This window comes from Pseudobutyrivibrio xylanivorans, from assembly GCF_010906925.1.
Classification (GTDB): domain Bacteria; phylum Bacillota; class Clostridia; order Lachnospirales; family Lachnospiraceae; genus Pseudobutyrivibrio.
Genome location: NZ_VTVE01000004.1, coordinates 230,686 through 284,869 on the forward strand (window position 1 = coordinate 230,686; position 54,184 = coordinate 284,869).

The window sequence follows — 54,184 nt, forward strand, 5'->3', positions numbered from 1 at the left end:
TAAAAGATGCATTTGAAAGCCAGACTGCAAAGAAATTTTTTAACAGCAAGATGTTAGTGCGTATGTTAGAAAAGCATGTGTCTAATAAGGGAGATTACTGGAGATATATCTGGTGCATATATGTATTTTTAATCTGGTATGAAAGATTTTTCGAACCAGTTAGAGAGGAAGTGAAAATCAATCCCCAAAATGAGCAGATGAAACCAGTTTATTTACATGCATAGGAGAGTTGGTTTATTGTAATTTGCTGCTAGATAGTGATAATATAATAGCAAGCAGACAATGAAGTCTAAAAGGGACTCATTGTCTGCTTTTTTGTTTGCTAAAAAGTTATTAAAAAGGAGAAATAGAATTGAAAGACGGTTTCATAAAAGTGGCAGCAATAACTCCTAATGTTAAAGTTGCTGACGTGGATTATAACTGCCAGGAAATAGTGAAGAGAATACAAGAGGCAGCGGAAAAGGATGCTAAGGTAATGGTGTTTCCAGAACTTAGCATTACAGGCTATACTTGTCAGGATTTGTTTTTGCAGGATGCTTTGCTTGAAGCAGCAAAATGTGGCTTAAAGACTATAAAAAATTATAGTAGGAATATTGATGGAATAATATTTGTGGGCTTGCCATTAGATTTTAATGGAAAGCTTTACAATGTTGCAGCAGCAATCTCTAGGGGGAAAATACAGGGAATAGTGCCTAAAATATATTTGCCTAACTACAGTGAATTTTATGAAGCAAGGCATTTTATGTCAGGAAAAGATATTCAAACCACAATAGTAATAGATGGGGAAGAAATACCTTTTGGAACAAATCAAATTTTCACTTGTGAGGATATGCCATCTCTTAGAATCGCAGTAGAGCTATGCGAGGATTTGTGGGTGCCAAATCCACCTAGTGTTAATCATTGTTTAGAAGGGGCAAATGTAATTGTAAATTTATCTGCTTCTGATCAGATTATAGGAAAGGCCAGATATAGAAGAAATCTCGTTAATAGCCAGTCAGCGCGGCTTGTGTGTGGATATATATATACATCAGCAGGTCCTAGTGAATCTACTCAGGATGTAGTCTATTCCGGACATAATATCATATCTGAAAATGGTAAAATTCTTTCGGAATCAAAGCTTTTGGGGGAAGAAATGACTGTTTCAGAAATTGATACTAAATATCTAGAAGCGGAGCGGAGGAAAATGACGACTTATCAGACTTCGCAGAATAATGAAAATAGATACGTATATACGAATTTCACTCTAGAAATAATTGAGACGAATTTGACACGAATCATAGAACCGAAGCCATTTGTTCCTTCAATGATAGCGGAGCGTGAATTGCGAAGCAATGAAATTCTTACTATTCAGGCAATGGGGCTAAAAAAGAGACTAGAGCATATAGGATGTAAGACAGCAGTAATAGGTATTTCTGGCGGACTTGATTCTACACTTGCACTACTTGTTACTGCAAAAGCTTTTGACTATTTAGGTCTCGATAGAAAAGGAATAGTTGCTGTGACTATGCCTGGATTTGGAACCACAGACAGAACCTATGACAACGCAGTCAGATTGATAAAAGAGATTGGAGCTACATTTAAGGAAGTTAGTATCGTAAATGCGGTAGAGCAGCACTTTAATGATATAGAACAGGACCCAAATAATCACGATGTAACTTATGAAAATAGTCAGGCTAGAGAGCGTACTCAGATTTTGATGGATATAGCTAACAAAGAAAATGGCATTGTAATTGGTACAGGTGATTTGTCGGAGCTTGCACTTGGATGGGCAACATATAATGGTGACCATATGTCTATGTATGCTGTAAATGTTTCCATTCCAAAGACTCTAGTTAGATATTTAGTTCAATACTATGCAGATACTTGTGAAAAAGATGTTTTAAGTAAAACTCTCTATGATGTGTTGGATACACCTGTGTCTCCAGAACTATTACCTCCAACCAAAGGAGAAATATCCCAGAAAACAGAAGATTTGGTGGGACCATACGAACTGCATGATTTCTTCATTTACCATATGCTTAGACTTCAGCAGAGTCCCGCTAAGATATATCGTTTGGCAAAAATCGCATTTACGAATCAGTATTCGGATGAAGAAATATTAAAATGGGAAAAGATTTTTTGTAAGAGATTTTTTGCACAACACTTTAAGAGAAGCTGTCTTCCAGATGGCCCTAAGGTGGGCTCGGTTGCAGTATCGCCAAGGGGAGACCTTAGAATGCCATCAGATGCCAGCGCAGCTATGTGGCTAAAGGAGTTAGAATGTCTTTAAGCATTTTTAAAATAATCTACTAGGGCACCCTTCAATGCATTAGCTTCTGCACTTAATATGTTGCCCTTGCTGCTGACAATATATAGTTTTTTTACAAGAGTGTCTTCTTTGAATCTCAGCACTTTAATTTTGTCGGAAGTATTCTTTTTGGCTAGATATAAAAGACTCATTCCAAGGGCATAATTTTCTTCAGCCATTTTGTGAATCAAGTGAACGTCCGAGGTTTCAAGAATTATATTGGGAAATTCCACTGGGTGATCAAAATTATAAAGCTGATTTATGCTAGTAGATGACTTGGCATCTTTTACTACAATAGATTCACCTGTTAATTCAGAAAAAGACACGGTATCATTTTGGGCAAGAGGATGTTTTTTATTAACAACCAGACAAAATGGTTCAGTACATAATTGTTCATAATCAAAGTAATGAGGGTTGAATGGGCCAGGTACTATGGCTAATTCAACCTTATTATTTTTTATCTTATCGAAGATATAATCATCAGTGAATTCTTTCATATTGATTCGTATTTCCGGAAAGCTATCATTGAATTTCTTGAAAAATTTAGCTGGAATTAGCTGGGGTACATCATATGAACAATAGATAGAAACTGTTTTAATAGTACTATGACTTTTGAATAATCTATCAGAAACTAAATCGTATTCATCGAGAATGTTACGAGCATGAATTGACAAACGAGCAGCATCTTTTGTAGGAACTATTCTATTATGGTGATGCTCAAAAAGGTTTACACCAAGTTCCTTTTCTAAGGCAGCAATAGTTTTGCTGATTCCCTGAGGTGTTACAAAAAGATTTGTTGCTGCTTTTGAAATACTTTTTGTTGAATATACTTCAAGAAAATATTTAAGCTGACGCTGATTCATAATTTAATCCCCCTTACAAAAAAATAAGGCGCACGATTAGAAACCGTGCGCCTTTGCATTTGTTAGATTTATTATATCTATAGGTAGCATAAAGTCAAGTTACTTTAACCAAATGGTTTAGCAGATAAATAAAATTAGTGCTTTAACAATTTGTCTGATAATGATATAAATTACTCAACAACAATCAATCAACGTTATTAACACTGACGAACAAAGGCGTTCACACAAAATGTGTGAGCGCCTTTGTTATATGAGAATAAGAAAGTGAGGTAAGTGTTATGGAATTGACTAGAACAAATTATAGCTCAGGCGCACCACTTGAAGAGAAGGTTGGTTATTCGAGAATGGTAAAGGTTGGACCTTATATAAAAATAGGAGGAACAACATCAGTTCAGCCTGATGGAACAGTTTATGGAGTTGATGCATATGAGCAGACAAAATATGTACTTGATAAACAGATAAAGCTTTTGGAACAGGCAGGAGCTAAGAAAGAGGATGTATTCTCAGTTTTTATTTACACAACTGATATTAGCCAAGGAAAAGAAATATGCGAAGCTTATTCAGAATTCTTTAAAGAAGTAAAACCTTTAAACACAATGGTTGAAATATCAAGACTAAATCGTGAGACACAATTTGTTGAGATTGAAATGGAAGCAATGCTTACAGAATAAAGCAAGGAGGCCAAGATGAGTAGAATAACTGAACATCCAATACTTGGAGTAAAGGAAGAAAAGAAACTGGTATCTTTCACATTCGATGGCAAAGACTTGCAGGGATATGAAGGCGAGCCAATTGCAATTGCACTTAAAGCAAATGGAGTAATGATTCATAGATATACGAAAAAGGAACATAAACCAAGAGGTTTGTTTTGTGCAATCGGAAGATGTACAGACTGCGTAATGGTAGTAGATGGAGAACCAAATATCAGAACTTGTGTGACACCTCTGAAGGAAGGCATGACCGTACAGACACAGGACGGGGTCAAGGCAATGTAAGAGGCAGAAAGAAATTATAGTAAAACGGGAGGTGTGTTAGATGGATAGATATGAAGTGATAGTTGTAGGAGCTGGCCCTTCTGGACTATCAGCAGCAATTGAGGCAGCTAAACGAGGACTTAATGTAATCGTATTTGATGAAAATGATAAGCCAGGTGGACAACTTTTTAAGCAAATTCATAAGTTCTTTGGTTCAAAAGAACATCATGCAAAAATCAGAGGATTTCATATAGGAGAAGAACTTTTAGCAGAAGCTGCAGAAGTAGGTGTAGAGGTAGTACTTGGGGCGACGGTAATCGGATTATATTCAGATAAAGAAGTAAGTGTACGAATCGGTGAAGAAATCAAGCATTACAAGGGCGATACAGTAATTGTAGCTACTGGAGCAGCAGAGAATATGGTTACATTCCCAGGTTGGACTCTTCCTGGAGTTATTGGAGCTGGTGCAGCTCAGACAATGATGAACATCCATGGAATTCAGCCTGGTAAAAAGATTTTAATGCTTGGTTCAGGAAATGTAGGACTTGTAGTTTCCTTCCAGCTGCTTCAGGCAGGATGTGAGGTGGTTGCACTTGTAGATGCAGCTCCAAAGATTGGTGGATATGGTGTTCATGCTGCTAAGGTGGCAAGATGCGGAGTACCATTTTATCTTTCTCACACCATCAAGGAAGCTCATGGAACAGATCAGCTAACTGGTGTCACTATCAATGAGGTTGATGAAAAATTTAGACCTATTGAAGGAACAGAAAAATATTTTGAGGTAGATACAATTTGTATGGCTGTTGGTCTTTCCCCAATGTCTCAGCTTCTTAAGATGGCTGGTTGTGAAATGGAGGATAATCCAAAAAGAGGCGGACAGGTACCTATCGTTGATGAATATGGAGAAACTTCTGTTTCAGGTGTATTTGCAGCAGGAGATGTTTCCGGAATCGAAGAAGCATCTTCGGCAATGATCGAAGGTAAGATGGCTGGTGTTTGTGTTTGCGGATACTTAGGCTACATCACAGATGAGGAAAAGGACGCAGAACTATTAAAACTTGAAAAGGATTTGGAAAGCCTAAGACAAGGAATGTTTGCTCCTAAAAATAGAGGAAAGCTTATTGAGAAGACTGAAGAGGGAATTGATATTTCAATGAATCTTTTAAAGAAAGGCTATGTAGCTGATGACGAAATTGAAAGATTCCCAGGTGTTGTTCACAAGGTAGGTGTTCATCCAGTTATGGAGTGTACTCAGAATATTCCTTGTAACCCATGTCAGGATGCTTGCAGCAAAGGATGTATTTCAATTGGGAATAACATTACTTGCCTTCCATTTATTAAAGAGGATAGCAATTGCATTAACTGCGGAATGTGCGTAGCTAGTTGTTCTGGTCAGGCAATTTTCCTTGTTGATGAGGATTGCGGCGACGGTACAGCAACTGTGACACTTCCTTATGAATTCTTACCTTTACCGGAGGTTGGGGATAAAGGCTATGGACTTTCTAGAAATGGAGAGAAGATTTGTGACGCTGAAATTGTATCAGTTAAGAGCGTGAAGGCTTTTGATCATACAAATCTTGTCACTATGAAAGTTCCAAAGGAATATGCAATGAAAGCAAGATTTTTCAAATGCAGTTAGGAGGTAATCAGATGAGTGTAATTGATAGATCAGTTGATATTGGTGGATTTGTTCCTCAGCCAGATGATGACATGCTTATTTGCAGATGCGAAGAAATCACAAAAGGAGAGATTCGAAAAGCAGTTCATGCAGGTATGTGGACAATGACAGAAATAAGAAGATATCTTCGCACAGGAATGGGACTTTGCCAAGGGCAAACTTGTTCAAGACTTGTAAAAGGAATTGTTGCAAGAGAACTTGGAGTAAGTCCAGCGGAGCTTGAGCCGGCAACAGCTCGTTCTCCTATGAGACCAACGGAGATGAAGGTTCTTGGCAAGGAGGTGAGCTGATATGGAAAACAAAAACAAAGCGGATGTAGTGGTTGTTGGTGGTGGAATTATAGGATGTGCAACAGCTTACTACCTTAGTAAGAGAGGTAAATCAGTAATCGTTCTGGAGGCTAGTGAAAATATTGGAAATGGCGGTTCCTCAAGAAACGGTGGCGGTGTAAGACAATCAGGTAGAGACCCCAGAGAACTTCCACTTGCGATGTATGGAATCAAAGAACTTTGGCCAGAGCTTTCTAAGGAACTTGGAGTTGATTGTGAATATCACAAAGATGGCAATTTACGACTTGGAAAAAACGAGAAGCATAAAGAAATACTCCAGGGGCTTACAGATAGAGCAGTTGCTTGTGGCTTAGATGTAAGAATGATTGACGCCGACGAGATTAAAGAAATTAATCCTTATCTTTCAGATGAAGTAACATGCGCTAGTTGGTGTCCAACAGATGGTCATGCAAATCCAATGGTTACAACACTTGCATTTTACAAAAAAGCAAGGGAACAGGGAGTTAGATTTATCACTGGCGAAAAGGTAACAAGACTTAGAAAAATAAAAGGAAAACTTAGAGAAGTATATACAGAAGAAAACCTATATGAAGGCGATTATGTTGTAGTTGCAGCAGGATATGAATCAAGAGAAATTCTTGAAACTGTTGGAGTAGATGTTCCAATGCATCAAGAACTTTGTGAATGTCTTGTAACTGAGGCTGAGCCTCATATGTTTGACCAGATGCTTGGAACTGCAGAAGCAGATTTTTATGGACATCAGTCAGATCATGGCTCATTTGTATTCGGTGGAATGTCAGGACTTGAACTTAATAATAAAAATACAGGTCCAAAGAATTCTCCAAGTAATGCATCAATCACATCCCCTTGTATTTGCCGAGGAATTATGAAGTATTTCCCAGCTCTTGCAAATGCAAAGATTGTTAGAACATGGGCTGGTTATCTTGATATTTGTCAGGATGGTGTACCTGTTCTTGGATTTGTTAACGAGGTGCCAGGACTAGTTGTTGCTTGTGCTTTTTCAGGACATGGATTTGGTATAGCACCAGCGGTAGGAGAGCAGCTTGCAAGACTTATTATTGATGGGGCAACCACAGTTGATATTTCTGGTTTAAGATATGGCCGTTTTAAAGCCAAAATCTAGAATCAGTTTATAAGAAATAAACCATAGGAGGATATGCTTATGAGAGTAGCGATTGAAGAGTTATCAAAAGTAGAAATTATTACAAGGGAAGCAAAAGTTTCAGAGCTTACAGAAAATGCCTCTCGATTTGGTATTACTGGAATGACAATTTATAACGCCTTGGGGTGTGGAGTTCAGCTTGGCACTCAAGAATATGAGAATGAAAAAAGTGATTCGTTAAGACTACTTTCAAAGCAAGTGGTTATGGTGGTACTTCCTACAAGAGAAGTGGATAGCTTTCTTGATTTTGTAGAGAAATCCCTCTATACAGGTCACATAGGTGATGGAAAAATCTTTGTTACACCAGTTACAAATGCCATTAGAGTTCGTACTGGTGAGGAAGGAATGGATGCACTAAAAGAAGGCACACTTGATTAAGGAGGGAGTTCTATGGGTGAAAAGAAGATTGGACTGGGAAGCGTAATTGCTACCGGCGTAGGACTTGTAGTGGCAAGCAGTTGCTTATTATCACTTGGAATAGGAGCTGGAGGGATTGGTACACCATTTATAATTACCATGGCAATTGCCTGTGTTGTAAACATCTTAACACTTTTATCAGTTGCAGAATTAAATGCACTTATGCCAAATCTTACAGGGGGACTTGCTCAGTTTTCCCTTGCTGGCGTCGGACCTTTTATCACAATTATTTGTATGGTTGGAGGCTATTTACTCTGTAACTCCTTGGCTGGCTCAGTTGAGGGAGCTGTATTTGGAAATACATTTTCTTCAATGTTTGGTGGTAGTATTCCACCCTGGGTGTTTACAGCGGTTCTTATTGGATTCTTGTTGATTACTAATCTAAATGGTGTTGATGTATTTATTAAAGTTCAGGATTTTGTTGCCTATGCACTAATAGCGTCTCTTGTAATTATGGGAGTTTTAGGAACTCTTGGAATTGGAACCGGAGAAGTGGTGAATCAACCTGCAGTACTTGCATCGGATTTTAAGAGCGTTACCGGAATTTGTGGATTGGCATTTTTCCTTTTCGTAGGTGGTGAATATGTAATTCCTCTTACAAAAAATTGCAGAAATGCAAAAAGAGATATTCCCCTTGGAATGATTCTTAGTATGTTAATTATCCTTGCTATGCAGATTTTTATGGTACTAGGTTTTAAAAACTACACTCAGTGGGATGAACTTTCTGCAAGTACTACACCACAGATTCTATATGGCAAGATGTTGTTAGGACCAATTGGTAGATATTGGATGCTTGTAGTTACACTGCTTGCAGCAATTAGTTCCGTAAATACGATAATGAGTTCTCTTTCATACATATTGATGGGTATGTCAAAGATTGAACTTTTACCAGCGTTTTTTCAAAAGACAAATAAAAAGGGAGCTCCATATATAGGAATAGTAATAGTGGCAACATTTTTCTTGGTAGTGAATATTACAGGATTATCATCCACTGATTCAATTTCCTTTATGATTGCGGTTCTTGCTATTTTATGGCTCATAAGCTATATGGTATCAAATCTTGATGTGCTACTTCTTAGAAGACGTTTGCCAAATGCACCTAGAAATTTTAAGGTGCCATTTGGAAATTTACTTCCGATACTTGGAATTTTAGGTTCGGGCTATATGATTTATAGCATTGATCCAAGTGTAGAGGTAAAGCTTTTGATTTATAAAGTTGTAGGAATCACCATTGTTGCTCTTTCTATTTATTCGTTCTTTTGGGTAAAGATAAAGGTAAAAAGACCATTATTTCAGCCATATGCTATTAAAGAGGTGATGGCCATGGAAAGTGATTTATATTCAAAGTTTCATAAAAAAGTAGGTTAAGTATAAAGGAGGAATATGTTATGGCAGATGTAATGACAAAGGATTTTCAGGATACAAAGATTGATTTACTTTATTTAAGTGAGCCGGATATGATTAAGGCTGGTGTTAATGATGTTAAAGCTTGCACTTCTTGTATGGAAGAGTTGCTTGTAACACTTGATAAAGGTGATTATTTAATGGGTGGTGAAAATGGAAACTCTCACGGAACAATGATTACTTTCCCTGACAATCCAATTTTCCCAAACATGCCAAAGAGTGGTCCTGATAGAAGATTTATGGCCATGCCAGCATACGTTGGTGGCGAGACAGATATGGCAGGTATGAAATGGTACGGCTCAAATGTTGAAAATAGAGAAAAAGGTCTTCCTAGATCTATTCTTATGGTAATGCTAAATGATAAGGATACAGGAGCTCCACTTTCACTTATGTCAGCAAACCTTTTATCTGCTTATAGAACATCTGGTATCCCAGGTGCTGGCGTAAAGAATTTGGCGGTTAAGGATGCAAAGGTACTTGGTATCGTAGGACCAGGCGTAATCAATATCACAGCTATAGAAACATTTGCAGCCCTTCGACCAACACTTGATACATTAAAGATTAAAGGTAGAGGTAAGGCTTCAATCGATAGATGTATTGAATTTGTAAAGGAAAATCTTCCACAGTTTAAGACAATTAAGGTGGTTGACACTTTGGAGGAATGTGTAAGAGATTCAGATATCTTAAGTTTTGCTACATCAACTGCAATGGGTATGGATAGAAGCCAGTATCCATTTGTTAAAGAAGAATGGATTAAACCAGGCGCATTATTCTGTGTCCCAGGTTCTTGTGATTTTTCAGATGAATTTATCTGTAGCGGCAAGGCGAAGCTTGTATGCGATAATATTAAACTATACGAGGCTTGGGCTGAGGAGTATCCTTATCCAACATATAATCAGATTTATATTCCAGGATGTTTGTGGCTTGATCTTGTTCACGATGGAAAGCTTTCAAAGGACAAGATTATCAACCTCGGTGCAATTCTTGCCGGCAAGGAAGAGGGCAGAACATCAGATGATGAAATTATCATTTATTCAGTAGGTGGCATGCCTGTTGAGGATGTTGCTTGGGGCAAGAAGTGCTATGAAAAAGCATTGGAGCTTGGAATTGGTACAAAGCTTAATCTTTGGGATAAGCCATATTTATTCTAAGTATAATCATATAAACATATAAACAACTTATAATCAGTATTCTCCATAATAAAGCGAGGGAGGCGTCTACTATAATTTGTGGGCGTCTTTTTCGCATTTTTACTGAAAAGTGTTATATTTATAATTGGTATGATTTTTGTGTACCAGAAGCTATTACATGTTTAGACGGGATTTCGGAGGTAATTTTATGAAAAAGAGATTAGCAATAGTACCTATTGTTGCATCTATGGTATTAGTGTTTGGATGTGGAAAGACTGAAGAGGCTGTAGCACCTGAAGAAGAGCAGCAGGCAGTTGAAGATGCTATAGAATCAGCAGCTTCTCAGGAGCAGACTGAGGCTGTAGAAGAAGTGGACAGCACTGATGAGGAAGAGCCAGTACTTCCAGAAATTGATATTTCTGGTTGCGATACTTTCACTCAGATAGTAGATAAAAAGCTTGAGCCTGGAATGGGCTATGCCAACGAGAAAATTGGTGATGAGGATGTTCTTCTTGTGTGTGATATGACTTATGATGATCAAGAAGGCCATACGGCATCTATAGATTCCATAATCTTTTGTTATATTGATGGTGTGCCTGTAGAGATTGGAAGTGTGGTTGCTGCAGGAACAGCTTATCCTATTGCGGTAGAGGATGGCGTTTTGTATGTAGGAAGAGGTCACTCAATCAGCAAGTACACTATAGAAAACAGTGAGCTTGTTCATGTGGCTACAGCTGGTGTTGATTATGGAGTAGATGGAAGCGAGACATACTACTATCAAGAAGGTGATGGTGAAGAAGAGACTTTAGAAAATGATGAGAAATACAACCAGCTTGCAGATGAGTATTTTGATGCATCTATAGTTGATTTTACAGTGGTTGTGGAATAATAGTTGATGCCTGTTTTAGGGGCAGCAGCAGTCTAAAAAGCCGGCAGATTGTACAAAAACGTCCTAAAATGGTACACTTATTGTGTCTGTTTAGGACGTTTATTTTTTTGCTTTTTGCACTGATTGAGTTTTACAGTGTAATTTACAGTAGGCTTTTTGAAAGGACTCGATATAGATGAAAGTAGTTTTCATGGGTACACCAGATTTTGCGGTGGAGACATTAAAGGCAATATATGAGGCTGGTCATGAGGTAATACTTGTAGTTAGTCAGCCAGATAAGCCAAAGGGACGTAGCGGTAAGCTTCAGCCTACTCCGGTTAAGGAGTTTGCTATGGAACATGATATTCCAGTATATCAGCCAGTTAAAATCAGAGCTGAGGAATCAGTGGAGTATCTGAAGCAATATGAGGCGGATGTGTTTGTTGTAGCTGCATTTGGCCAGATTTTACCAAAGGTAATTCTTGATATGCCACGTCTTGGATGTGTAAATGTCCATGGCTCACTTCTTCCTAAGTATCGCGGCGCCGCTCCAATTCAGTGGGCAGTTATAAATGGCGAGAAAGTATCTGGTAATACAACTATGCTTATGGGGCCAGGACTTGATGATGGAGATATGCTTCTTAAGTCAGAGGTAGAGCTTGCAGCTGACGAGACAGGCGGCAGCTTATTTGATAAATTGGCACTTGATGGTGGCAAGCTTGCAGTTAAAACTATCGAGGCTCTTGAAAGAGGTGAGATTACTCCTGTTCCTCAGGATGAATCACAGGCCACACACGTTGGCATGATTAAAAAGGAAATGGGAAATATTGACTGGAGCAAGCCAGCGGAAGAAATAGAGCGCCTTATTAGAGGCCTCAATCCATGGCCATCAGCATTTACATTTTTAAATGGCAAGCAGGTAAAAATCTGGAAGGCCACAGTGGTAGATAAAACTGGTGCTCCAGGTACTATTATTTCTGTAGATAAAAACGTATTTACGGTAGCATGTGGCAAGCAGGCTCTTGAGATAAATGAGCTTCAGCTTGAGGGCAAGAAGCGTATGAATGCAGGTGATTTCCTTAGAGGTAATGCACTTGAAGCGGGAGCAACATTCTCTTCAAATAGAGAATAATAGCTATTACTTTGGATGTTAATCCAGAGTTATGAAGTAAACGAGGTTATTAAATGGCAGGAATTAGCAATAGAGAAATCGCCCTTGAGACTTTGATTGAAATATTGGAGCATGGTCAGTTTTCTCATATTTACCTAAAGGCTGTCCTTGATAAATATTCTTTTCTGGATAAAAACGAGAGGGCCTTTATCAATCGCCTGGTAAATGGCACTGTTGAGAGGAAAATCCAGCTGGATTACATTATCGACAGTTTTTCTAAAACAAAAGCAAAAAAGATGAAACCTCTCATTCGTACCATTATGCGAATGGGAGTTTATGAGATATTTTATATGGATGCAGTTCCTGATTCTGCCACTTGTAATGAGTATGTTAAGCTGGCAAAAAAGAGAGGATTTGCAGGTCTTTCAGGATTTGTAAATGGTGTTCTTAGAAATATTTCTAGAAATAAAAACAAAATAGAATTTAAAGAGCTATGCGTCAAATACTCAATACCTCAGTGGCTAGTAGATAAATGGACAAAAGACTACGGGGTAGATGAGGCCGAGGCCATTATGGCTGGCTTTTTGGAGCCACAGGATCTTTGCGTAAGAGTTAATACATCTAAGATTACTAGAGAAGATTTAGTAAAGAACTTAGAGGAATCTGGGGTTAAAGTTCGTATATGCGATTCACTTGACAGCGCTTTGTATATATCAGGCTACGATTCATTGGCATCCCTAGATGCATTTAAAAAGGGTCTGTTTTACGTTCAGGATTATTCATCCCAGCTAGTGCCAAAGCTTGCAGGTGTTAAGGCTACAGACCATATTATTGATGTATGCTCTGCTCCTGGAGGCAAGGCTCTCCACTGTGGAGAATTGGCAAGTGATGGACTGGTTGTTGCCAGAGATTTAACAGACGCTAAGGTATCACTTATTCAGGAGAATATTAATAGAACTGGTGCTACTAATGTGACTGCAGTCAAATGGGATGCCACAGTTCTTGATGAAGATGCAGTTCGTAAATACGATATCGTAATTGCGGATTTACCTTGTTCTGGATTAGGAATTATTAAGAAAAAGCCAGATATAAAATACAATCAGACAGAAGATACCCTTGCCGAGCTTGTTGCTCTCCAGGGACAGATACTTGATACTGTTTGTGAGTATGTTAAGGATGGTGGAGTTTTGTGCTATAGCACATGCACCATCAATAAAGATGAAAATGAAAATCAGGTAGAGCACTTCTTATCATCACATAAGGATTTTAAGATGGAAGAGATGACTCAGCTTTTACCTGACAGAGAACATGATGGATTTTTTATATGTGTAATGAAAAAGAATTAGTTGATATTAGATCCTTTAATTTAATAGAGCTTACAGATTATGTTACAGGGGATTTAGGTGAGCCAAAATTTAGAGCAAAGCAGCTCTATGAGTGGATGCATCAACATCTGGCATTAGACTATGATGAGATGAAAAATATTCCAAAGTCCCTTAAGGAAAAGCTACTGGCTAAATGCAATTATCATAATCTTGAGCAGATAGATTTGCAGATTTCTAAAATCGATGCCACTAGAAAATATCTATTTAGATTATACGATGGCGAGATGGTAGAGAGTGTGTGGATGAGCTACAAACACGGCAATTCTGTGTGCATTTCATCTCAGGTGGGATGTAAAATGGGCTGTCGCTTTTGCGCATCTACTTTGGATGGTTGGGTGAGAAATCTGACACCTTCAGAGATGCTTGGCCAGATATATGCTATCCAAAGAGATACTGGTGAGAGAGTTTCTAATGTTGTTGTCATGGGCACAGGCGAGCCTATGGACAACTATGATAATATAGTAAAATTTGTTAGACTATTATCTGATGAGAATGGACTGAACATTTCTCAGAGAAATATTACAGTGTCCACTTGTGGCATTGTTCCTAAAATCAAACAGTTGGCAGAGGAGGATTTAACAATCACTCTTGCAATTTCTCTCCATGCACCTAATCAAGCTAAGAGAGCTGAGCTTATGCCTATCGCTAACAAATACGATATCCACGAGCTTATAGATGCATGTCAGTATTACTTTGAGAAGACTGGAAGGCGCATCACATTTGAATATTCACTTGTGGGTGGAGTCAATGATCGTGATGAAGACGCAAAGGAATTAGGAGAGTTAATTGGCCATCTTAATTGCCATGTTAATCTGATTCCAGTCAACCCAATCAAGGAACGAGATTTCGTTAGTCCTAGTATGGACAGAGCCTATGCGTTCCAAAAAAAGATTGAAAAATATGTCAATAATGCTACTATTAGAAGGGAAATGGGCCGGGATATTGACGGGGCCTGTGGACAGTTGAGAAAGCGCAAAATGGACGCTTCGAAAGGGACTATTTAATGATAAGTTGTGCAAAAACTGATGTAGGTATTAAGCGTAAGGTTAATCAGGATGCCATCTTTTATTCAGACACAGCTGTCGGCAAGTTACCTAATTTGTATTTGGTTGCCGATGGCATGGGAGGAGAACTGGCAGGCGATTATGCTTCTGCAAAATGCGTCGAGACAATTATTAATTGCATAAAGAAGTCAAAAGAGACAGAGCCTGTTAGAATTCTTGAAGAGGCAATTCAGACTGCTAACAATCTGATTTACGCTGAGTCTAAATCAGACCCTGGCAAGGCAGGTATGGGCACTACACTTGTTATGGCCACCATTATAGATGGTCATTTATTCGTGGCAAATGTAGGTGACAGCAGACTGTATGTTGCCAACTCATCCAAGGTATTGCAAGTGACCAAGGATCACTCGGTTGTTGCAGAGCTTGTTCGTACAGGTGAGCTTGATGAAGATGATGCTCGCACTGACAAGCGTAAAAATATGATTACAAGAGCAGTTGGTGCTGAGAGCGCTATTGCTGCAGATTATTTTGATGTTGCTCTTAAGGGCCGTGAGCATATTTTACTGTGTTCAGACGGTCTTACAAATATGGTTTCAGACAAAGAGATTCTTTCAATACTCAAATCAGCGGACAGTATTGAAGACCGTGCCACTCGTTTAGTGGAACTGGCAAATAGCTACGGTGGCAAGGACAATATCTCAGTTATTATTGTTGAATAATCTTACAAAAAGGAGAATACATGATTACACAAGGCGTTTTTATAGCAGACAGATATGAGGTAATAGATAGAGTTGGATCAGGCGGTATGTCTGATGTCTATCGTGCCAAGGATCACATTCTCGGAAGAGAAGTAGCTATTAAGATATTAAAGCAGGAGTTTTCGGAGGATGCTACTTTCGTAGCAAAGTTTAGAACTGAGGCTCAGTCAGCTGCAGGTTTAGAGCATCCAAACATCGTCAACATTTACGATGTAGGTTCTGAAAACGGTATGTATTTCATTGTTATGGAATACGTCGAGGGTATTACTTTAAAGACATATATCGAGAAGAAGGGACAGCTTAATTTCAAGGAGGCTATCTCTATTGCGATTCAGGTTGGCCGTGGTATCGAGGCAGCTCATCAGAAGGGCATTATTCACCGTGATATCAAGCCACAGAATATCATTATTTCTACAGAAGGTAAGGTTAAGGTTACAGACTTTGGTATTGCTAGAGCTGCAAGCTCTAATACTATCCATGCTGATGTGATGGGTTCTGTTCATTATTCATCACCAGAGCAGGCTAGAAATGGTTTTGTAGATGGCAAGAGTGATATATATTCTCTTGGTATCGTTATGTATGAGATGGTTACAGGCCGTGTTCCATTTGACGGAGACAACACTGTAGCAATCGCTATTCAGCATCTTCAGGAGGAGATGGTTGCACCTTCAGCTTACGCTCCAGACCTACCTATTTCTCTTGAGAGAATCATTATGAAGGCAACAATGAAGAGCCCAGATAGACGTTACAATACTATCTCTGATCTTCTTATGGATTTAAAGAAGGCACTTGTTAGCCCTGATGAGAATTTCGTTACTATCATGGAATCCTCAGAGCTTGGTAAGACTCAGGTTATGTCAAAGGTTAATCTAGAGCCTGAGGAGACTATCGCTAAGAAGGCAGCTGAGGCCCTTACATTCAATGATGAGTACGATGATGATGACGAGTACTACGACGATGACGAGTACTACGACGATGATGAGTACTACGATGATGAGGAAGAGGATGAGTCTAAGATGGACAAGATTCTTACCATCTCTGGTATCATTGCAGGTATCGCCATTGTAGCTATATTAGTTGCAATTCTCGGCAACGTTTTTGGCTTATTTAATTTCGGAGCTAAAAAGGTAAAAATGATTAATGTCGAGGGAACTCAGTATGAGGAGGCTGTTGGTAAGCTTGCAGAGCTTGGTCTTGACGAGGACAATATCAAGGTCATCTACGACTCTAGCTCAGAGGAAGACGGCACAGTCCTTGAACAGTCTACAAAAGAGGGCGAAGAGTTCTCACTTAAGGATACACTTAGACTTACAGTTGCTGGACAGGAGTCATCAGGAGATTCTGGTGAGTCAGGAGAGTCAGGTGGTTCATCTCAGCCAGCGCAGACACAGCCAGAGGAGACTACCGATGGAGAGGAAGTTACAGTTCCTAGTGTAGTTGGATTGACACAGGCTGAGGCTACAGAGCAGCTTACAACTATCGGTATTGTGGTTACAAGCACTTCTCAGGAGTACTCAGATGATGTGGCTGAGGGCCACGTTATCAGCCAGTCTATTGAGGCAGGTGAGAATGTTGAGGCTCATTCAAAGATTACACTTGTAATCAGCAAGGGTAAGAAGGAGACTACATACAGCTATAGTATTGCTAATCCATACGATGGAGAGTGTACATACTCGATAGTTGAGCTTAATAAATCAGGTACTATTCCAAAGAATGGTGCAATCAATATTTCTGACGTAACACGTTCAGAGCTTACAATTACTCTGACTTATACACCTACCTTTACTACAGAAGATGGTAATACAATCACTCTTGATGACAAGAAGGAAACATCAACACAAACTGTACAGGGAACACCAAATTAATGCAGGGTAAAATTATTAAAGGTATCGCTGGTTTCTACTATGTTTATGTAGTGGATTCTGGTGTATACGAATGCAAAGCCAAGGGCGCATTTAGAAAAGATAAGATTAAGCCTCTAGTAGGAGATGATGTTGAGATAGACATCATCTCTGAGGAGGAGAAGACGGGCAATGTTATTAGCATTGGTCCACGCAAGTCTGAGCTTATTAGACCTGCGGTGGCTAATGTGGATCAAGCATTGCTCATTTTTGCGACTAAGAATCCTGAGCCAAATCTCAATCTTCTTGATAGATTTTTATGTATGATGGAAGAGCAGGATGTACCTGTAGTGATTTGCTTTAATAAGGATGATTTGGTTGATGATGATTTTCAGAAGCAGATTCGTGATACCTATGAGCGAGCTGGCTACAAGGTGATTTTCACCTCTGCGAAAAATGAAGAGGGAATCGATAAAATTAAAGAGGTTCTCAAAGGAAAGACATCTACCGTTGCTGGACCATCAGGCGTTGGGAAGAGCTCTATAGTTAATCTTCTCACTGAGGGACATTCTATGGAGACTGGTGAGGTCTCTGCCAAAATTGGTAGAGGCAAGCACACCACTAGACATTCAGAACTTTTATATCTTGGAGATGACACCTACATCATGGACACACCAGGCTTTTCATCATTATTTGTACCTAAGTGTGATCCGGTAGAGCTTTATTCATTGTTTCCAGAGTTTATTGAGCCGGAGCAGCACTGCCGATTTGGCGGTTGTGTTCACTACAAGGAGCCAGGCTGCGGGGTAAAAGAGGCTGTTGAGAAAGGTGAGATAGCTGCTAGTCGATATGAGAACTATTTGCAGATATATTCTGAAATGGTACAGCAGCAGAATTCAAAATATAGATAATTACTTACAGAGATTTGCTTAAGTCTAGTCCTGTAAGATGTTATAATTATTAGGAGAATAGTAGGGATAATTCCAAATTATTAGGAGAGAATCATATGGAAAAATGTTTAGCGCCATCAATTTTATCGGCAGATTTTGGAATACTTAAGGAACAGTTAGAGATTATTGATGAGGCTGGAGCTCAATATGTTCACTTTGATGTAATGGATGGAGTATTTGTCCCAAGCATCAGCTTTGGACTTCCAGTACTTAGAACTATTCGTAAATACACTGACAGACTTTTTGATGTGCATCTTATGATTGTTAATCCAGAGAACTATGTTAAGGAATTTGCCGAGGCTGGGGCAGATATTATCACAGTTCATGCAGAAGCATGCAAGCATCTAGATGCTACAATTGATTTAATTAAAAGCTGTGGAGTGATGGCTGGAGTTGCTATTAATCCAGCTACTCCTATTTCAGAGATTACACATGTTCTTGAAAAGGTAGATATGGTTCTTGTGATGACTGTTAATCCAGGCTTTGGTGGTCAGAGTTTGATTCCATACACTTTAGATAAAGTTAGAGAGCTTTCAGTACTTGCTCGTCAGAAGAAGCTTAAGACTGACATCGAGGTAGATGGCGGAATCAACATGGATACTATCGAGGATGTATTAGAGGCAGGAGCCAATATTATCGTTGCTGGTTCGGCTGTGTTTAATGGTGATATTAAGTCTAATACAGAAGCTCTTTTAGCAAAAATGGAATAAATAAATCTTTAGATATCTTGTGGAGAAGGATAAATGAAACACATTATCATAGGCGGCGGTGCTATTGATATTGAATTTACTAAAAATTGGATATCAGAATTTAAAAGAGAAAAGTATATCATCGCTTGTGATAAGGGATATGAAGCCTGTGAAAGGCTAGGGATTGTTCCTAATATCGTAATAGGTGATTTTGATTCGGCTTCGGATGGAGCCTTGGAGCGAGTTGAGGCTGCTGGTATTCCAGTAAAAAGACTTAATCCTGTAAAGGATGATACAGATATTGAAGCAGCACTTCTTTTTGCATTTCAGCAGACAGATGAAGAGGATTCGATTTTTATTTTAGGTGGAACAGGTGGCCGCCTTGATCATACCATCGGCAATCTCGCACTTCTTGGTATGGGAGCTAAGAATAATCGACCTGTTATCCTAATGGATTCTCATAATTTTGTTCAGATGATTAAGCCAGGAGATTTATATTTAGTTGATAAAGCTCCAGGTCATTTTGTTTCAGTATTTCCATATATGGGCCCATGTCATGGAGTTAATATGACAGGTTTTAAGTATCCTTTGAAGGATGCCACACTTGAGGGCTTCAATACACTTACTGTTAGTAATGAGGTGACTGCTGATGAAGGCCAGATTTGGCTAGAAGATGGTTACCTGATTGTAATGGAAACAAGAGATTAAAAAAGCAGCATCAGAGGATGCTGCCTTTTTTATTTATTTAGTTCCTGTGTATTTCTCTTCGCAATACTTGCAACGATATACTTCATTCTCAGGGTCTGTGAGAATGAAAATCTGATCAAGCTCTTGCTCCACAGTGCTGATGCAACGTGGGTTTTTGCAAGAGATTACATTTTTTATCTCTTTTGGAAGGGAAAGCTGTCTCTTCTCTACGATTGCGTCATCTTTAATGATATTGCAAGTGATATTGTGGTCGATAAAACCGAGAATATCTAAATCAACTCGCTCAATTGGACATTCGATTTTGATGATGTCCTTTCTTCCCATTTTGTTGGACTTAGCATTCATAATCATGGCAACTGTGCAATCGCTACCAAGATTTGCAAGATGTAAGTTGTTATATATTGTCATGGATTCGCCAGCCTTAATATGGTCAAGAACAAATCCCTGATGGATTCCGCTTATGTTTAGCATAGGTTGTTCTCCTTTCGAACTATTTTCTAGCATAAATGCCAGACGATACTAAAGAATTAGCATGGAATTTCAAGCAGTGTCAATATGAGAGCCATTCTGATAAAGACACCGTATTTAGCCTGTGTAAAGTACATTGCACGTGGGTCATCGTCAACATCAACTGCAATTTCATTTACACGAGGAAGTGGATGAAGAACCATCATGTCTTTTTTAGCTAAGTTCATTTTCTCTGGTGTGAGAATGAAGAAGTCCTTCAAACGGATGTAATCCTCTTCGTTGAAGAAACGCTCTCTTTGAACTCGTGTCATGTAGAGGATATCAAGCTCACCCATGACATCATCAAGAGTATCAACTTCTTTGTACTCATATCCATTTTTCTCAAGAACATCCTCTCGAATGTACTCAGGAACTCGAAGCTCCTCAGGAGAAATAAGGACAAATTTTATTCCAGGGTAGCGTACAAGTGCATTGATAAGAGAGTGAACTGTACGACCAAATTTCAAATCACCACAAAGTCCAATAGTAAGGTCTTTGATTTCACCACGCAATGAACGAATTGTAAATAAATCAGTGAGTGTTTGAGTTGGATGTTGGTGACCACCATCACCTGCATTAATTACTGGAATAAGAGATCGCGAAGAAGCGACTAAAGGAGCGCCTTCTTTTGGATGACGCATAGCGCAGATATCTGCGTAAGAAGAAATAACACGAATAGTATCGGAAACACTTTCGCCTTTGGCTGCTGAAGATGAATCAGCTGAAGAAAAACCAAGGACAGAACCACCAAGATTAAGCATGGCAGCCTCGAAAGATAAACGGGTACGAGTGCTAGGCTCGTAGAAACAAGTGGCAAGCTTTTTGCCGTGGCATTTTTCGGAGTATTTGTCCGGATGATTCTTAATATCATCTGCCAAGTCCATAAGCTGCTCTAGTTCCTCTCTGGTGAAATCCAGAGGGCTCATTAGATGACGCATAGGATTCTCCCTTCATAGAAAGCTAATTATAAATCACTTTATTATAGCGAGTTTGATTTCAAATTAAAAGACTTTATGCTAAAATATTTTTCATGAAATACGCAGATATTATCATTGATATATCTCATGAGAGATTGGATAAAACATTTGAATATATAGTGCCTGATGAGCTGGAGAATCAAGTCGCAGAAGGCGTGCAGGTGGTTATCCCTTTTGGACAGGGGAATCGTGCAATTACAGGATATGTGGTTGGGCTACACGACAAGCCAGAGTTTGATGTTACAAAACTAAAACCTATAGCACGTGTTATGAGAGACAGCATTGCGATTGAGTCACAGCTTATTTCTTTGGCTGCATTTTTAAAACGCAATTACGGTTCCACTATGAACCAGGCTCTTAAAACTGTTATTCCTATCAAGAAAAAGGAAAACGAAAAATTAAAAAAAGAGATTAGCCTTAATATTTCTTTGGAGCAGGCTAAAATCGAGTTGACGGAGCTTCTTACTAAGAAAAATCATGCAGTAGGCAAGGAGCGTCTGCTGAAGGAACTTTTAGATGTGGATGTGCTTGATTGGGAGCTGGCTACTAAAAAGTTGCAGGTACCATCTGGCAACATCCGAGATTTGGAGAAAAAGGGAATCATAAGAGTTGAGTCAGTACGTACTTTTAGAAACCCTCACATGCACAAATCCGAATCAAAGCACATTGTGTTAAATGATGAGCAGGAGGCTGCAGCAGAGCGGATAAAGGCAGATATTGATACAGGTCGCCGCAAGACATATCTTATCCATGGTGTCACAGGCTCAGGCAAGACTGAGGTCTATATGGATGTGATGGAGCATGTTATTAATATGGGACAGCAGGTTATCGTGTTGATTCCAGAGATTGCTCTTACCTACCAGACTGTTATGAGATTTTACAGTCGCTTCGGGGATAGGGTCAGCATTCTTAATAGCCGCATGTCTCCAGGAGAGCGCTTTGACCAGTTTGAGAGGGCAAAGTCAGGTGATATCAGTATAATGGTGGGACCTCGTTCGGCACTTTTCACACCTTTTGCAAATTTAGGACTTATAATCATTGACGAGGAGCATGAGCCTAGCTACAAGTCTGAGGTGATTCCGAGATATCACGCTAGAGAGACAGCTGTATATAGAGCTCATCTTTCGGGGGCTACAGTTATTCTGGGGTCTGCTACACCTAGCCTTGAGGCATATAGCAGGGCTCAGTCAGGTGAATATGAGCTTATCACATTAAACAACCGTGCCAAGGGCCAGGATATGGCTGCTGTTGAGATTGTTGACCTGCGAGAAGAGTTAAAAAGAGGCAATCGCTCAATGCTTAGCCATCGTCTGCTAGAGCTCATGGCAGACAGACTTAACAAAAAGCAGCAGATTATGCTTTTCTTAAATAGAAGAGGACTTATGGGCTTTGTTTCCTGCAGAGCCTGTGGTAAGGTACTGAAGTGTCCACACTGCGATGTGGCTCTTCACCTTCACAAGGATGGCACCATGAAGTGCCATTACTGCGGATTCACTACTAGAGCTACCAAAACTTGCCCTAGCTGTGGAAGCAAGTACATCGGCAGTTTCAAGGCAGGGACCCAGCGCTTAGAGGAGATGGTTAAAGAAGCATTTCCTAGTGCTAGAGTACTTAGAATGGATGCTGATACCACAAAAGGCAAGGATGGACACGAGGAGATATTATCTGCTTTTGCAGCTCATGAGGCTGATGTGCTTATAGGCACACAGATGATTGTAAAGGGACATGATTTTGCCAATGTTACCTTGGTAGGTATTGTGGCTGCCGACATTTCCCTCAATGAATCTGATTACCACAGCGGAGAGCGTACATTCCAGCTCCTCACTCAGGCAGTGGGTAGAGCAGGCCGTGGAAGTGAGCCTGGAATTGCTATCATCCAGACTTATCAGCCGGAAAATTACGCGGTGGTTACCTCTGCGGCTCAGGACTATAATGGCTTCTATGAGCAGGAGATAGCATATAGAGGACTCCTTGGTTATCCGCCATGTTCTCACATTTTGGGAATTCAGGTTAGCAGTGAGAGCGAGAGGGATGCAGCCTCTCAGGCAGATATTTTGGCCAATCTCATTAGAAAAGTGGACCCTCAGGTTATAATTATGGGACCACAGGATGCCTACATAGGCAAACTCAAAGATGTTTTTAGAAGAGTTATCTATGTAAAAGACCAGGATTATGATAGACTAGTTAAGATTAAAGATAGCATTGACTCATTTTTATTAGAGCAAAAACAATATAGAAACACCACCACATGGTTCGATTTTGATCCGATTAATACATTATAGTGGTGGCATTAGAAAGGAAATAAAATGGCATTATTAGAAATTAGGGAATATGGTAAGGACGATGTTCTTCTTAAGGTTTGCAAGCCGGTTAAGATTTTAACACCTAGACTTAAGACTTTAATTGAAGATATGTATGACACAATGTACGATGCAGATGGAGTTGGACTTGCAGCTCCTCAGGTTGGCGTGCTTCGTCGTATCTGTGTAATCGATATAGGTGAGGGCCCTGTTACCCTCATTAATCCAGAGGTACTTGAGACATCAGGTGAGCAGACAGGAAGCGAGGGATGTCTTTCAGTTCCTGGTAAGACAGGTATTGTTACACGTCCTAACTACGCTAAGGTTAAGGCCTTAAATGAAAACATGGAAGAAATCATCGTTGAGGGTGAGGAGCTTATGGCAAGAGCCCTTCTTCATGAGATAGATCACCTTGATGGACACATCTACACAGAAAAGGTTGAGGGCGAGCTTTACAATGTAGATGAGTTCTTTGAAGAGACAGAAGAAGAATAAATATTTTGACATTTAGCCAAATAAGAGAAAATTAATTGACTATTTCTTGTCTGATGATGCATAAAGGATTATAATAATTATCGTATATACAGATTAAGTATGGGGGGTGTAGTATGATAATTAGTGAGAGAATTTTTAAAATCATGGAAGACAAGGGGATGAATCAGTTGCAGTTTTCTAATGCAACAGGCATTGCCCAGAGTACAGTCAGCGATTGGAAGCGCAAGAAGACCAATCCTACTGCTGACAAGATTATGACTATTTGTGATGCACTTGATGTATCGCCATTCGAGCTACTTCAGGATACCATTCCTTCTAAGGGAGCAGGGGAAGTTGATTTCCTTATTGCTAGCCAGGGGACTAGCGAATACGCTGTTCTGAAAAAGATGGAAAAGCTTAGCAAGAAGTCAAAAGAGAAGTTAAATACCTTTGTTAAAGGATTGAAATAAGCTAATGGACAGAAATAAAAAAATCATTCAAACAAGTATTATAGGAATAGCTGCCAACTGTTTGTTGGCAGCTTTTAAGGCATTTATAGGGCTGTTATCTGGCTCAATCGCCATCGTTTTAGATGCGGTCAACAATTTAAGTGATGCCCTTTCTTCAGTTATTACCATTGTTGGTACCAAGCTTGCCAACAAGGCGCCAGATAGAAAGCATCCACTTGGACACGGAAGAGTTGAGTATATCAGCACGGCAGTTATTGCTATTATCATTTGCTATGCTGGTATTACTTCCCTTGTGGAGTCTATTAAAAAAATAATGAACCCACAGTTGCCAAAATATACTACTGTGACACTTCTTATTGTGGCAGTAGCAGTTTTTGTAAAAATCATCCTTGGAACCTACGTAAAAAAGGTGGGAGAGTCAGTTAAGTCTGAGTCTTTAGTAGCTTCAGGTGAGGATGCCAAGCTAGATGCTGTTATCTCTACTTCCACTTTGGTGGCAGCTATTATATTTATTCAGTTTGGTGTGAGCCTTGAGGCTTACCTTGGTGCTATCATTTCCATTGTTATCATCAAGGCTGGATACGATATGATTTCTGAAACCATTTCCCATATTCTTGGTGAGCGTGTTGAAATAGAGCTTTCTCATCAAGTTAAGAGAATAGTAGTTTCCTTTGATGAGGTTTCAGGTGCATACGATTTGAGCCTTCACAATTATGGTCCAGATAGATATGTGGGCTCTATCCACATCGAGGTAGATGAGGATATGACCATGACTAGATTGGACCAGTTGCAGCGCCAGATAGCATACGTGGTATTCAAAGAGACGGGAGTCACATTGGAGGGCATTGGAATCTATAGCAAAAATAAAAAGGATTCTGAGGCTGATTTGATTCAAAGAGAAATATCGAAATATGTTAAGACTTTCGATTATGTAAAGCAGATTCATGGATTCTACTATGATCCTAATCAAAAACTATTGAGTTTTGATGTTGTAATTACATTTGATTCCCCAGACAGGGATGCTACTTATCGCAAAATAGTAGAGGCATTAAAAGAAAAATATCCTGAATATACATTTAGTGTGAACATGGATGTTGATCTCAGTGATTAGCTAATTAACCAGTAGTTGAAAAACTGCTGGTTTTTTTATGTAGATGTGTTGACAGAAAAAAGTATAAGTATTACACTACTACTATATAATGACAATAATAAGAATATTGATTGGAGAAAAATGATGTTTTGTAAGAAATGCGGAGCGCAACTTAATGATGGCGTAAGCTTTTGCAAGAACTGCGGTACACCAGTTAGTCGCCCAGTTCAGCAGCCACAGCCAGAAGTTAGAGTGCAGCCAAAAGTGACACCACAGCCTACAGTGACACCACAGCCTACAGTGACACCACAGCCTACAGTGACACCACAGCCTACAGTGACACCACAGCCTACAGTGACACCACAACCTACAGCAGCACCACAGCCAGAGGTAAAGGTACAGCCTAAGGTGACACCACAGCCTACAGCAGCACCACAGCCAGAGGTAAAGGTACAGCCTAAGGTGACACCACAACCTACAGTAGCACCACAGTCTACTGTCACACCACAACCTACAGTTCAGGTGCAGCCTAGACCTGTTCAATCTGTTCCGGTTACTCCACAGACTAATAAAAAGGGAGGAAATGGCAAGACAATTGCTATTGTAATTGGAGCATTTCTTCTCATTGTTGCCATTTTAGGTGGATTGTTATCTGGTGGTGGTTCTTCACATAAGAGATATAGGGATGAAGAAGAAACTGAAGAAAAGGTTGAGTCAACAGCTGCAGATGATGCGGTTAGAACTCTTATGATTTATATCATAGGAAGTGACCTTGAGTCAGGCCAATATGGTGGAGCGGCTTCTCGAGATATCAAGGAGATACTTAAGGCAAATATTCCGGATAACTGCAACGTGGTACTTCAGTGCGGCGGTGCCAAGAAATGGGAGAATAAGGATATTCCTGATGGTGAAGTTACCATTTTCTCAGTTCGAAATGGCAAGTTAAACAAGGAAAAGAGTCTTGGCAAGACTACAATGAATGAAAAAGGAGATCTTTCACAGTTTATTACATACTGTAAGGATAATTACCCAGCTGAGAATTATTCTTTAGTTCTTTGGGATCACGGCGGCGGAATTCCTGTTGGTTTTGGTATGGATGAGCTTAACAAGAATCCAAACAAGTTACTCTATGACTATGAAATCAGAAATGAGCTTGATACTGCGGGCGTAGATTTTGATGCTATTATTTTTGATGCATGTAACGTATGCACACTTGAGATGGGATTATCTCTCAAAGAGCACGCTCAATACATGGTAGGTGCTGAGAGTTACGTAAATAATAAGGGTATATATTATACAAACTGGTTGGAGATGCTTGACGGTGATGCACAGACATTTTCCGAAAAGATTGTTCAGGATTACATGGAAGATATTAATGCTGATGGATTGATTGGTTCTATGTCAGTTATTCGTCTTGATTACATCGATGATGTATATTCTGCTTATGTAGATTACGTAAGAGATGTTGCCAGCGATGTAGAAAGAGGTGGATTTGCAGCTTATGTAAAGGCTCGAGGTAACTGCGGTTCCTATGAGCATATTGACTCAGTAGATTTAATTGCTCTAGCTACAGCTTATGATACAACAAGTGCAGCAACACTTATCAATTCTGCTGTAAATGCAGTAACATATACAGAAAGCGATTTTGCTTATGGCCATGGCCTTATGGTTTATTGCCCATTTGAATATTGTGAAGCATACAATTCGGGACGCCAGGCATTTGTTGAATTAAATTACGATGAGGAGATTACTGGCTTCTACGACAAAATGGTTTCCGCTGAGCTCTCTCTTCTAGGCCAGAGTTATGTTAGCAATTACGGTGGAGATTGGTATACAACAGCATACGCAGATAGTGTTAATTCAGGCGGTAATGTAAGTAGCAGTAGCTTAGCTTTAGTTGATATGGGTTCTTATGAGGCGGTAGAGCTTGATGATTCCGATTGGGAAGTAATAGACCATGTTGCCCTTACAATTGCGGTAGAGGAAGGTGATTCATATCTTCTTCTTGGACAGGATTATACATATCAGACTGATTCAGCGGGAAGACTTGCTCTTGTAAATCCAGAGGCATGGACATTTGTAAATGGTAATATTGCAGGATATTTTTGTGTAGAATTCTATAATAATCCAGATACTGATGAATGGTCACAATTGGGATACATTCCTATTACAGTAAATGGTGAGGGTGCATTACTTTACGTATACTACGATGAAGCGCATCCAGAGGGTACAATTCAGGGATATACAACATATGACTATGACACAGATACCGAAGGCTCATATATGTATGACCTACGTGCGGATGATGAAATCGATTTGGTATACTATGAATTAACTTCCTCAGGAGATCTGACTTATACAGAAGCAGGGGATCCATTCCAGGCTAGTACACTTAGTCTGACATTCACAGAAATTGATTTCAACCAGTACTCTACTATTGGTTACTACACTGTCTATGATGTATATGGCAACGAGTACGAGACAGATGCAACAGTACTTGGTTCTTCAAATGCAGTATAGACTAAATCTAGTTTAAACAATCAATATATGATAATATTAATTCAGGGCTTCAACTTATTGAGCCCTGAATTTTTCTATTTATATAGGAGGAAAAATATGGATTACAATTCTAGATATAATGAGTGGCTTGAGCATCTTTTAGATTCGGACCCTCTCAAGGCGGAATTGCTTTCAATAAAAGATGACGAAAAGGATAAGGAAGATCGTTTCTATCAGGATTTGTCATTTGGTACTGCTGGCCTTCGCGGTAAGGTAGGTGCTGGTACTAATCGTATGAATTTCTTTACAGTAGGCAAGGCTACACAGGGTGTTGCTGATTTTATCGTATCAAAGGGTACAGAGGCTATGGAAAAGGGCGTAGTTATCGCTCACGACCCTAGACATTTCTCCAAGGAATTCTCACAGCTTGCAGCAGGTATTTTTGCTGCAAATGGAATAAAGGTATATGTTTTCCCTGATCTTAGACCTACTCCAGAGCTTGCGTTTATGATCAGAAGACTTGGAACTGTATCAGGTATCAATATTACAGCAAGTCACAACCCTAAGGAGTACAATGGCTACAAGGCATATTGGGACGACGGATGTCAGGTGTCTTCAGAGATAGCTGATGGAATGTATGAGCGCATCAAGGCAGTTGATATTTGGTCAGGTGTTAAAAAATCTGATTTTGAAGAGGGAGTAAAATCTGGCAAGATTATCGTTCTTGGTGAGGAGTTTGATAGAGAGTATCTTGATAAGATAGAATCACTTGCTATCCATGAGGGAGATGAGCTTGACCTTACAATTCCTCTCGTTTACACACCACTTAATGGATGTGGCTCTATTCCATTTAGACAGATGTTAAATGACAGAGGTTTCTCTAACTGGACTATAGTACCAGAGCAGGAGAACCCAGACCCTGATTTCACTACAGTTGGTTATCCTAATCCTGAGGACCCTAAGGCATTTAAGCTTTCAGAGGAGTATGGTCGCAAGTTCGGCGCAGAGCTTCTTATGGCCACAGACCCAGATGCAGATAGATTTGCTATTGAGATTCGCGATAGCCAGGGTAACTATGTACCTCTCAATGGCAACCAGACAGGATACTTACTTGTTAACTATGTACTTGAGGGTCACAAGGACGCCGGTACACTTCCTGCAAAGGGAGCTATGGTCAAATCCATCGTTACCTCTACACTTTCTACAATCATGGCCAAGGCCTATGGTGTGGAAATGTTTGAGACACTTACAGGATTTAAAAATATATGTGGTAAGATTCCATATCTCCACGATAATGGATATACATATCTCTTCGGCTATGAAGAGTCAGTGGGATATGCTATTTGTGAAGATATCAGAGATAAGGATGGTATCTCAGCCGGTATGATGGTTGCAGAGGCAGCTGCTTACTATAGAAAGCAAGGCAAGACTCTCTGGGATGTACTTCAGGAGATATATGCTAAATATGGATTCTTTGCAGAGGATGAGCCAAATATCATATTAGAAGGAATTCCAGGAGCTCAGAGAATTCAGCGTATGATGAAGTGGTTTAGGGATAATATTCCTACAGAGGTTGCTGGCTCAAAGGTTGAAAAGGTGATCGATTATATTAATGGATACGAGGATATTCCACCTCAGAATGCAATTCGTATTTTCCTTGAGAATGGTTCATGGTTTGCAATTAGACCATCAGGTACAGAGCCAAAGATTAAGTTCTACTTCTATTCAAATCAGGACTCAAGAGAGAATGCATTAAAAGTAAACGCTTCTATTAAAGAAGAGATATTTGCTCTTATTAATTCAGTTGAATAATGTTATTTAAATAACAATGCCCCAACACTATATGTTGGGGCTCTCATTTTTGTCTACACAAGAAAGGCTTTTTTATATATAATGAATAGTTGAGTTGTGATGTGATTAGTGGAGAATAAATAATGAAATACGAATTTGTTTTTGATAAGTTAACCAACTATAAAAATAATATCTATAGAGAGTGGCTTTTGACTAATGGCCTAGGCAGTTATGCAGGCAGCAGTATTATAGGTTCTCATATGAGAACACAGCAGGGCTATCTCATCGCAAGTATTCATCCTCCTGTGGAGCGATTCTTGGTTTTTTCCAAAACAAATGAGCGTCTTGTATGCGGCAGCAGAATCTATGATTTGACCACTGCTCAGCACAAGGGACCATACGCTAGTGAATTTAATCAGGGCAACATGCATCTTAAGAGTTTTACTTATGATGGCACTGTTAATTTTGTATACGAAGCAGGTGGTATGCGCCTCACTAAGACAATAGCTTTGGTGCAGGGAAAGAACCAATGCGTTATCGCATATACGTTAGAGAATAATGGACCTGCAGCAGGTGTGGTTATCACTCCTCTCATGAACTATAGAGACCACGGTGAGCATATGACTGTGGAGAGCCTTAAGTACGAGCTTCCAGATAGTGCCTTCGGTGAGATTAGAGATGAGGCAACAGGTAATACAGGATTTTATTATTCTCCAGTTAGCAATAAAAATGTGAGAGTATCACTTGTCAGCGCAGGTTGCGAGATGGTAAAGCGCAACAACATCTACGATGAAAACATGGAGCTTCAGTATGAGCTTGATAATGACGCGGAGGCACTTGATTGCCATCTCAAGCCATATGATTTTGTAATGGAAGTTGATGCTGGTGGAGTTTCAAGGGCATCTTTTGTCTGCACAGTTGATGTCCGTGACCAGGTAGGAAGAAAGAAAATCGAGTGGTCAGATATTCCAGAAGTTGAGATAGACACAGCATTTATAGAAATAGAAAAGGCTAAGAATCGAGTGGCCGACTTAATTGAAAAGTCTGGCTTTTCTGATGAGGAAGAGTTGGGGCAGATTCTTACTGTCGCAGCGGACCAGTTTATTGTTGATAGATTGTCTACAGGCAAGAAGACAATCATGGCAGGTTATCCATGGTTTACAGACTGGGGCAGAGATACTATGATAGCCTTCACCGGGCTATGCCTTGAAACAGGTCGATATGAGGACGCCAAATCTATTTTACTTTCATTTTCTAAATGCATTAAAAATGGACTGGTTCCTAACATGTTCCCAGACAATGGCAAGGAGCCTCTTTACAATACAGCAGATGCTTCACTGTGGTATTTTTACGCAGTGTACAATTACCTGAAATACGTAGATACGGATGAGGCTTGGAAATTTGTGGAGGATTATATCTATTCAAGCCTTCAGGAGATTATGGCTGCTTATCGAAAGGGCACCCAGTTTTCAATTGGCATGGATGACGACGCGCTAATGAATGCTGGCTCAGGCCTTGATCAGGTTACATGGATGGATGTACGTATCGGTGATGAGGTGGTGACTCCTAGACATGGCAAGCCAGTTGAGATTAATGCTCTTTGGTACAACGCCCTTATGACTATGGAGGAAATCTCAAGAGGTATCGCAAGACGTACCCATGACAAGCCAGAAAACTATCTTGCATACGCAGGCGGCTGCAGTCAGCTCGCTATGTGGGTTAAGGAAGCATTCAACGAGGAGTTCTGGTACGAGGAGGGTGGCTATCTCTACGATGTAATCGGTGAGGATTTCAAGGATGCCACACTTCGTCCTAATCAGATATTTGCAGTAAGTCTTCCATTTACAATGCTTGATATCGAAAAGGAAAAATCAATCGTAAGAGTCCTTAAGGATAGATTATACGTGGGTGTGGGTCTTCGCTCCCTTGATACAGAGGATGAGAACTATCAGGGTACTTACCAGGGTAGCCTAGAGAAGAGAGACCATGCATACCATCAGGGTACAGCCTGGGGATTTTTGCTTGGAGCATTTATCGAAAGCTATTTAAAAGTAGGCGGAGGAAGTGCTCAGTCTATAGAGGAGGCAAGAGCTATGTTTGAGCCAATAGAGCAACATCTATTTAGCAACTGCATCGGTTCTGTTTCTGAAATATTCGATGGTGATGAGCCACATGCTGGCAGAGGATGTTTCGCTCAGGCTTGGTCTGTTGGTGAGATTCTTAGAGCTTATGCTCTATTAAATAAATAACATGAAAAAGAATGATTTGATTTTAATCTTTGGAATTTTAATACTGTCACTATTTTTCTATGGTGGGATGCATTTATGGCAAAAGAGTCATACTGATGACAGCGCCTATGTGGAGGTTAAAATAGACGGAGAGATATATGGCACATATCCTTTGGATGAGGATATAAGAGAGCGTATAGAGTCTGCAGATGGCGGATATAATATTCTAGTGATTTCAGATGGCAAGGCATCCATTGAGGAGGCCAACTGCCCAGACAAGATATGCGTTAATCACAGGGCCATTCACTATTCAGGTGATTCGGTGGTTTGCTTACCACATAAGCTGACTGTTACAGTTGTAGGTGGGCAGGAGGATGAAATCGATGCCTCCACTAATTGATAGGAGAGAATTATGAAGACGAAAGATATTGCTATTCTTGGACTATTAATAGCCCTGGCATTTGTACTCTCCTACGTGGAGTACCTGCTTCCAATTAACATAGGTATACCAGGGGCGAAAATAGGACTTGCCAATATAGTAACTTTGGTTGCTATTTACAAAATAGGATATAAGAGAGCCTTTGCATTATCTCTTATCAGAGTTCTATTGGTGGCTCTTACTTTTTCCAATATGGCAATGGCTATGTACAGTGCAGCAGGCGCTTTGCTTTCATTTATTGCAATGCTAATTGGTAAGTCTACTAAGAAGTTATCTATTACAGGAGTTAGTGTTCTAGGTGGTGTTTTTCACAATATTGGACAGATAATGGTGGCTATGGTGCTGATGGAGACTAGGGAATTAGTTTTCTATCTTCCAATACTTATAGTGATTGGAACTGTTTCAGGTGTGATAATTGGTATACTTTCAGGTATGATTTGTAGTCGTATCAAGGTTGCATTTTAATATTAAGATGGGGTATACTCAAACAGGCTATAGATTTAGTAACAAAGGAACAGGTATAAAAATGGGAGATTACATTATTAGTTGCTGTTCGACTGCGGACGTGACAGCTGAGTATCTTAAAGAGAAAAATATCGAATATATTTGCTTTCATTATTATTTAGATGGAAAAGAATATGTTGATGATTTATTTAAGTCTATGTCAGTTCAGGATTTCTATCAGGCAATGGTTGATGGAGCTATGACTAAGACTTCACAGGTTAATGCAGATGCATTTACAGAGTATTTTAGAGGATTCCTTTCACAGGGCAAGGATGTAATTCATTTGACACTTTCTAGTGGTATCTCAGGAGTTTTAAATTCTGCTCGTATTGCAGCAGAGGAGATGAAGGAAGAGTTCCCAGACCGAAAGGTTGTAGTTATAGATAGTTTGACAGCTTCATCTGGTTATGGACTTCTCATGGACAAGCTTGCAAGCCTTCGTGATGAGGGATATAGCTTCGATGATCTTTGTAGTTGGGCTGCAGAGCATGTTCAGAATCAAAATACATGGTTCTTTACAACTGATTTAACATTCCTTATTAGAGGCGGTAGAGTGTCAAAGCTTTCTGGATGGTTTGGTACTGCTCTTAATGTTTGCCCACTTATGAATATCAATGACGAGGGTAAGTTAATTCCACGTCAGAAGTGCCGCGGCAAGAAGATGGTTAAGAAGGCTGCGCTTTCTGCTATTAAGGAGCGCATCGACAATGGCGCTGACTACGATGAGAATATATTCATCACTCACTCAGTTTGCTATGAGGATGCAAGGGAGATTGCTGATATGATTGAGGCAGAGTTCCCTAAGATGAAAGAGAAGATTCGTATTTTCGATATAGGACCTACAATTGGTGCACATACAGGCCCAGGTACAGTTGCTATTGGTTTCTGGGGCAGCAAAAAAGAACATTAATAACAAAGTGTTGGGTCAAAGGACTCAACACTTTTCTTCATTGGAGGTAGAGGGATGAAAGAGAAGATCAAAGGACTACGACTTAATATTACAATTTCAGCAGTGATTAGCATTATCATCGGCATGCTTTTAATGATATTTCCTACAGAGACTACAGAGATATTGAGCCGTATCATTGCTGGTATTATTATTTTAGCTGGTGTTGCTATTATAATTAGTCAGATTTTTGAAAACTCTAAAAATGTTATGGGGATTGTAGTAGGTGCAATACTTGCTATTCTAGGAATTTGGATGTTTATGTCACCAAAGGATAATATTTTCTTTAATATAATTCCTATTGCTATTGGTGTTATCTTAGTGGTACATGGTGTTCAAGATTTAGGGATGGCATTTGAGGTCCTTAAGACAAAACAGGGCGGCTCACTTCTATTATTTATAGGAGCAATTGTAAATATAGTTCTTGGCCTCTTATGTATTGCCATGGCGTTTGATATTATCACTACTATTGTTTGGCTTATTGGACTTATGATGGTATTTGACGGCGTGACAGATATTTTCTTTGTACACAAGGTTAGAAAGTCTACTTCAGCAGTAATTGTTGATTCTACAATCGTAGAAGAGGAAGTTGTAGAAGAAGTTAAGGACGAAGAGACAAAAGAGGAAGATGTCTAATGGGACAGATGGAATTTAAGATGGAGCGCACAGGACTTCTTGAAGTGGGAGATGTGCTTTCTATTACAGAATATGAGCTACCTAATTCTTATTACTATGTATTAGGCAGGTCTTATGCCATGTCGGGCAACTATACTACCCTTCAGCGCATCTCAGCAAAGGAAGGGAAGGTAGTAGATATAAAAGAAACCCCAAAGGGATTCTATGTATCAGTGGAATATCAGGATTCTTAAGGAGCATTAATGAATAACCAAACCCAAAACGCAATTGATATTGTGTTGGCTGAGAGCTTAAAGGAGCTTGCGGCCACCAAGCCAATTGATAAGATTACAATAAAAGAAATAACCAACAAAGCAGGCGTTATTCGTCCTACTTTTTATAATCATTTTCAGGATAAGTATGAGCTTTTAGAATGGATTACAGTCAATGAGCTGTTTGCGCCAATCGAGCCCCTTCTTGCAAATGGAATGCTTAGAGAGGCTATCACATTTCTTTTGACAACTATTTTCAAGGGCAAGGATTTCTACAAAAGAGCTGCCAAGCTTGAGGGACAGAATTCCTTCAACGAAATTTTCAACAGATGTGTGGCTAACCTGGTTAAAAAATACATTGATATTGATGGGTTGCTTAGCATTGCTAATTATGAGTGGTTGAATGAAAAGCTTGTTTCGGAATTTTTGGCTCACACTATTTCATGGGTGACTATTCAGTGGATTATGAGAGGCATGGATACACCAGTAGATGAGCTTGCTGATGTGTATGTTAAGATTTTCCATAGCCCTATTATTCAGGTTATTTCCAATAGTGACAAGTAGAATACAAAAGCTTATTTTTGTAGCTTGTCTTAACACTACTTTTAATGATTGAATATTTTTGGAGAAAATATATACATTATAATATAGATATCTTTGAAATTGATTGGAGCGTATTTGTATATGAGCTGGTTGGAAAATATGCTAATTATGGCTGGAATATTGCTTGATGTATTTGCCGCTATGGAGATACAGGGAGCGATGCTTGCCAATATAAAAAAGAAGACATTAATAATTGCCTGTGTGGTTGTGGCAGCAGTGGAGTTGGTATTCTATTTGGTTGGATATTTAATCTGCTGGGGATTATCCGCTAATGGATATATACCTAATCCAATCTACTATGGCGAGGCGGTTGCAGCAATAGTTCTTGCTCTAGTTGGAATGCGGCTTATAGTCAAGGCTGTTCAACGCAAGTTTATTCAGGAGCGCAGACGTGATACAATTAGAGTCTGGGATTACATTAGACTGGTTGTTATGTCTAGTATCTACACTGCAGCAGCTGGTTGCGTGTGTGGACTTGTAGGCGTTACAGTTTGGCAGGTTATTATCATTATATTAGTTATTTCTATTGTGATGGTTATATGTGGTTTCTACACAGGCCTTCACTACGGATTTGAGATTAAGACGATTGCTTATGTGGCTGGCGCATTACTTCTTTGGGGCGTTAGCATTGAGATGTTACTACATCGCATTTTAGATGTAATTTAGTTTTACGAGGAGATTTTTATGAAGTTATTATCTTTTGCAGTACCATGTTACAATTCGGCTGCATATATGGAGCACTGTGTTGAGACTCTTTTACATGGTGGCGAGGAAGTAGAGATTATCATTGTGGATGATGGTAGTCAAAAGGATAACACTGCTGAGATAGCAGACAGACTTGCAGCAGAGCATCCTTCTATTATCAAGGCTGTCCATCAGGAAAATGGTGGACATGGTCAGGCAGTAAATACTGGTCTTAAAAATGCTACTGGTCGTTACTTCAAGGTAGTTGACTCAGATGACTGGGTAGATGAAAAAGCTTATGACAAGATTCTCGATGTACTTCGTCGCACAGTTGATGAGGAAAAAGAGCTTGATATGCTTATTTCTAATTATGTATATGAAAAGGAAGGGGCTATCCATAAAAAGGTTATGTCTTACTCAAACCTTCCAAAAGATAGATACTTTACCTGGGATGAGACTGGTCGCTTCAAAAAGGGACAGTACATTCTCATGCATTCAGTAATATATCGTACAGAACTTCTAAGAGATTGTGGATTAGAGCTTCCAAAGCACACATTCTATGTGGACAATCTTTACGTATTCTATCCACTTCCTTACGTTAAGACAATGTACTATCTGGATGTGGAGTTCTATCGTTACTATATTGGTCGCGAGGATCAGTCAGTAAATGAAAAGGTTATGATTAGCCGTATCGATCAGCAGATTAAAGTAAACAAGCTTATGCTTGAGTCATTTGATTACAAGAATATAGAAAATGAGCATGTTAAAAAATACATGTTTAACTATCTTGAGATGATTACTGTTATCTCTACAGTACTTCTTATGAAGAGTGGTACGAAGGAACACCAGCAGAAGCGTCATGACCTATGGAGCTACATCAAGTCAAAGGATGAGTTCATTTATAAGAAGCTTCGCTACGGAATCCTCTGCGGCACTACCAATCTTCCAGGCCACACAGGACGTCTTATTTCTGTCTCAGCCTACAAGATTGCACAGAAGGTGGTTGGGTTTAATTAAACCCAAGATTCAACTAATCATCAAGATTAGGTAGATAGTTATAGTATATAATTCACTAAACAGCATAGTCTAAATTGGCACATATTACTCCAGGAAAGCTTCCTGGAGTTATTTTTTGCCAAAAAATGACACTTATTGCCAGACATCTTTTAAATGAAAAAAATGTGCCGTAATATACTATTCGGACACATGTTGAGCACATATTTCTGTAAGACAGACTTGAATGTAGAAAGATGTGTTTGAGAAGAGGGAGTAACAATGTCTATGAAAAAGTTGACTATGCTTAATAGAATACTGTCTTTGGGACTTGCAACAGCGCTCGCTTTATCGTCACCGATAGTAGCCTATGCGGAGGGTGATAACGAAGCCGTTGCTGCTGAGTACTCAGTTAATAATAATTCTGAAGAGGTCTCATCTTCTGATGCAGGGAGAGCAGAAGATGATGCCACTAGCAGCTCCGAGGAGGACGCATCCATTTCTGGTGATGCAACTTCTGATGATCTAGATGGAGATGCTACATCAAATGATTCCCATGAGGAACAAATTAATAATGGGTCAGAGGACGAGTCAGTAGCCAATGAGGCTGAGGCTACTGATGAGGAGGCTGAAGATGATAAGCTTGAAGATGAGGAGCTTGAGGACGAGGAACTTGAGGAGCTTGAGGACGAAAAGGAATGCAAGCACGAAGAGTTCGAGTACGAGTCAAATTACGATGGAACTCATATCAAGCGCTGCAAGGAATGCGGTGAAGTCATCGAAGAGGCTGAGGAGTGTGAGTTCGATGAGGATGGAATTTGTATCTACTGTGGATACAGAGAAGAAATCGAAGAGGAAGACAAGGAAATCACTCTTGAGTTTGAAAATGATGAAGTAATCGTTACCGTTACAGCAATGAAGAGCGTCTTAAATGGAGCTACATCAGTTAAAGCTGAAAAAGTAACTGATGAAGACCAGTTAGAGGAAGTTGCCAATTCACTTACAGAAGATGCTGAGGAAGCTGGCAAGGAGCTGAAGGCATTTTTAGCTTATGACATTTCTCTTATGAATGATGATGGCAAGGTTGAGCCAAAGGACGGAAGTGTTTCTGTCAACATCGTTAGCTTAAAGGCACCTGAGACAGATGAGGAGCTTGATGGCACAGATGTAGGTATCGTTCACTTTGAGGAGAAGAGCGATTCTACAGAGGCTGTTGATTTGACAGAGGAGTCTACAACATCAGTTGAGACTGGTGATGACATTGCTACAGTTGATGTTTCTTTTGAGACAGAAAGCTTTTCAGTTTTCGCAATCAAGTGGACAACTGCTAGCACAGATAAAAAAGTGGGAACCATTATTTGGAAGGATGGGGACCATGCAAGAACTACTCAGACAGTTAATCTCTATGTTGTAAATCAGTATGGTGACCCAATTGAGAGTGCAACTGGAGAGATTAAATACGAGAACATTGCAACAAATGAAAGTTTGTCCTCTCGTATATCGGCAACATACAATAATTACTTTACAACTCTTGCTAGAGAAATTTCTGTAGAGGGATATACATATAGAGGCGCTTATCTTAATGATAAGAGAGAGCTTACAAATATTAGTTATAAATATGAGCCAGGCCGCGTATATTGGGCGGCTACAATCTACGGACAGGGCGAGAATAACTGGCAGTATATCGCAAATGGAGCAAACAGAGAAAATCAGAGAACATCTGTAAATGTTTTCTTTGTATATCAGGACAATAGAGAGATTGCTGATGACAAGTATTTCTCAGCAAACCTTTTCAATTATAGCAAGGACTCAATTAACAATGCTTCACTTAGAACAGGAAATGCTAACAATGCATTAATTTTCCATGATGGCGGAGACATTATCACAAATGGTTCTGCATACTATCAGCCATGGAACAGATGTAATACTAATTCATCAACAGATAATCCAACAGCATTCCAGGGAATCGTAGGTAATACATTATCAAACAACATGCCTACATTTAACTATGCTGTAGCACCACTTTTTGATCCAGATTCTTGGCTTTTCTCATCTAGAACTGGAGCTAATACCTCTTGGGATAGAAAAGATGATATTTTAGCATACAAAAATGTAGCTATTCCTTTCTATTTTGAAAATGGTTATTACACATTTGATTCTAAGGTAAACGATTATAGATTTGATGAGCCAAATAACCGAATGACTCGTACCCAGAGAAATGATAGTGAGGGTCAGTTCTGGCCATTCTCTGGAACAAAGGACGAGCCACATTTCGGTATGAATTTACAGGTTAACTTCAACATCGCAGAAAATGGCAAGGATGACAATGGAAAAGACACAGTCTTTGAATTCTCTGGCGATGATGATGTTTGGGTATTCATTGATAACAAGTTAGCACTTGATATTGGTGGTATCCACGGCGTTGTATCAGGACGCATCAATTTTGCAACAGGTGATTGCATCGTTGATTCTGCAGCAAGATCTGTAGTTAACAATGGTTCACAGAGCAGAACAAACCTTTATACAAATGTTTTAGGTTATAAGACAGTTGAAGAAGGACGCAAGGCTTTGGCAAAGGGCGGACATACACTTACATTCTTCTACCTTGAGCGTGGCGCTTCTTTATCAAACTGCAAGATTACTTTTAACTTTAAAAATCAAAATATCGCTGTTCCTACAGATGTATATTTCAACAAGGCTGATGGCGCAGGACGTGCATTAGCTGGCGCACAGTTTGGTCTCTATGGTGAGGCTGATACAGAGTGTAAGGGCACAGCACTTTACACAGCTACATCTGATTCAAATGGTAAGGTTTTATTCTCAGCTGTAGAGGCTGGTACCTACTATATGAAGGAGATGACAGCTCCAAAGGGTTACCGAGTAAGCAAGACTATCTACGTAGTAGAAGTTGTAAATGGTACTTCTTCAATTGTAGAAGGTTCAGTTAAATCAAAGTCACAGGGTTCCTTCAAGATTTACAAAAAGGATGATCAGAATAAGAAAGACATTACAACAATTAAGAACTTCAAGAATGAGAATTACAAGAAGAGCCTTACAATCAAGAAGGAATGGGATGACAATAATTCAAGCAGCAGACCAGACGGCATCACATTTGATGTATATGGTACATATGCAGATGATTCTGGCGTAAAGTACATCAAACTTGATGGAACAGTCTGTGGTAGCAAAGAAGCTGCTATTACTCCTGTAATTGTAACAAAGAATGACAATTGGACTAGAACTATTGAAAATCTCAAGATTTTCGCTGATGAGGATTGTACACAGATTATCAGCTGGAATGTTGAGGAGAGAGAGATCGTTGGATATGAGCTGACAGATTATGATGTTACTTATACAGAGAATACTAATATTACAGAAGAAATCTTGATTCCTACCCCAGCTACTGATGGCGGGGAGCGATACAGCCATTTAGATATTGAAGTAGATGCTGTTTCAGATGGAGAGGATTCTGGCAGAAAAATCACTAACATCTACGATTTAGATGGAAATAGTGGAAGAATAACACTCATCGGATACTACGATGACAACTACAGATGGGTTGCTGATTCAAAGAGTGTTCAGATGACTAAGCAAAATGGCTATGAGTGGAGAGCTGATTCACAGAAGCTTGGTCAGAATTCAGTTTTAGCCTTCAAGGTTAGATATGAAGGTTCAAATGATACAAAGCTTGTTATTATCGACAGCAATTCATACTATCCAGAAGATTCTAGATACTATAAGCCATCGACCGAAAAGGTAGGTGGAGAACATGAGCCATATAGAAATGTGGCTATGTACTATACAGGTTCATATAACCCAAGAAATGATTATGTTGATTTAAGCGGTGCAAACCTTTTCACAACGGCAAAGGTTGAGTGCCCAGTCACAATTAGTAATTCAAAGGGTAACTACTACTCAAGCAATTACGGTTATGACAGAACAGGACTTGATTTTATTCTTTCACCAAAGACAATTGCTCAGGTTTCTGTTGAAAAGCTTGGAAACGAGACACATACATTTACAAATAAAAATGTAATGGGTTCTCTTACAATCGAAAAGAAACTCACTGGTAATTCCGCAGTTGCTTCTACAGATACAATGTATGGAATCAGAGTAGAGAGAGTTCTTGAGGATGGCACAACAGAAGTTGTTAGTCCAATTGTAGATGGAGTGGCTCAAACAAATATCATTTCTTACTACAACGGAAATAGATTACTTGGTGTTGGCTACAGCAATGATGCATTTAATATTTTTGCTGACCAGTCACTTACAATCATCGATTTGCTTCCAGGTGAATATAGAGTTACAGAGTGCTATGTTTACGACAAGAATGCAAATGGTGAATACGAGAAGGCTGACTTAGAACGATACGAAACTACAATGTATCAGGTTGTAGATGGAGCTGAGCAAGCACTTTCTCTTATAGAAAGAACTACATCAGTTAATGTAGAGAGTGGAAAGGACAGCCAAGTAAAGGTTGTTAACGAACTTAAGCAGTCTTATGAATTTAAGATAATCAAGAGAAATGCTAATACATATGAGACTCTTGCTGGAGCACAGTTTGAGTTGAGAAACGAAGATGATACATTCACAGTATTTTACGGTGTGACAAATAGTGAAGGCGAAATAATTTGGTTCAACAGTCTTTGGGAAGTAGAAAATCCAGACGCTGCAAATTCAAAGCCTCAGACAGTTAAGGATGGCACATACGTACTTAGAGAGACAAAAGCACCAAAGAGTTTTGCACTTAGCAACGAAGAGTGGATTGTCAAATATGAAAAGTATGAGGGCGTATCTGTAAAGATTAGGTCTTCAAACAAGGTAGTACACGCTACCGTAAATAATGCAGGCAACATCAAAACATACGAATATAGTTTCTATGATGTTGTTGCATATACTCTACCTGAGACAGGTGGAAGGGGAGTCTATGTATATACAATCGGCGGAGTTCTGTTAATGATGGGGGCGGCGCTGTTGTTATATAAATCAAAGAAAAACAATAAAAACAACAAATAAAAAAGGAGAGAAAAAATGAAAAGAATCAGAAAAATCGTTGCTCTTGCGCTTGCGACAGTAATGATGATGGCAATGAGCATTACTGCTTTTGCCGCAGAGAACAACACAACAACACTTACTATCAACAATTTCCCTACAGTAGCTAATGGTTATACTGTAAACGCATATCAGATTGCTTCTGTAGACGAGAACAACCAGATTCAGGTAGTTGATTGGGCAAAGGATGCTTACAAGGCAGTTCCTACAGATGATGACACAACACCTATTGAGATGACAGCAGCAGATGCTAAGGCTTTAGCTGCAGCATTCAAGGCTGATACTACAGTTGATGCTTCTGCAACAATCACAAATGGTGTTGCTACATTCTCAGGCCTTAAGGCTGGTGCTTACTTCTTCAAGGTTGCTAACTTTGATGGAGATCTTGAGTTCAACGCTATGGTTGCTGTAACTGTAGTAAAGGATGCTAATGGTAACTATGTTGCTAAGTCTACAGAGTCTCTTTCAGCTAAGAGTGAGCCAAAGAAGGTAAAGAAGACTGAGGATGACAAGTATGCTTCAACAGTTAACGAAAAGGAAATTACTTATACAGTTGAGACAACAATTCCATATGTAAAGTCTAATGAGATCGTTACAAAGAAGTTTGCACTTGTTGATCACATCACAGGCGGCGCATATTCTGTAAATGCTGATGGAAAGCTTGATATTACAGTTGCTTATGGCGATGTATCAGAGACAAAGTCAGTAGACGTTGTTGACAACGGATTTGAGTTAGACCTTAACTACCTCGTTGAGGATAACGCTCATGCAAACGAAGTAATCACATTTACATACAAGGCTATCGCTTTAGATGTAAAGATTTACAACGATGCTTACACAATTACACCAAGCCATCAGCCAGGTGATGACTTCGATACAACAAGAGTATATTCATACACAGGAAAGCTTGTAGTAGAGAAGTTAGATGACGAGGAGAATCCACTTGAGGGTGCTGAGTTCGTTATCTTAAAGAAGGTTGGCGAAGACAAGTATGAGTATGCTGTACTTGATTCAAACAACAAGCTTACAGGTTGGACAGATGATGAGACAAAGGCTACTCCTATCGTTACAGCAAAGGATGCTAATGGTAAGGCAACAGCTTCTGCATTTGGTTTCGATGTAGCTGACGAAGTAAATGGACAGCTCGTTATGAACACATACTTCTTCAAGGAGACAAAGGCTCCAGAGACATGGACAATCAATCCACAGATTAAGGAAGCAGCTTTCAACGGCACAGTATCACTTGATCAGGCTTCAGCAGATGAGGAGTTCGTAGGCGAGGCACAGTTCATCGATTCTAAGCTTGTACAGCTTCCATTCACAGGTGGTATGGGTACAACAATCTTTACAGTACTCGGTGTAGCTATCATGGCTATTGCAGCAGCACTTTTCTTTGCTACAAAGAGAAAGGCTTCTAAGTAATTAGAATTGATATTTAATCTAACTGGTACTTAGATATAAATATAATTGGTGCAACCCTGGCGTAAGCCAGGGTGTACAGCACCAAGGAGAGGACAGCAATAATGAAGGCATTTTTTCTAAAATATTATAAGACAATAGCCATCGGCGCTCTCATGCTTGCTGGTTTGTCCTTGTTGGTGTACCCACTTGTTGCCAACACTTGGAACAATCACGTTCAATCTACAATAGTTAAGGATTATGAGGCGACAGTTGAGGCAGCCATCCAGGAAGGAACACTTGATGTACAAGCAGAACTTGATAAAGCGACTGTATACAACGAGGAATTACTTCCAAGTATTTTGCCAGATTCCTTTGCAGAGGCAGAGGCAAATGGTGTAGATAGCAATTACATGAGCATTTTAAATGCAAATGGCGATGGAGTTATGGGATACATTCAGATACCTAGTATCAATGTAAAGCTTCCTATTTTCCATACAACAAATGATGATGTACTTCAAATTGGTGTAGGACATCTTGAGGGAAGTTCACTTCCAATAGGTGGGCCTGACACACATTCAGTACTTAGTGCTCATAGAGGTTTGCCAAGTGCCACACTTTTTACAGACCTTGATAAGGTAGAGATTGGAGATGATTTCTTCATTATCATCATGGATGAGTACTATGCATACGAGGTTGATAATATTGATGTGGTTGAGCCTGATGATACTAGCCTACTTGCAGTTCAGCCAGGCAAGGACCTATGTACTCTTATTACATGTACACCATACGGTGTAAATACTGAGAGACTTATGGTTACAGGACACAGGGTAAAGTACACACCAACACTTCTTGCAGATGCCAAGACTCCTACATTTGGAGCCGTAAGTCTTCATACTAATTATCTTTTATGGGTAATCGTAGGACTTGGAATTGTAGGTGCATTTATACTTTTACTTTATTTGTATGACAGAAAGCGCACGAAAAAGGAACAAGCGTGAAACAGAAATTAGTTAGGTTTTTAGTAATTTTATTATTCATAGTTGGAGTTGGATTTTTAGCTTATCCTACCATTTCAAATGAATGGAACAACTATGTGCAGAGCACAGTAATCCGTCAGTATGAGGATTCTCTCAGCCAGATGACAGATGAAGATTATTCCGCTTACTGGGAAGCCGCTAGGGCATTTAATGCAAATATTACTGAAAACGCCATTGGCACAGATGCATTTGGCGCAGCAGCTGATGGAAATGCAGTTACACCAACTGAAGAGTTCTTAAATTCAGAGTACTATTCAGTTTTAAATATTAATGGTGATGGAGTTATGGGCTATTTGTCCATTCCAAAGATAAAAGTGAAGCTGTCCATTATGCATGGTACTTTTGATGAGTACATTCAGACGGCAGTTGGACACATGAATGGTACAGCACTTCCTATCGGAGGTGAGAGTACACATTCAGTTATTGTTGGTCACAGAGGTTTGCCTAGTGCAGAACTTTTTACCAATATTGACCAGCTTCAGGTTGGCGACAAGTTTTACATCCATGTTTTAGATGAAACACTTGCTTATCAGGTAGATGAGATTTCGGATGCTATACCAGCGGAGGATATTAATACTCTTGCTGAAGCAATGAAAGTGGAGCCTGGCAAAGATTACGTTACTTTGTTTACATGTACACCATATGGTGTTAACACTCACAGACTTTTAGTGAGAGGTACAAGAGTTGAGTACCTGGGAGAGGATGAACCTCCAAAGGGTGCCGAGGCCGTTGTAGAAACTGTTAAGAATTATTACGTGATTATCGGTATAGCTGGTTTAATCGTAGCAATTATTCTTATTCTTATAATTCGAAAGTTATTCAAAAAGAGTAATAAGAAAGCTGAAGGGAGAGCTCAGTGAAAAATTTAGGGTTTAGTAGGAAAAAACTTATAGCGATCGCTGCAACAGTAGTTACGCTTGCGGCTTCATTTGGAGCCTACAGTGTAAATGCTGCTGGTCATATTGATTTGACTGCAGATGTAAATATTTCTGCTGCTATTGGAGCGGGAGATACTTCTCAGTTTGCCACAAGCTATGAGGGCGAGATAGTCATTGATTTATATAAAATCGCAGAGCTTGATGAAAGCGGCAATATCAAGGGATTGACTGCTGACTTTGCAAACAGTGGCGCAGACCTTTCAGTTTTAACAAATAAGACTTCTGAAAAGGAAGTTAAAACTGAGATAGTAGAAAAGGTAAAGCCAGTTGCACAATCAGATGCAGTTAAGCCTACTGATACAATTAAAGCTACTAAGACAAAGGATGGCCTTACAAATGCTACAGCTACTATAGCAAATGGCGCAGGTATTTACCTTTTTGTTCCACAGGATTGTTCTGATGCTGATTTTAACTATACATTTACATCATACATTTTATATGCCCCAACAAGTGACTATATAACACTTGGTTCAGGCAGCGATGAATGGAAGTATGATGTAAACTTTTTGCTTAAATCAGAGGCAAAGCCAAAATATGGCAATGTAATTATTACTAAGAATCTAAAGACATTTAATGATTCTCTTGGAACAGCAAGCTTCATATTTGATGTAGAGGCAACAAGAGATTCAAAGACTGTTTTCAGCAATGTTTACACACTTACATTTGATAAAAATGACAATTATGTAGACGGAGCTTTTACAAAATCAATTACTATTGACAAGGTTCCAGCAGGAACAACAATCACTGTTACAGAAGTGTATTCAGGGGCTAGCTACCAGATAGATGTTGAGGAGAACAAGACTCAGACAATTGAGGATTTAAAGGCTGGTGAAACTGGAACAGTAGAATTTACAAATGACTACGATGAGCATCTTAAAGAGGGCGGTATTAGCGTAGTAAATACATTTGAAAAAGTAGAGACCACAACTGATGGACTTGAAACTGTAAAATATAACTATACAGGAAACAATATAGAGGGAGGCAATTAAAGTATGAAGTTTAAAAAGTATCTTATGATTGCCGCAGCTCTAGCGCTTGTGAGTTTGGCGTCAGTCAAAACTACAATGGCTTATTTTACAGACCATAAGGAGACAACTGGTGGAGTGACACTTTCTCTTGGAGATTCTAGACTTACTCCACATGAGACAGTTGAAGGCCTTGTTAAGCATATTACTATTGAAAACACAGGTAACTATGATGTTTTCATAAGAGTAAAGGCTGTATATGGGAGCAATTATGATGCATCTGTTGTTGATAATACATCAGTTGGTTGGGAGCTTAAGGATGATGGCTACTACTATTACAAGGATGTAGTTAAGGCTCACGAGACTGCACCAGAATTACAGCTTCAGATCAAGGTTAAGGATAACACAGCTATAGAAAATAGCTTTAATGTAGTAATCGTTCAGGAGGCTACACTTGCCATTTACGATGGTGACAAGGTTTCGGCTGATTGGAGTAAGACTGTTATGAGTCGTCAAGACTATGATGCAAAGTTTCCTACTCAGGTAGATGGAACAATAGAGCAGCAAAATCAGTCTACTGATACAGATAACGGACAAGGGGAGGGTGATAACTAATGAAAAAGATAGTAAAAAATCCTCTTGTAATACTTGCAGTTGGAGTGCTTATTGTGGCAGCAAGCTCTGTTGGAGCTACAAGAGCAGCTATTTCATATTCCAACAAAGCAGATCAGGTTAATTTTTCAACAGCCAAGCTTCAGGTGGAGCTTCAAGAAAAGCAGGGGGATGATTATGCGGTAGTTAGTGATGAGGATTCCCTTACATTTCCAGCTATCGCTGAGGCAATGAAGACCAATGATTCGGATAAGTCTAATGACATTCCTTTCACTGTTGGCAAGAAATATGATGAAAATGTGAGAGTGGTCAATACTTCTGAAGGTGGCTATGATGAGTACGTGAGAGTATCTGTATATAAATACTGGAAGGATGGAAAGAACAAGGATACATTTCTTGATCCTAAGCTTATTGATCTAGAGGTAGCTAATGGATGGTATGAAGATAAGACAGCAGAGACCCTAGAGCGCAAAGTTTATTATTTAGCGAAGCCTCTTGCTTACAATGAGTCTCACGACTTTATTAAATCAGTCACAATCGGCAACGAGGTCCTTACTTATGTGAAGACAGTAGATGGTGACAAGACTGGTGTTGTCGTTGACGAGTATCAGTACAACGGCAAGACATTTTATGTTGAAATTATGGTAGATGCCGTCCAGACACACAACGCTACGGATGCAATACGTGGAGCATGGGGAGTTCATGCAGAAGTTGATGATAATGGTGTTATTACTTCAATAAATGGAGCAGCAGTTAACTAATAGGAGAGAATAATGAAAAAGTTACATTTGAATATAGTTCTTGCTCTCATAGTGATGACCGCAGGCTTCACTTTTGCAGGAACGACAGCGCATGCAGAGACACTTAAAATTGAACCATGGGATGTTACATATACAGGTTCATCAATGAAATCTAATTATGACCCAGCAAAGGCAGTTATTAAGGATACTATGCCAGGGGATACTATCGAATACACTGTAAACTATATTAATGATTCAAAATCAGATGCTACATTCTATATGAGTGCAGATGTTATTAAGACTTTGGAAGAGGGATCTATAGCAACAGGCGGATCTTATACATATAAGATTACATGTTCTGAAATGGAGGAGCCACTATTTGACAGTGAGACAATCGGTGGTGATGAGAATGCTTCAGCAGTTGTAGGTCTTAATCAGGTTAATGGCAACGAGGGCTCATATTTTTCTCTTGGTTCATTAGAAGTTGGTAAATCTGGTCAGGTGACAGTTACAGTTACTCTTGACGGTAACTCACAGACTAACAATTATATGTCTACACTTGCTGAGCTTGAGATTAAATTTGGTGCAGAACCAACTGACTCAGCTCGGGAAGGTGATAAAGAAGAACGTCACAACACAGTGGTAAAGAGAGTTGTTAATACTCTTGATGGTGGCACAGAAGTGGTAGTTATCGAGGATGATTCTATTCCTCTTGATGGCGGTAATCCACTTACTGGCGATTCACTTTTCCCTCTTGTTATGTGTGGAATCGCTCTTTTTGCAGGTCTTTTGATGATTTTATGGTATTTCATCATTACAAGAGACAGGAAAGAAGAGGAGGTGGCCTAGATGAAAAAAGCAAAGAAATTACTTGGCCTCATCCTTACATTTGTCTTTGTACTTACACTTGCAAATCTTAACCCTAATGTAGCAAAGGCTGAAAGCTATACATACCAGGTTAAAATTTTAATAGGCAATAATGAGGATGCCTCATTTATTAGCGAGGGTGTTGATTCACTTAAAGCTAAATACGGTGACGAGCGTGTGTCTGTAAAAGATGATGTGCTTAAAATCGATGAGCTTAAATATGGCGAAGAAATAGATATTCGCGTAGATCAGTTGATTCAGATTAGTCCAAATGCTAAGACAGGAAATACAAAGTATTATCTTAGCGGACTTAGAGTTTCCGGCGGGGATACAATTGTTACACAGGCAACAAAAGATGCAGATGGTAACAGAGCAGTGAATTTAAATGGAACTGTTGAGGGAGACGAGGATTACGTTGTAGCTTATGGCGTAGGTTCTACCATTCCTTATACAGTCAAATACGTGGATGCTGATGGTAATGCACTTGCTCCAGATGATATTTACTGGGGTACACTAGGTGAGATTGTTTTAGTTCCAGCAAGACATATCGATAATTATTATCCAGATGCACTTTATCGCACAACATCTTCAGGTCTTAAAGAGAATACAGTATTTACATTCCAGTACACTAAGAACAACGGAAGAGTAGTATATATCGATGAGACAACATACTCATCTGACACAGTCTATGGTGAGCCAGTTTACGAGTACCAGTATGTAAATCGTGGCACTAGAACAGCAGATGGTGGAAGAACTACTCGTCCAGCTGCTGGCGGTGGAAATGGTGCAGCAAATGCAGATGCAAACGCCGGTGAAGATAATGCTGAAGCTGGTGATGGAAATGATGGTGCCGGTGCTGATGAGACCACTATCGAGGATGAGCAGACACCACTTGATGTGATTGACATCGACGACCCAGATACTGCAAAGCACGGCGAGACTGCAAAAGATAATTTCAGACGCAATATGATTATTGGAATCTTAATTGCTATTATCGCAGTAGTTATAATCCTTATCGCACTACTTGTTGCAAACAAAAAGCGCAAGGCTGTAATTGCCAAGGTAGAAGAGAAAAAGGATGCAAAAGAATAATTTGTAAAACATGGCGCCCAACTTCGGTTGGGCGCTTTTTTGTGCTATAATTGGCCTATGGAGAAAATATTAAGAGTAATAGGGAAGATATTATTAATAATGGTGATTGTGGCATTTGTGCCTATAGTGTTTCCTAAGTTGCTAGGATACCAGAGCTATAATGTCATATCAGGTTCGATGGAGCCGACTATTCCGGTTGGATCCATAGTTTATGTTAAGCCGGTGGATTTTTCTGAGATCTCAGAGGGAGATATTATTTCATTTGAGGCAGGTGCCAGCGTAGTCACTCATAGAGTGGAGTCTATCGACGAGAGTCAGATGCTCATTACTACGAAGGGTGATGCCAATGAAACCGCTGATTTCACACCAGTGGCTTATACCAATGTCTTAGGAAAGGCAGAGAAATATTTTCCTATAATGGGAAATGTGGCCGCTTTTATATCGGAGCCAGTAGGAAAGATAGTAGCCATTGTTATGGTGCTTGTTGGGGCTATATTATCTAGCGTTGGAGAGAAATCAAAAAAGAAAAAGGCAGATGAGGATGAGCCTGAAAAGAAAAAGAAATCAGGTTTAAATCCTAAAATTATTTTGTTCACTGGACTTGTAATTGTATTTGGCTCTGTTGCTGGTTTCCTTTTTATTTACATGGGATATCAGAAGTCTAATGATTTATATAACAATTTAAATGAAAAATATGTAAATTTATCCGAGACTAATCAGCAATGGTATGATATGATGGATGTCGATGTTTCGTCGCTTCAGGCGATTAATCCTGATGTAATAGGCTGGCTATATGTTGAGGGAACAGATATAAGCTATCCTATATTATATTCAGGGGATGATGACAAATATTTGCGTATGACTATGGATGGTGAGAGTGCTACGGCAGGTAGTATTTTTCTGGAGGGATATAATCTCCCTAATTTCGCTGACAGTCATAATGTAATTTATGGCCACAACATGAGAAATCTTTCAATGTTTGGCAGCTTGAAGTTCTATAAAACAGATGATAACTATCTGCAGGAGCATAAGTATTTCCAGATTATCACTGCAGATAAAAAGTATAGATATGAGATATTCTCATATTTTGATACGGATGCCGCTTCTTGGGTATATGGTGTGCCTTACTCGGATTCCGACGAGTTTGGTGATTATATCAGTGAGCTATTAAATCATTCGTATAAAGATATTGAAATAGGAAAGGACCTAACTTCTAAAGATAAGGTGACCACACTTTCTACTTGTTCAACATCGGGGAGGAGATTCACAGTGCATGGCTACCTTTGTGAGACCTATTGATTATCTAAAATAGACATATAGGGACAGGGTAACATTGGTTACTTTGTCCCCTTTTTTTTACTTTAAAAGAGCGTTATATTAAATAATGAAAACAGTGAAAAAGGTGTGTTACATAATTATTTGGCAAAAACGTCCATTATTTGGCAAGAACAGTTACGAAAAGCTCTTTTAAAATAAAATCAACGTGATACAATAACTCATACATTGAGGTTAGATTTAATTTTTTGTATAAACGAGAGAGGTTATACATTATGTCAAAGAAAAAAGTTGAAAATTTATTAAAAGGAGTTGCCATTACAGGTGCAACAGTTGGAGGTGCTTCTGTATTCGGGGACGCAAATTTAGCATATGCTGCCGAGCTTGGAGAGGAGCAGGCGGCCGCCAATGCTGGAGGGGTAATTACAGTAGAGGTTACTCAAGAGCAGGCGCGAGAAGTTGTTGAAACTACTGTCGAGAGCGTACAGGAGGAGACAACCCAAGAGACTGTGGTCGAGGAGACGGCTACGGAACTTGAAGAGGTTGACCTAACAGCTCAGGCGACAGCGGTAAATGCCGAGGGGGAAAACGTAGAAGCTCAAGGAACAATGGGGGATGATGTTTCTTCAGAAGTAATAGCTCAATCTGAAGCAGCTAGCACTTCTTTTTCTACAGAAGAGTCACAGATTTCTTCGACATCAAATTCAGCAGCCGAATCATTAACATCAGAAAACGAGTCAATCGCTAGTACATCAGAGTCAGCAGCAGAGTCTTTAGCATCAGAGAACGAGTCTCTTGCCAGCACATCAGAGTCAGCAGCAGAGTCTTTAACATCTGAGAATGAGTCACTTGCTAGCACATCAGAGTCAGCATCTGAAAAAATGAATTCTGAGAGCGAGAGTCTTTCTGAGGCTATGTCTGAGGCAGAGTCTTCATATGATTCAGCTTCAACTTCTTTCTCAGAAGGTGCAGAAGATGATTATCTTGAAAATCTTATTAAGGAAATCGAAGAAGCAAGAGCTGAGCTTGAGGCAGTACAGAGAAGAGCTATAAGAAATGGTCAGTATCTTAACCATGATGATAGATCAAATAACTACTATGGTTATGGTGATAAGCTTGCGAACCTTCTTATTCAGTATTCTTTCTATCAGGAAGGTTACGTTGGAGAAATCCTTTATAGTGATTGGGATTTCAGCAACTACAATACTAACGGTGTAAAGGTTACTTACATCGATGCAGCAGGCGAGACAAAATATGCGTATTTTGATTATGTAACAGTAGATAAAGCAGGAAATGCATTAGTTCCAGGATTCTATGATAGCCCTTCTCAGGGCAAAGAGCATGACAATCCAAATGTAGTATCTGGAATCATGGTTGTTAAGAAGACAAACCAGTATACGGATGCTAATGGCAATGTGCTCACATGGAAGTATGAAACAGAGACAGCTGCTGATGGTACTGAGTCAACAGTATGTCGTTACTATGTAAATGGCCAGCAAATAGCTGACGATGTAAAGGTTACAATCAAGGAAGATGATTCATTTACTCTTTCTTGGAATTCATATAATGGAACTACAAAAAATGTTGTAGCTCAGAATAATAATCCATGGTCAAACATTTATTATTCAGAAGATGGACAGGTTATCTATCATGATTTAGGTAGCTATACATCTGCAGATAATATTTGGAATGGACAGCTTTCAGGTGTTTGCAGAAACTCTGCAGACAATACCCTTGGTGTAGTCGTTTCTAATTCACAGGGCGTTGGAACATACTCAACACTTAAAGATGGTAATGGAAATACAGTTTCTTACAACAATCAGAGAATCAAGATTGGTGGTAAGACTTATTTCTATAGAAATTCTAGAATTGTTAACAATGGAAATGGCACATATACATTTACAGCTACTATAGATGATCATGGTGCAAGTAATTGGACACAGACTGTTACTTTATATACATCAGCTAGCTCAACAAGCTACAGTGTTAATTTTAAGGATAGCTTTGTAGCAAAAGCTAAGGAAGACACAGACGTATACTTCAACAATGCTGGTCAGGCAAAAGACGGCAACTTTGGAGTTAAGGGATATACATATTTCTCAATCAATGATTTTGATAAGGGAAAAGATGATTACGCTCATGAGAGAAGTGAGTTTACTTCGGTTTCAGATTCTGTAAGTGAGACTGTATCTGAAGTTTCTTCTGAGTCTGATTCTTGGACAGAATCAATCAGCGAGAGCGCGAAGGCATCTGAGAGTTCATCAGCTTCAAGAAGTGAGTCAATGTCTGAAAGTGCATCTGCATCTAATCAGTCATCTCAGTCAAGAAGTGAATCATTATCAGAGAGTGCATCTGCTTCAGCCCAGACTTCTGAGTCACGTAGCCAGTCATTATCAGAGAGCGCTAAAGCATCTGAAAGCGCATCTCTTTCAAGATCTGAGTCAGTGAGTGCTTCTAATTCAGCAAGCGCGTCAATGAGCCAGAGTATAAGCGAGTCACTTAGCGCAAGCCTTTCACAGTACATCAGTGAGAGTATTTCAGCAAGCCAGAGTGCATCATTATCTGCAAGCACAAGCGCAAGCATCTCAGCAAGTGAAAGTGCGTCAACAAGTGCAAGCACATCAGCTAGTGAATCTGCATCAACATCAGCTTCACTAAGCAACAGTGCATCAGCTTCTGAGTCAACATCAGCAAGCCAGAGCAGCTCAGCATCAGCAAGTGAGTCAGCAAGCACAAGCGCCTCAACAAGCGCAAGCACTTCAGCAAGTGCAAGCACATCAGCAAGTACAAGTGCATCAACAAGTGCAAGTACTTCAGCTAGTGAATCTGCATCAACATCAGCTTCACTAAGCAACAGTGCATCAGCTTCTGAGTCAACATCAGCAAGCCAGAGCAGCTCAGCGTCAGCAAGTGAGAGTGCATCAATAAGCGCAAGTACATCAGCTTCTGAGTCAACATCAGCAAGTCAGAGCAGCTCAGCATCAGCAAGTGAGTCAGCAAGCACAAGCGCATCGACAAGTGCAAGTACATCAGCAAGCGAGAGTGCATCGACAAGTGCAAGCACTTCGGCAAGTGAGAGTGCATCGACATCTGCAAGTACAAGTGCAAGCACATCAGCAAGTGAAAGTGCATCGACAAGTGCGAGTACATCAGCTAGTGAATCTGCATCAACATCAGCTTCACTAAGCAACAGTGCATCAGCTTCTGAGTCAACATCAGCAAGCCAGAGCAGCTCAGCGTCAGCAAGTGAGTCAGCAAGTACAAGTGCGTCAA

General features: G+C 39.6%; 48 protein-coding genes (1 of these 48 cut by a window edge). 45 read left to right on the forward strand and 3 right to left on the reverse strand.

What is annotated here, in order from left to right:
* Both asnB and F0Q01_RS12335 read left to right on the forward strand, forming a co-directional pair.
* On the forward strand, positions 1-224 hold the 3' end of the coding sequence (gene asnB, locus F0Q01_RS12330; protein WP_090489058.1) for an asparagine synthase (glutamine-hydrolyzing). 1,666 nt of this gene lie to the left of the window's left edge; the window shows 224 of its 1,890 coding nt (coding positions 1,667-1,890); its start codon lies off the left edge, out of view; it ends in the stop codon at positions 222-224.
* A 128-nt stretch (positions 225-352) separates the two neighbouring features.
* Positions 353-2,269: an NAD(+) synthase gene (locus F0Q01_RS12335; protein WP_090489060.1), complete on the forward strand. Its 1,917-nt coding sequence runs from the start codon at positions 353-355 to the stop codon at positions 2,267-2,269.
* Here the strand turns inward: F0Q01_RS12335 and F0Q01_RS12340 are convergent.
* On the reverse strand, positions 2,266-3,150 hold the full coding sequence (locus F0Q01_RS12340; RefSeq protein ID WP_090489062.1) for a LysR family transcriptional regulator: 885 nt from the start codon (positions 3,148-3,150) through the stop codon (positions 2,266-2,268). The genes F0Q01_RS12335 and F0Q01_RS12340 overlap by 4 nt on opposite strands.
* A gap of 278 nt (positions 3,151-3,428) precedes the next feature.
* On the opposite strand from F0Q01_RS12340, the gene F0Q01_RS12345 reads away from it, so the two are divergent.
* The 17 genes from F0Q01_RS12345 (at position 3,429) to F0Q01_RS12425 (ending at position 19,540) form a co-directional block, all read left to right on the forward strand.
* The gene (locus F0Q01_RS12345; RefSeq protein WP_090489064.1) at positions 3,429-3,821 is read left to right on the forward strand and encodes a Rid family hydrolase; all 393 of its coding nucleotides are present in this window, start codon (positions 3,429-3,431) and stop codon (positions 3,819-3,821) included.
* A gap of 15 nt (positions 3,822-3,836) precedes the next feature.
* Positions 3,837-4,145, forward strand: coding sequence for a (2Fe-2S)-binding protein (locus tag F0Q01_RS12350; RefSeq protein ID WP_090489066.1), 309 nt, complete (start codon positions 3,837-3,839; stop codon positions 4,143-4,145).
* A 40-nt stretch (positions 4,146-4,185) separates the two neighbouring features.
* On the forward strand, positions 4,186-5,763 hold the full coding sequence (locus F0Q01_RS12355) for an FAD-dependent oxidoreductase (RefSeq protein ID WP_090489068.1): 1,578 nt from the start codon (positions 4,186-4,188) through the stop codon (positions 5,761-5,763).
* 11 nt (positions 5,764-5,774) lie between these two features.
* A complete protein-coding gene (locus F0Q01_RS12360) occupies positions 5,775-6,092 on the forward strand; it encodes a (2Fe-2S)-binding protein (protein ID WP_090489070.1) in 318 nt (105 codons plus the stop codon).
* A gap of 1 nt (position 6,093) precedes the next feature.
* On the forward strand, positions 6,094-7,236 hold the full coding sequence (locus tag F0Q01_RS12365; RefSeq protein ID WP_090489072.1) for an NAD(P)/FAD-dependent oxidoreductase: 1,143 nt from the start codon (positions 6,094-6,096) through the stop codon (positions 7,234-7,236).
* Positions 7,237-7,275: 39 nt separating this feature from the next.
* A complete protein-coding gene (locus F0Q01_RS12370) occupies positions 7,276-7,653 on the forward strand; it encodes a P-II family nitrogen regulator (RefSeq protein WP_163927261.1) in 378 nt (125 codons plus the stop codon).
* 12 nt (positions 7,654-7,665) lie between these two features.
* On the forward strand, positions 7,666-9,060 hold the full coding sequence (locus F0Q01_RS12375; RefSeq protein ID WP_090489076.1) for an APC family permease: 1,395 nt from the start codon (positions 7,666-7,668) through the stop codon (positions 9,058-9,060).
* Positions 9,061-9,080: 20 nt separating this feature from the next.
* Positions 9,081-10,247: a tyramine oxidase subunit B gene (locus F0Q01_RS12380; protein ID WP_242941873.1), complete on the forward strand. Its 1,167-nt coding sequence runs from the start codon at positions 9,081-9,083 to the stop codon at positions 10,245-10,247.
* A gap of 187 nt (positions 10,248-10,434) precedes the next feature.
* Complete coding sequence (locus F0Q01_RS12385) at positions 10,435-11,115, forward strand: hypothetical protein (protein ID WP_090489078.1); 681 nt, start codon at positions 10,435-10,437, stop codon at positions 11,113-11,115.
* Positions 11,116-11,290: 175 nt separating this feature from the next.
* Positions 11,291-12,226 (forward strand): methionyl-tRNA formyltransferase, encoded by a 936-nt coding sequence (fmt, locus tag F0Q01_RS12390; protein WP_090489080.1) that lies wholly within the window; start codon positions 11,291-11,293, stop codon positions 12,224-12,226.
* Positions 12,227-12,279: 53 nt separating this feature from the next.
* Positions 12,280-13,551, forward strand: a complete 1,272-nt coding sequence (rsmB, locus tag F0Q01_RS12395) for a 16S rRNA (cytosine(967)-C(5))-methyltransferase RsmB (RefSeq protein ID WP_090489082.1) — start codon at positions 12,280-12,282, stop codon at positions 13,549-13,551.
* Positions 13,530-14,594 (forward strand): 23S rRNA (adenine(2503)-C(2))-methyltransferase RlmN, encoded by a 1,065-nt coding sequence (rlmN, locus tag F0Q01_RS12400; protein ID WP_090489084.1) that lies wholly within the window; start codon positions 13,530-13,532, stop codon positions 14,592-14,594. The genes rsmB and rlmN overlap by 22 nt, the downstream gene beginning before the upstream one ends.
* Complete coding sequence (locus tag F0Q01_RS12405) at positions 14,594-15,313, forward strand: Stp1/IreP family PP2C-type Ser/Thr phosphatase (protein ID WP_090152393.1); 720 nt, start codon at positions 14,594-14,596, stop codon at positions 15,311-15,313. The genes rlmN and F0Q01_RS12405 overlap by 1 nt, the downstream gene beginning before the upstream one ends.
* Positions 15,314-15,333: 20 nt before the next feature.
* Positions 15,334-17,217, forward strand: a complete 1,884-nt coding sequence (pknB, locus tag F0Q01_RS12410) for a Stk1 family PASTA domain-containing Ser/Thr kinase (RefSeq protein ID WP_090489086.1) — start codon at positions 15,334-15,336, stop codon at positions 17,215-17,217.
* The gene (gene rsgA, locus F0Q01_RS12415; RefSeq protein WP_090489087.1) at positions 17,217-18,104 is read left to right on the forward strand and encodes a ribosome small subunit-dependent GTPase A; all 888 of its coding nucleotides are present in this window, start codon (positions 17,217-17,219) and stop codon (positions 18,102-18,104) included. Before pknB ends, rsgA begins: the two co-directional genes overlap by 1 nt.
* A 95-nt stretch (positions 18,105-18,199) precedes the next feature.
* Positions 18,200-18,853 (forward strand): ribulose-phosphate 3-epimerase, encoded by a 654-nt coding sequence (gene rpe / locus F0Q01_RS12420; RefSeq protein WP_090489088.1) that lies wholly within the window; start codon positions 18,200-18,202, stop codon positions 18,851-18,853.
* Between the two features lie 33 nt (positions 18,854-18,886).
* Complete coding sequence (locus F0Q01_RS12425) at positions 18,887-19,540, forward strand: thiamine diphosphokinase (protein ID WP_090489089.1); 654 nt, start codon at positions 18,887-18,889, stop codon at positions 19,538-19,540.
* Positions 19,541-19,573: 33 nt separating this feature from the next.
* On the opposite strand, the gene F0Q01_RS12430 is transcribed toward F0Q01_RS12425, so the two are convergent.
* Both F0Q01_RS12430 and pyrB read right to left on the reverse strand, forming a co-directional pair.
* Positions 19,574-20,011 carry an aspartate carbamoyltransferase regulatory subunit gene (locus tag F0Q01_RS12430; RefSeq protein ID WP_090489090.1) on the reverse strand — a complete coding sequence of 146 codons (438 nt, stop codon included), beginning with the start codon at positions 20,009-20,011 and terminating at the stop codon, positions 19,574-19,576.
* Positions 20,012-20,067: 56 nt separating this feature from the next.
* Positions 20,068-20,985 (reverse strand): aspartate carbamoyltransferase, encoded by a 918-nt coding sequence (gene pyrB, locus F0Q01_RS12435; RefSeq protein ID WP_090152369.1) that lies wholly within the window; start codon positions 20,983-20,985, stop codon positions 20,068-20,070.
* Positions 20,986-21,077: 92 nt separating this feature from the next.
* On the opposite strand from pyrB, the gene priA reads away from it, so the two are divergent.
* The 26 genes from priA to F0Q01_RS13795 form a co-directional block, all read left to right on the forward strand.
* Positions 21,078-23,306 carry a replication restart helicase PriA gene (gene priA / locus F0Q01_RS12440; RefSeq protein ID WP_090489091.1) on the forward strand — a complete coding sequence of 743 codons (2,229 nt, stop codon included), beginning with the start codon at positions 21,078-21,080 and terminating at the stop codon, positions 23,304-23,306.
* Between the two features lie 24 nt (positions 23,307-23,330).
* Positions 23,331-23,819, forward strand: coding sequence for a peptide deformylase (gene def / locus F0Q01_RS12445; protein ID WP_090489092.1), 489 nt, complete (start codon positions 23,331-23,333; stop codon positions 23,817-23,819).
* Positions 23,820-23,932: 113 nt separating this feature from the next.
* Positions 23,933-24,268 carry a helix-turn-helix domain-containing protein gene (locus tag F0Q01_RS12450; protein ID WP_090489093.1) on the forward strand — a complete coding sequence of 112 codons (336 nt, stop codon included), beginning with the start codon at positions 23,933-23,935 and terminating at the stop codon, positions 24,266-24,268.
* Positions 24,269-24,272: 4 nt separating this feature from the next.
* On the forward strand, positions 24,273-25,379 hold the full coding sequence (locus F0Q01_RS12455) for a cation diffusion facilitator family transporter (protein WP_090152360.1): 1,107 nt from the start codon (positions 24,273-24,275) through the stop codon (positions 25,377-25,379).
* Positions 25,380-25,502: 123 nt separating this feature from the next.
* Complete coding sequence (locus F0Q01_RS12460; protein WP_163927263.1) at positions 25,503-27,878, forward strand: clostripain-related cysteine peptidase; 2,376 nt, start codon at positions 25,503-25,505, stop codon at positions 27,876-27,878.
* A 96-nt stretch (positions 27,879-27,974) separates the two neighbouring features.
* Positions 27,975-29,669: a phospho-sugar mutase gene (locus F0Q01_RS12465; RefSeq protein ID WP_090489095.1), complete on the forward strand. Its 1,695-nt coding sequence runs from the start codon at positions 27,975-27,977 to the stop codon at positions 29,667-29,669.
* 122 nt (positions 29,670-29,791) lie between these two features.
* Positions 29,792-31,897, forward strand: coding sequence for an amylo-alpha-1,6-glucosidase (locus tag F0Q01_RS12470; protein WP_090152350.1), 2,106 nt, complete (start codon positions 29,792-29,794; stop codon positions 31,895-31,897).
* A gap of 1 nt (position 31,898) precedes the next feature.
* A complete protein-coding gene (locus tag F0Q01_RS12475; protein WP_090489096.1) occupies positions 31,899-32,276 on the forward strand; it encodes a NusG domain II-containing protein in 378 nt (125 codons plus the stop codon).
* Between the two features lie 12 nt (positions 32,277-32,288).
* Entirely contained in the window at positions 32,289-32,780 is a 492-nt protein-coding gene (locus F0Q01_RS12480; protein WP_090489098.1) for a Gx transporter family protein, read from the forward strand.
* A 61-nt stretch (positions 32,781-32,841) separates the two neighbouring features.
* Positions 32,842-33,729, forward strand: coding sequence for a DegV family protein (locus tag F0Q01_RS12485; protein ID WP_090489100.1), 888 nt, complete (start codon positions 32,842-32,844; stop codon positions 33,727-33,729).
* Between the two features lie 54 nt (positions 33,730-33,783).
* Entirely contained in the window at positions 33,784-34,401 is a 618-nt protein-coding gene (locus F0Q01_RS12490; RefSeq protein WP_090489102.1) for an HdeD family acid-resistance protein, read from the forward strand.
* Positions 34,401-34,634 (forward strand): hypothetical protein, encoded by a 234-nt coding sequence (locus tag F0Q01_RS12495; protein WP_090152336.1) that lies wholly within the window; start codon positions 34,401-34,403, stop codon positions 34,632-34,634. Before F0Q01_RS12490 ends, F0Q01_RS12495 begins: the two co-directional genes overlap by 1 nt.
* A gap of 9 nt (positions 34,635-34,643) precedes the next feature.
* On the forward strand, positions 34,644-35,216 hold the full coding sequence (locus tag F0Q01_RS12500) for a TetR/AcrR family transcriptional regulator C-terminal domain-containing protein (protein WP_090489104.1): 573 nt from the start codon (positions 34,644-34,646) through the stop codon (positions 35,214-35,216).
* A gap of 120 nt (positions 35,217-35,336) precedes the next feature.
* Positions 35,337-35,921, forward strand: coding sequence for a manganese efflux pump (locus F0Q01_RS12505; RefSeq protein WP_090489106.1), 585 nt, complete (start codon positions 35,337-35,339; stop codon positions 35,919-35,921).
* An 18-nt stretch (positions 35,922-35,939) separates the two neighbouring features.
* Positions 35,940-36,956 (forward strand): glycosyltransferase family 2 protein, encoded by a 1,017-nt coding sequence (locus F0Q01_RS12510; protein ID WP_090489108.1) that lies wholly within the window; start codon positions 35,940-35,942, stop codon positions 36,954-36,956.
* Positions 36,957-39,209: 2,253 nt separating this feature from the next.
* Complete coding sequence (locus F0Q01_RS14030) at positions 39,210-41,948, forward strand: SpaA isopeptide-forming pilin-related protein (RefSeq protein WP_420371914.1); 2,739 nt, start codon at positions 39,210-39,212, stop codon at positions 41,946-41,948.
* Positions 41,949-41,963: 15 nt separating this feature from the next.
* On the forward strand, positions 41,964-43,406 hold the full coding sequence (locus F0Q01_RS12520) for a SpaA isopeptide-forming pilin-related protein (protein ID WP_090489110.1): 1,443 nt from the start codon (positions 41,964-41,966) through the stop codon (positions 43,404-43,406).
* 101 nt (positions 43,407-43,507) lie between these two features.
* The gene (locus F0Q01_RS12525) at positions 43,508-44,383 is read left to right on the forward strand and encodes a class C sortase (RefSeq protein ID WP_090489111.1); all 876 of its coding nucleotides are present in this window, start codon (positions 43,508-43,510) and stop codon (positions 44,381-44,383) included.
* Positions 44,380-45,282, forward strand: coding sequence for a class C sortase (locus F0Q01_RS12530; protein WP_090489112.1), 903 nt, complete (start codon positions 44,380-44,382; stop codon positions 45,280-45,282). Before F0Q01_RS12525 ends, F0Q01_RS12530 begins: the two co-directional genes overlap by 4 nt.
* Positions 45,279-46,349: a DUF5979 domain-containing protein gene (locus tag F0Q01_RS13990; protein WP_090489113.1), complete on the forward strand. Its 1,071-nt coding sequence runs from the start codon at positions 45,279-45,281 to the stop codon at positions 46,347-46,349. The genes F0Q01_RS12530 and F0Q01_RS13990 overlap by 4 nt, the downstream gene beginning before the upstream one ends.
* A 3-nt stretch (positions 46,350-46,352) precedes the next feature.
* Positions 46,353-46,940: a hypothetical protein gene (locus F0Q01_RS12540; protein ID WP_090489114.1), complete on the forward strand. Its 588-nt coding sequence runs from the start codon at positions 46,353-46,355 to the stop codon at positions 46,938-46,940.
* Positions 46,940-47,698 (forward strand): hypothetical protein, encoded by a 759-nt coding sequence (locus tag F0Q01_RS12545; RefSeq protein ID WP_090489115.1) that lies wholly within the window; start codon positions 46,940-46,942, stop codon positions 47,696-47,698. The genes F0Q01_RS12540 and F0Q01_RS12545 overlap by 1 nt, the downstream gene beginning before the upstream one ends.
* Positions 47,699-47,710: 12 nt before the next feature.
* Positions 47,711-48,526: a hypothetical protein gene (locus F0Q01_RS12550; protein WP_090489116.1), complete on the forward strand. Its 816-nt coding sequence runs from the start codon at positions 47,711-47,713 to the stop codon at positions 48,524-48,526.
* Positions 48,527-49,636 (forward strand): hypothetical protein, encoded by a 1,110-nt coding sequence (locus tag F0Q01_RS12555; RefSeq protein ID WP_090489118.1) that lies wholly within the window; start codon positions 48,527-48,529, stop codon positions 49,634-49,636. It abuts the gene before it with no gap.
* A gap of 57 nt (positions 49,637-49,693) precedes the next feature.
* The gene (srtB, locus tag F0Q01_RS12560) at positions 49,694-50,935 is read left to right on the forward strand and encodes a class B sortase (protein WP_143096667.1); all 1,242 of its coding nucleotides are present in this window, start codon (positions 49,694-49,696) and stop codon (positions 50,933-50,935) included.
* A gap of 251 nt (positions 50,936-51,186) precedes the next feature.
* On the forward strand, positions 51,187-54,184 hold a 2,998-nt coding region (locus tag F0Q01_RS13795), incomplete at its 3' end, for a hypothetical protein (RefSeq protein WP_420371913.1).

Bases quoted from the DNA above. Each gene is read 5' to 3' on its own strand.
- F0Q01_RS12340 (WP_090489062.1), bottom strand. From the start codon at position 3,150: ATGAATCAGCGTCAGCTTAAATATTTTCTTGAAGTATATTCAACAAAA.
- F0Q01_RS12345 (WP_090489064.1), top strand. From the start codon at position 3,429: ATGGAATTGACTAGAACAAATTATAGCTCAGGCGCACCACTTGAAGAG.
- F0Q01_RS12350 (WP_090489066.1), top strand. From the start codon at position 3,837: ATGAGTAGAATAACTGAACATCCAATACTTGGAGTAAAGGAAGAAAAG.
- F0Q01_RS12355 (WP_090489068.1), top strand. From the start codon at position 4,186: ATGGATAGATATGAAGTGATAGTTGTAGGAGCTGGCCCTTCTGGACTA.
- F0Q01_RS12360 (WP_090489070.1), top strand. From the start codon at position 5,775: ATGAGTGTAATTGATAGATCAGTTGATATTGGTGGATTTGTTCCTCAG.
- F0Q01_RS12365 (WP_090489072.1), top strand. From the start codon at position 6,094: ATGGAAAACAAAAACAAAGCGGATGTAGTGGTTGTTGGTGGTGGAATT.
- F0Q01_RS12370 (WP_163927261.1), top strand. From the start codon at position 7,276: ATGAGAGTAGCGATTGAAGAGTTATCAAAAGTAGAAATTATTACAAGG.
- F0Q01_RS12375 (WP_090489076.1), top strand. From the start codon at position 7,666: ATGGGTGAAAAGAAGATTGGACTGGGAAGCGTAATTGCTACCGGCGTA.
- F0Q01_RS12380 (WP_242941873.1), top strand. From the start codon at position 9,081: ATGGCAGATGTAATGACAAAGGATTTTCAGGATACAAAGATTGATTTA.
- F0Q01_RS12385 (WP_090489078.1), top strand. From the start codon at position 10,435: ATGAAAAAGAGATTAGCAATAGTACCTATTGTTGCATCTATGGTATTA.
- fmt (WP_090489080.1), top strand. From the start codon at position 11,291: ATGAAAGTAGTTTTCATGGGTACACCAGATTTTGCGGTGGAGACATTA.
- rsmB (WP_090489082.1), top strand. From the start codon at position 12,280: ATGGCAGGAATTAGCAATAGAGAAATCGCCCTTGAGACTTTGATTGAA.
- rlmN (WP_090489084.1), top strand. From the start codon at position 13,530: ATGTGTAATGAAAAAGAATTAGTTGATATTAGATCCTTTAATTTAATA.
- F0Q01_RS12405 (WP_090152393.1), top strand. From the start codon at position 14,594: ATGATAAGTTGTGCAAAAACTGATGTAGGTATTAAGCGTAAGGTTAAT.
- pknB (WP_090489086.1), top strand. From the start codon at position 15,334: ATGATTACACAAGGCGTTTTTATAGCAGACAGATATGAGGTAATAGAT.
- rsgA (WP_090489087.1), top strand. From the start codon at position 17,217: ATGCAGGGTAAAATTATTAAAGGTATCGCTGGTTTCTACTATGTTTAT.
- rpe (WP_090489088.1), top strand. From the start codon at position 18,200: ATGGAAAAATGTTTAGCGCCATCAATTTTATCGGCAGATTTTGGAATA.
- F0Q01_RS12425 (WP_090489089.1), top strand. From the start codon at position 18,887: ATGAAACACATTATCATAGGCGGCGGTGCTATTGATATTGAATTTACT.
- F0Q01_RS12430 (WP_090489090.1), bottom strand. From the start codon at position 20,011: ATGCTAAACATAAGCGGAATCCATCAGGGATTTGTTCTTGACCATATT.
- pyrB (WP_090152369.1), bottom strand. From the start codon at position 20,985: ATGCGTCATCTAATGAGCCCTCTGGATTTCACCAGAGAGGAACTAGAG.
- priA (WP_090489091.1), top strand. From the start codon at position 21,078: ATGAAATACGCAGATATTATCATTGATATATCTCATGAGAGATTGGAT.
- def (WP_090489092.1), top strand. From the start codon at position 23,331: ATGGCATTATTAGAAATTAGGGAATATGGTAAGGACGATGTTCTTCTT.
- F0Q01_RS12450 (WP_090489093.1), top strand. From the start codon at position 23,933: ATGATAATTAGTGAGAGAATTTTTAAAATCATGGAAGACAAGGGGATG.
- F0Q01_RS12455 (WP_090152360.1), top strand. From the start codon at position 24,273: ATGGACAGAAATAAAAAAATCATTCAAACAAGTATTATAGGAATAGCT.
- F0Q01_RS12460 (WP_163927263.1), top strand. From the start codon at position 25,503: ATGTTTTGTAAGAAATGCGGAGCGCAACTTAATGATGGCGTAAGCTTT.
- F0Q01_RS12465 (WP_090489095.1), top strand. From the start codon at position 27,975: ATGGATTACAATTCTAGATATAATGAGTGGCTTGAGCATCTTTTAGAT.
- F0Q01_RS12470 (WP_090152350.1), top strand. From the start codon at position 29,792: ATGAAATACGAATTTGTTTTTGATAAGTTAACCAACTATAAAAATAAT.
- F0Q01_RS12475 (WP_090489096.1), top strand. From the start codon at position 31,899: ATGAAAAAGAATGATTTGATTTTAATCTTTGGAATTTTAATACTGTCA.
- F0Q01_RS12480 (WP_090489098.1), top strand. From the start codon at position 32,289: ATGAAGACGAAAGATATTGCTATTCTTGGACTATTAATAGCCCTGGCA.
- F0Q01_RS12485 (WP_090489100.1), top strand. From the start codon at position 32,842: ATGGGAGATTACATTATTAGTTGCTGTTCGACTGCGGACGTGACAGCT.
- F0Q01_RS12490 (WP_090489102.1), top strand. From the start codon at position 33,784: ATGAAAGAGAAGATCAAAGGACTACGACTTAATATTACAATTTCAGCA.
- F0Q01_RS12495 (WP_090152336.1), top strand. From the start codon at position 34,401: ATGGGACAGATGGAATTTAAGATGGAGCGCACAGGACTTCTTGAAGTG.
- F0Q01_RS12500 (WP_090489104.1), top strand. From the start codon at position 34,644: ATGAATAACCAAACCCAAAACGCAATTGATATTGTGTTGGCTGAGAGC.
- F0Q01_RS12505 (WP_090489106.1), top strand. From the start codon at position 35,337: ATGAGCTGGTTGGAAAATATGCTAATTATGGCTGGAATATTGCTTGAT.
- F0Q01_RS12510 (WP_090489108.1), top strand. From the start codon at position 35,940: ATGAAGTTATTATCTTTTGCAGTACCATGTTACAATTCGGCTGCATAT.
- F0Q01_RS14030 (WP_420371914.1), top strand. From the start codon at position 39,210: ATGAATTTACAGGTTAACTTCAACATCGCAGAAAATGGCAAGGATGAC.
- F0Q01_RS12520 (WP_090489110.1), top strand. From the start codon at position 41,964: ATGAAAAGAATCAGAAAAATCGTTGCTCTTGCGCTTGCGACAGTAATG.
- F0Q01_RS12525 (WP_090489111.1), top strand. From the start codon at position 43,508: ATGAAGGCATTTTTTCTAAAATATTATAAGACAATAGCCATCGGCGCT.
- F0Q01_RS12540 (WP_090489114.1), top strand. From the start codon at position 46,353: ATGAAGTTTAAAAAGTATCTTATGATTGCCGCAGCTCTAGCGCTTGTG.
- F0Q01_RS12545 (WP_090489115.1), top strand. From the start codon at position 46,940: ATGAAAAAGATAGTAAAAAATCCTCTTGTAATACTTGCAGTTGGAGTG.
- F0Q01_RS12550 (WP_090489116.1), top strand. From the start codon at position 47,711: ATGAAAAAGTTACATTTGAATATAGTTCTTGCTCTCATAGTGATGACC.
- F0Q01_RS12555 (WP_090489118.1), top strand. From the start codon at position 48,527: ATGAAAAAAGCAAAGAAATTACTTGGCCTCATCCTTACATTTGTCTTT.
- srtB (WP_143096667.1), top strand. From the start codon at position 49,694: ATGGAGAAAATATTAAGAGTAATAGGGAAGATATTATTAATAATGGTG.